This window comes from Shewanella sp. SM74, from assembly GCF_025653725.1.
GTDB classification, from domain to species: Bacteria; Pseudomonadota; Gammaproteobacteria; order Enterobacterales; family Shewanellaceae; genus Shewanella; species Shewanella oncorhynchi.
Genome location: NZ_JAKKRZ010000017.1, coordinates 1 through 57,671 on the forward strand (window position 1 = coordinate 1; position 57,671 = coordinate 57,671).

50 protein-coding genes and 1 pseudogene are annotated in these 57,671 nt (G+C 45.9%); 16 read left to right on the plus strand and 35 right to left on the minus strand.

Going from position 1 to position 57,671, the window contains the following annotated elements:
- Positions 1-604: 604 nt before the first annotated feature.
- Together secA and L5M49_RS16660 are read right to left on the minus strand one after the other, a co-directional pair.
- A pseudogene (gene secA, locus L5M49_RS16655) lies at positions 605-3,240 on the minus strand (preprotein translocase subunit SecA).
- 60 nt (positions 3,241-3,300) lie between these two features.
- Positions 3,301-4,200 (minus strand): M23 family metallopeptidase, encoded by a 900-nt coding sequence (locus tag L5M49_RS16660; protein WP_105251201.1) that lies wholly within the window; start codon positions 4,198-4,200, stop codon positions 3,301-3,303.
- A gap of 27 nt (positions 4,201-4,227) precedes the next feature.
- Between L5M49_RS16660 and L5M49_RS16665 the strand changes: the two genes are divergently transcribed.
- Positions 4,228-4,674, plus strand: coding sequence for a DUF721 domain-containing protein (locus L5M49_RS16665; protein ID WP_106648311.1), 447 nt, complete (start codon positions 4,228-4,230; stop codon positions 4,672-4,674).
- A 12-nt stretch (positions 4,675-4,686) separates the two neighbouring features.
- On the opposite strand, the gene lpxC is transcribed toward L5M49_RS16665, so the two are convergent.
- From lpxC to mraZ, 15 genes are all read right to left on the minus strand, one after another.
- On the minus strand, positions 4,687-5,607 hold the full coding sequence (gene lpxC, locus L5M49_RS16670; protein WP_011845621.1) for a UDP-3-O-acyl-N-acetylglucosamine deacetylase: 921 nt from the start codon (positions 5,605-5,607) through the stop codon (positions 4,687-4,689).
- 182 nt (positions 5,608-5,789) lie between these two features.
- Positions 5,790-6,977, minus strand: a complete 1,188-nt coding sequence (gene ftsZ / locus L5M49_RS16675; RefSeq protein ID WP_106648312.1) for a cell division protein FtsZ — start codon at positions 6,975-6,977, stop codon at positions 5,790-5,792.
- Positions 6,978-7,010: 33 nt separating this feature from the next.
- Entirely contained in the window at positions 7,011-8,246 is a 1,236-nt protein-coding gene (gene ftsA, locus L5M49_RS16680; protein ID WP_006079897.1) for a cell division protein FtsA, read from the minus strand.
- Positions 8,227-8,976 carry a cell division protein FtsQ/DivIB gene (locus tag L5M49_RS16685; RefSeq protein ID WP_168826587.1) on the minus strand — a complete coding sequence of 250 codons (750 nt, stop codon included), beginning with the start codon at positions 8,974-8,976 and terminating at the stop codon, positions 8,227-8,229. Before L5M49_RS16685 ends, ftsA begins: the two co-directional genes overlap by 20 nt.
- A 151-nt stretch (positions 8,977-9,127) precedes the next feature.
- Positions 9,128-10,594 carry a UDP-N-acetylmuramate--L-alanine ligase gene (gene murC / locus L5M49_RS16690; RefSeq protein WP_263266478.1) on the minus strand — a complete coding sequence of 489 codons (1,467 nt, stop codon included), beginning with the start codon at positions 10,592-10,594 and terminating at the stop codon, positions 9,128-9,130.
- A 2-nt stretch (positions 10,595-10,596) separates the two neighbouring features.
- Entirely contained in the window at positions 10,597-11,685 is a 1,089-nt protein-coding gene (gene murG / locus L5M49_RS16695) for an undecaprenyldiphospho-muramoylpentapeptide beta-N-acetylglucosaminyltransferase (RefSeq protein WP_263207462.1), read from the minus strand.
- Positions 11,685-12,896, minus strand: coding sequence for a cell division protein FtsW (gene ftsW, locus L5M49_RS16700; protein WP_113941076.1), 1,212 nt, complete (start codon positions 12,894-12,896; stop codon positions 11,685-11,687). Before ftsW ends, murG begins: the two co-directional genes overlap by 1 nt.
- On the minus strand, positions 12,886-14,205 hold the full coding sequence (gene murD / locus L5M49_RS16705; protein WP_212601188.1) for a UDP-N-acetylmuramoyl-L-alanine--D-glutamate ligase: 1,320 nt from the start codon (positions 14,203-14,205) through the stop codon (positions 12,886-12,888). The genes ftsW and murD overlap by 11 nt, the downstream gene beginning before the upstream one ends.
- A gap of 6 nt (positions 14,206-14,211) precedes the next feature.
- Positions 14,212-15,294, minus strand: a complete 1,083-nt coding sequence (gene mraY / locus L5M49_RS16710; RefSeq protein ID WP_006079891.1) for a phospho-N-acetylmuramoyl-pentapeptide-transferase — start codon at positions 15,292-15,294, stop codon at positions 14,212-14,214.
- Positions 15,295-16,677, minus strand: a complete 1,383-nt coding sequence (locus tag L5M49_RS16715; protein WP_263197896.1) for a UDP-N-acetylmuramoyl-tripeptide--D-alanyl-D-alanine ligase — start codon at positions 16,675-16,677, stop codon at positions 15,295-15,297.
- Entirely contained in the window at positions 16,674-18,176 is a 1,503-nt protein-coding gene (gene murE, locus L5M49_RS16720) for a UDP-N-acetylmuramoyl-L-alanyl-D-glutamate--2,6-diaminopimelate ligase (RefSeq protein WP_263266479.1), read from the minus strand. The genes L5M49_RS16715 and murE overlap by 4 nt, the downstream gene beginning before the upstream one ends.
- On the minus strand, positions 18,173-19,927 hold the full coding sequence (locus L5M49_RS16725) for a penicillin-binding transpeptidase domain-containing protein (RefSeq protein ID WP_105251191.1): 1,755 nt from the start codon (positions 19,925-19,927) through the stop codon (positions 18,173-18,175). The genes murE and L5M49_RS16725 overlap by 4 nt, the downstream gene beginning before the upstream one ends.
- Before the next feature lie 13 nt (positions 19,928-19,940).
- On the minus strand, positions 19,941-20,255 hold the full coding sequence (ftsL, locus tag L5M49_RS16730) for a cell division protein FtsL (protein ID WP_263140609.1): 315 nt from the start codon (positions 20,253-20,255) through the stop codon (positions 19,941-19,943).
- Between the two features lie 10 nt (positions 20,256-20,265).
- Positions 20,266-21,207 carry a 16S rRNA (cytosine(1402)-N(4))-methyltransferase RsmH gene (gene rsmH, locus L5M49_RS16735; protein WP_105251189.1) on the minus strand — a complete coding sequence of 314 codons (942 nt, stop codon included), beginning with the start codon at positions 21,205-21,207 and terminating at the stop codon, positions 20,266-20,268.
- Between the two features lie 31 nt (positions 21,208-21,238).
- The gene (mraZ, locus tag L5M49_RS16740; RefSeq protein WP_263140611.1) at positions 21,239-21,697 is read right to left on the minus strand and encodes a division/cell wall cluster transcriptional repressor MraZ; all 459 of its coding nucleotides are present in this window, start codon (positions 21,695-21,697) and stop codon (positions 21,239-21,241) included.
- A 663-nt stretch (positions 21,698-22,360) separates the two neighbouring features.
- Here mraZ and L5M49_RS16745 point away from each other — a divergent pair.
- Positions 22,361-22,696: a hypothetical protein gene (locus tag L5M49_RS16745; RefSeq protein ID WP_168826581.1), complete on the plus strand. Its 336-nt coding sequence runs from the start codon at positions 22,361-22,363 to the stop codon at positions 22,694-22,696.
- Positions 22,697-22,867: 171 nt separating this feature from the next.
- Here L5M49_RS16745 and glpK read toward each other — a convergent pair whose 3' ends face one another.
- The 6 genes from glpK to leuA form a co-directional block, all read right to left on the minus strand.
- Positions 22,868-24,352, minus strand: coding sequence for a glycerol kinase GlpK (gene glpK / locus L5M49_RS16750; RefSeq protein WP_263140615.1), 1,485 nt, complete (start codon positions 24,350-24,352; stop codon positions 22,868-22,870).
- Between the two features lie 193 nt (positions 24,353-24,545).
- On the minus strand, positions 24,546-25,895 hold the full coding sequence (locus tag L5M49_RS16755) for an outer membrane protein transport protein (protein ID WP_263266480.1): 1,350 nt from the start codon (positions 25,893-25,895) through the stop codon (positions 24,546-24,548).
- 526 nt (positions 25,896-26,421) lie between these two features.
- Entirely contained in the window at positions 26,422-27,027 is a 606-nt protein-coding gene (leuD, locus tag L5M49_RS16760; protein ID WP_105251184.1) for a 3-isopropylmalate dehydratase small subunit, read from the minus strand.
- Positions 27,028-27,054: 27 nt separating this feature from the next.
- Entirely contained in the window at positions 27,055-28,455 is a 1,401-nt protein-coding gene (leuC, locus tag L5M49_RS16765) for a 3-isopropylmalate dehydratase large subunit (protein ID WP_263140900.1), read from the minus strand.
- A 23-nt stretch (positions 28,456-28,478) separates the two neighbouring features.
- Positions 28,479-29,573, minus strand: a complete 1,095-nt coding sequence (gene leuB, locus L5M49_RS16770) for a 3-isopropylmalate dehydrogenase (RefSeq protein ID WP_198572574.1) — start codon at positions 29,571-29,573, stop codon at positions 28,479-28,481.
- Positions 29,574-29,643: 70 nt separating this feature from the next.
- Complete coding sequence (gene leuA / locus L5M49_RS16775) at positions 29,644-31,212, minus strand: 2-isopropylmalate synthase (protein ID WP_113941087.1); 1,569 nt, start codon at positions 31,210-31,212, stop codon at positions 29,644-29,646.
- 509 nt (positions 31,213-31,721) lie between these two features.
- On the opposite strand from leuA, the gene L5M49_RS16780 reads away from it, so the two are divergent.
- A complete protein-coding gene (locus L5M49_RS16780) occupies positions 31,722-33,503 on the plus strand; it encodes a diguanylate cyclase domain-containing protein (RefSeq protein WP_263266481.1) in 1,782 nt (593 codons plus the stop codon).
- On the opposite strand, the gene recQ is transcribed toward L5M49_RS16780, so the two are convergent.
- A complete protein-coding gene (gene recQ, locus L5M49_RS16785; protein ID WP_263266482.1) occupies positions 33,485-35,308 on the minus strand; it encodes a DNA helicase RecQ in 1,824 nt (607 codons plus the stop codon). The two genes, L5M49_RS16780 and recQ, sit on opposite strands and share 19 nt — an antisense overlap.
- Before the next feature lie 368 nt (positions 35,309-35,676).
- Here recQ and L5M49_RS16790 point away from each other — a divergent pair, with 368 nt between their 5' ends.
- Both L5M49_RS16790 and rarD read left to right on the plus strand, forming a co-directional pair.
- Positions 35,677-36,141 carry a thioesterase family protein gene (locus tag L5M49_RS16790; protein ID WP_131525639.1) on the plus strand — a complete coding sequence of 155 codons (465 nt, stop codon included), beginning with the start codon at positions 35,677-35,679 and terminating at the stop codon, positions 36,139-36,141.
- 205 nt (positions 36,142-36,346) lie between these two features.
- Positions 36,347-37,231, plus strand: a complete 885-nt coding sequence (gene rarD / locus L5M49_RS16795; RefSeq protein WP_113941091.1) for an EamA family transporter RarD — start codon at positions 36,347-36,349, stop codon at positions 37,229-37,231.
- Between the two features lie 49 nt (positions 37,232-37,280).
- Here the strand turns inward: rarD and L5M49_RS16800 are convergent, their stop codons facing one another.
- The 5 genes from L5M49_RS16800 to radC all read right to left on the minus strand — a co-directional run bounded on the left by L5M49_RS16800 (position 37,281) and on the right by radC (position 40,776).
- A complete protein-coding gene (locus tag L5M49_RS16800) occupies positions 37,281-37,799 on the minus strand; it encodes a PH domain-containing protein (RefSeq protein ID WP_263266483.1) in 519 nt (172 codons plus the stop codon).
- 119 nt (positions 37,800-37,918) lie between these two features.
- Complete coding sequence (argA, locus tag L5M49_RS16805; protein WP_105251176.1) at positions 37,919-39,238, minus strand: amino-acid N-acetyltransferase; 1,320 nt, start codon at positions 39,236-39,238, stop codon at positions 37,919-37,921.
- Between the two features lie 322 nt (positions 39,239-39,560).
- Complete coding sequence (rpmG, locus tag L5M49_RS16810) at positions 39,561-39,734, minus strand: 50S ribosomal protein L33 (protein ID WP_006079871.1); 174 nt, start codon at positions 39,732-39,734, stop codon at positions 39,561-39,563.
- A gap of 6 nt (positions 39,735-39,740) precedes the next feature.
- On the minus strand, positions 39,741-39,977 hold the full coding sequence (rpmB, locus tag L5M49_RS16815; protein ID WP_006079870.1) for a 50S ribosomal protein L28: 237 nt from the start codon (positions 39,975-39,977) through the stop codon (positions 39,741-39,743).
- 121 nt (positions 39,978-40,098) lie between these two features.
- Entirely contained in the window at positions 40,099-40,776 is a 678-nt protein-coding gene (radC, locus tag L5M49_RS16820) for a RadC family protein (protein WP_263266484.1), read from the minus strand.
- A 122-nt stretch (positions 40,777-40,898) separates the two neighbouring features.
- Here radC and coaBC point away from each other — a divergent pair, with 122 nt between their 5' ends.
- The 5 genes from coaBC to folE all read left to right on the plus strand — a co-directional run bounded on the left by coaBC (position 40,899) and on the right by folE (position 46,246).
- Positions 40,899-42,119, plus strand: a complete 1,221-nt coding sequence (gene coaBC / locus L5M49_RS16825) for a bifunctional phosphopantothenoylcysteine decarboxylase/phosphopantothenate--cysteine ligase CoaBC (protein ID WP_263182146.1) — start codon at positions 40,899-40,901, stop codon at positions 42,117-42,119.
- The gene (dut, locus tag L5M49_RS16830; protein WP_105251173.1) at positions 42,116-42,574 is read left to right on the plus strand and encodes a dUTP diphosphatase; all 459 of its coding nucleotides are present in this window, start codon (positions 42,116-42,118) and stop codon (positions 42,572-42,574) included. Before coaBC ends, dut begins: the two co-directional genes overlap by 4 nt.
- A gap of 34 nt (positions 42,575-42,608) precedes the next feature.
- Complete coding sequence (gene slmA / locus L5M49_RS16835; RefSeq protein WP_113941097.1) at positions 42,609-43,202, plus strand: nucleoid occlusion factor SlmA; 594 nt, start codon at positions 42,609-42,611, stop codon at positions 43,200-43,202.
- Positions 43,203-43,337: 135 nt separating this feature from the next.
- Positions 43,338-45,326: an alpha/beta hydrolase family protein gene (locus L5M49_RS16840; RefSeq protein WP_198572569.1), complete on the plus strand. Its 1,989-nt coding sequence runs from the start codon at positions 43,338-43,340 to the stop codon at positions 45,324-45,326.
- A 269-nt stretch (positions 45,327-45,595) separates the two neighbouring features.
- Positions 45,596-46,246, plus strand: coding sequence for a GTP cyclohydrolase I FolE (gene folE, locus L5M49_RS16845; protein ID WP_006079864.1), 651 nt, complete (start codon positions 45,596-45,598; stop codon positions 46,244-46,246).
- A gap of 226 nt (positions 46,247-46,472) precedes the next feature.
- On the opposite strand, the gene pyrE is transcribed toward folE, so the two are convergent.
- Together pyrE and rph are read right to left on the minus strand one after the other, a co-directional pair.
- Positions 46,473-47,114, minus strand: a complete 642-nt coding sequence (pyrE, locus tag L5M49_RS16850; RefSeq protein ID WP_006079863.1) for an orotate phosphoribosyltransferase — start codon at positions 47,112-47,114, stop codon at positions 46,473-46,475.
- A gap of 163 nt (positions 47,115-47,277) precedes the next feature.
- Positions 47,278-47,991 carry a ribonuclease PH gene (rph, locus tag L5M49_RS16855; protein WP_006079862.1) on the minus strand — a complete coding sequence of 238 codons (714 nt, stop codon included), beginning with the start codon at positions 47,989-47,991 and terminating at the stop codon, positions 47,278-47,280.
- 212 nt (positions 47,992-48,203) lie between these two features.
- Between rph and L5M49_RS16860 the strand changes: the two genes are divergently transcribed.
- The gene (locus L5M49_RS16860; RefSeq protein WP_006086670.1) at positions 48,204-49,067 is read left to right on the plus strand and encodes a YicC/YloC family endoribonuclease; all 864 of its coding nucleotides are present in this window, start codon (positions 48,204-48,206) and stop codon (positions 49,065-49,067) included.
- A 148-nt stretch (positions 49,068-49,215) separates the two neighbouring features.
- Here L5M49_RS16860 and yjjG read toward each other — a convergent pair whose 3' ends face one another.
- A complete protein-coding gene (gene yjjG, locus L5M49_RS16865) occupies positions 49,216-49,896 on the minus strand; it encodes a pyrimidine 5'-nucleotidase (RefSeq protein ID WP_263266485.1) in 681 nt (226 codons plus the stop codon).
- A gap of 295 nt (positions 49,897-50,191) precedes the next feature.
- On the opposite strand from yjjG, the gene L5M49_RS16870 reads away from it, so the two are divergent.
- From L5M49_RS16870 to L5M49_RS16885, 4 genes are all read left to right on the plus strand, one after another.
- Positions 50,192-51,088: a LysR family transcriptional regulator gene (locus L5M49_RS16870; protein ID WP_263266486.1), complete on the plus strand. Its 897-nt coding sequence runs from the start codon at positions 50,192-50,194 to the stop codon at positions 51,086-51,088.
- Between the two features lie 292 nt (positions 51,089-51,380).
- The gene (locus tag L5M49_RS16875) at positions 51,381-51,647 is read left to right on the plus strand and encodes a helix-turn-helix domain-containing protein (RefSeq protein WP_263266487.1); all 267 of its coding nucleotides are present in this window, start codon (positions 51,381-51,383) and stop codon (positions 51,645-51,647) included.
- Positions 51,647-51,769 (plus strand): hypothetical protein, encoded by a 123-nt coding sequence (locus tag L5M49_RS16880; RefSeq protein WP_263164420.1) that lies wholly within the window; start codon positions 51,647-51,649, stop codon positions 51,767-51,769. Before L5M49_RS16875 ends, L5M49_RS16880 begins: the two co-directional genes overlap by 1 nt.
- 207 nt (positions 51,770-51,976) lie before the next feature.
- The gene (locus L5M49_RS16885; protein ID WP_263266488.1) at positions 51,977-52,333 is read left to right on the plus strand and encodes a hypothetical protein; all 357 of its coding nucleotides are present in this window, start codon (positions 51,977-51,979) and stop codon (positions 52,331-52,333) included.
- A gap of 270 nt (positions 52,334-52,603) precedes the next feature.
- Here L5M49_RS16885 and L5M49_RS16890 read toward each other — a convergent pair whose 3' ends face one another.
- From L5M49_RS16890 to L5M49_RS16900, 3 genes are read right to left on the minus strand one after another with little or no spacing between them, the layout of a single operon-like run.
- Positions 52,604-53,773, minus strand: coding sequence for a PP_RS20740 family protein (locus L5M49_RS16890; protein ID WP_263266489.1), 1,170 nt, complete (start codon positions 53,771-53,773; stop codon positions 52,604-52,606).
- 6 nt (positions 53,774-53,779) lie between these two features.
- Positions 53,780-55,792, minus strand: a complete 2,013-nt coding sequence (locus tag L5M49_RS16895; protein ID WP_263266490.1) for an ATP-binding protein — start codon at positions 55,790-55,792, stop codon at positions 53,780-53,782.
- Between the two features lie 18 nt (positions 55,793-55,810).
- Positions 55,811-57,049, minus strand: coding sequence for a DNA cytosine methyltransferase (locus tag L5M49_RS16900; protein ID WP_263266491.1), 1,239 nt, complete (start codon positions 57,047-57,049; stop codon positions 55,811-55,813).
- A 127-nt stretch (positions 57,050-57,176) separates the two neighbouring features.
- Here L5M49_RS16900 and L5M49_RS16905 point away from each other — a divergent pair, with 127 nt between their 5' ends.
- Positions 57,177-57,407, plus strand: coding sequence for a hypothetical protein (locus L5M49_RS16905; RefSeq protein WP_219234689.1), 231 nt, complete (start codon positions 57,177-57,179; stop codon positions 57,405-57,407).
- Positions 57,408-57,671: the final 264 nt, after the last annotated feature.

Here is a 57,671-nt window from a genome sequence, read left to right on the forward strand (position 1 = left end):
TAACTAACTCAACACCTGTGAGTGTCCACACAGATTTGCTTGATAAATTGTTAAAGAGCGTTGACCACACACTGAGTTTTCAGCGGGTCAGGGCTGCGTATTCTACGCATTCCCGTTAGTGCGTCAAGTAGTTTTTTCAACTTTCTCAACACTCATCGTTTAGCTTGCTAACCGATGAACTGCATGGCTTTCTTTGCTTAACTTGCGTTACGCTGTCTGCCGTGTCAGTGGATGCGCATTATAGGGAGATTGARAAAGTCCGCAAGGGCTTTTTTGAGAAAAATGGATCTTTTTTTAATACTTTCAGTTAGTCACACAATACCCCCACTTTATCCTCAGACTTATCCACAAAATGGGTTTTAACGGTTAAATTTGCTACAGCGGCGGGTTAACTTTAGAGGCTATCGATAAGAATGAAATGATGTTCAATGGGGAATAACGACGATTAGCTATATAAAGAAGAGTAAGAATGTAATCCGGATGACATGGAAGTAAACGTGAGGCTTAATTCTAAATTAATGAAGAAATAAAAAGGCAACTTAGATAAGTTGCCTTTAGTGTACGTTTTATTCTACTTATTCAGTAGGCTTAATCTGTCAGCAGATTAACTTAACTTGCCGTGACATTGTTTGTACTTACGACCAGAGCCACAAGGACAAGGATCGTTGCGACCCACTTTGTCACCATCACGGATCATCGGTGCTTGCGCAGTGACAGCTTCATGCTCATCACCACCGCCAACAAGCGACTCTGCCGCTGCGTGTTGATAGTCGCGCTGGATCTTGGCATCTTCTTCACGACGACGCGCTTCCATTTCTTCCACATCTGACTGAGCCTGCACTTGTACTTTCGACAGCACACTGATGACGTCATGTTTCAAGGTGTTCAGCAGTTGTTGGAATAACTCAAACGACTCACGCTTATATTCTTGCTTTGGATTCTTCTGTGCGTAACCACGTAAGTGGATACCTTGGCGCAGATGATCCATCGCCGCTAAGTGTTCTTTCCACAGACCATCGAGCGTTTGCAGCATAACGGCTTTCTCGAACTGGCGTAGCACTTGTGCGCCAACCATTTCTTCTTTTGCCTTATACGCATCGCCCCAAGCAGTAATAATACGCTCACGTAGACTCTCTTCATGCAGATCGTCTTCTTTATCTAACCATTCCTGGATAGGTAATTTGAGCATAAATTCTTGGTGTAGACGTTGCTCTAAACCTGGGATATCCCACAGCTCTTCTACTGATTGCGGTGGAATATACTGATCAATTACTGCGCCAATCACATCGTCTTGGATGTTTTGGATAGTATCTTCAATACTTTCCGCATCCATCAACTCATTGCGCTGGGCGTAAACCACTTGGCGTTGATCGTTAGCGACGTCATCAAATTCGAGTAATTGCTTACGGATATCGAAGTTACGGGCTTCAACTTTACGTTGAGCGTTTTCGATTGCGCGTGACACCCATGGATGCTCGATCGCTTCGCCTTCTTCCATACCCAGCTTTTTCATCATGCCAGAAACACGATCCGAGGCGAAGATACGCATTAAGCTATCTTCCATCGACAGGTAGAAGCGTGATGAACCCGCGTCACCTTGACGACCCGCACGACCACGTAACTGGTTATCGATACGGCGTGATTCGTGACGTTCTGTGCCTAGGATATGTAAACCACCCGCAGCAACGACTTCATCATGACGAATTTGCCAATCGGCTTTGATCTTAGCTTTTTGCTCTGCTGTTGGATTATCGAGTTCATCGATTTCCATGTTCCAGTTGCCGCCAAGCACGATATCGGTACCACGACCTGCCATGTTCGTCGCAATAGTCACAGAGCCAGTACGGCCAGCTTGCGCGACGATTTCTGCTTCTCGTTCGTGGAATTTAGCATTTAAAACTTCGTGCGGGATCTTTTCCTGCACCATTAAGCGCGCTAACAGTTCAGACTGTTCGATTGATACTGTACCCACCAATACTGGCTGACCACGTTCACGGCAATCTTTAATGTCTTTAATGATCGCTTGATATTTTTCATCGGCGGTCAAATAAACTTGTCAGCTGTACCTGTCATACCTGCCAGCTTCTCGTATTGACGGAAGTAGTTCTGGAAAGTGATCGAAGCTAATGTTTGGTTTTCGTTTTGAATGTGTACGCCTTCTTTGGCTTCGACAGCTTGATGTAAGCCTTCTGACCAACGACGACCTGGCATAGTACGACCCGTGTGTTCATCGACTATGATGACTTCGTTGTCTTGTACTATGTAATCCACATCACGTTCAAACAGCGTGTGCGCACGAAGCGCCGCGTTGACGTGGTGTAACAGGGAAATATTAGCTGCAGAATAGAGTGAATCGCCTTCGGCTAACATGCCGCGCTCGATCAACAGGTTTTCTACTTTTTCTTGACCACGTTCGGTAAAATGCACTTGTTTGGCTTTTTCATCGATGCTGTAGTCGCCCTCACCCACAAACTCTTCCGTATCTTCTTTATCTTGACGGATAAGATTGGGGATCAGGGTGTTGATCTTGATGTATAGCTCAGAGCTATCTTCGGCAGCGCCAGAAATGATCAGCGGCGTACGCGCTTCGTCGATTAAGATTGAATCCACTTCATCGATTAGGGCGTAGTGCAACGGACGTTGAACCCGTTCTTGCGGTGAAAACGCCATGTTATCGCGCAGATAATCGAAACCAAACTCGTTGTTGGTCCCGTAAGTGATATCGGCGTTATAGGCAGATTTCTTCTCATGTTGGCCAATGCCTGCGACGTTGATTCCTACGGTTAAACCAAGGAACTCAAACAGTGGGCGGTTATTCTCGGCATCACGACGTGCCAAGTAATCGTTCACTGTAATCACGTGGACGCCTTTGCCTGTCAATGCGTTTAAGTAGGCGGGTAAGGTTGCCGTTAAGGTTTTACCTTCACCCGTACGCATTTCAGCAATACGGTTGCTGTCGAGTACCATACCGCCGAGTAACTGTACGTCGAAATGACGCATATCAAATACACGCTTAGACGCTTCGCGTACTGTCGCAAAGGCTTCAGCCATGATGCTATCTAATGAAGCTCCAGCAGCTAAACGCTCACGGAACTCTGCGGTTTTCGCCTTTAATGCTTCATCGGTTAATTTTTCATAATCAGCTTCTAATGCGTTAATGCTAATAACGATCTTTTGAAGCCCTTTAAGGGTGCGGTCGTTGCGACTACCAAATACTTTTGTCAGTAATTTACCAAACATCTGAATCACTTATTCTCTGTAGGCCAAGTCCATGATGGAAACTAGAAGCCAATGTTTCAATTAACTTGCTTTGCGGTAGACAAACTTTTGTGGATCTATCTGCTGTCCGCCGCGCAACACTTCATAATGCACATGAGCCCCAGTTGAGCGCCCAGTGCTTCCCATACTGGCGATAGCATCGCCTTTTGCGACCACATCACCTACAGTCACTGACAAAGCTTTATTATGGCCATAACGCGTATGCAAACCGTTACCATGGTCGATTTCAACCAATTCGCCATAACCGAACATATTTCCAGCAAAAGTCACCACGCCTGCAGCAGTCGCAACAACTTTAGCTCCTTCTCGACCGGTAAAATCAATCCCCTTATGCACAGACCTGCGACCGTTGAAAGGGTCATTACGTAATCCGTAGGGCGACGACAACCAACCTTTATCGAGCGGGATACCTGATATATAACGTTCATCATCTATATGGTGGTTAGATGACACTGTTTCAAGTAGTGAAAGCTGAACATTATTATTGTCAATTCGTGATGCCAACTTATCCATATCGTCGATAAGCTGTCCGAGCTCGATGTTAGTGCCTAGTTCGCTCAAACCACCCACACCAACCTCGGATGAAAAATCAAAATCTTCATCCAACTTATTCTGCTGGGCGACCTGTTGACCTAAAGCTTCGAGACGGGTGATCTTGGCTTGCATACGTGCAACATGAGTCACAAGCATAGCCAGTTGAGACTCAGTAGCACTTTTAAGCTCTAAGACTTGTTTCTTTTGTTGTTCGCGCACGAGACGATCGTTATCGACACTGGCTTGCTGATCTTGAAATCGAGCGGAGTTGTGTTGATAAATACCGGACCCAGTGGCCAACAATAGTATTGGAAGTAGCAACCAGCGTTTACTGGGCTGCCAGCGTGTGACGCCATTCCGACCTTGAATAAATACTGTTACACTCATAGCCTAATTCAGCCATCTTATTATCATATGAAAAAGCCCCCTCAAGATCTCAGCCAATTACTGCATCAATCGGGAAAATTACCCGACCTTGCTGAGAAAGCGGAACTACTTATGTATCTGGATCAGCATGTGAAGCAGATTATTGCAGGTCCTGTTGCGGAGCAACTAAAAGTCGCTAATTTCCGCCAGGGTGTTCTTGTGGTTGAAACCACTTCGGCAGCTTGGGCTGCGCGAATTAATTTCCAAAAGCCGAAGCTATTAACCCAGCTTCAAGCAGAAACGCTCCCAATCCTTACCGCAATTGAAGTTAAAGTCAACCCGAGATTAGCAATGTATGACGCAAAGCCTAAACAGGGACATAAAGAATTAAGCCCAGCAGCAGCGGAGCACATTGCAGCATTAGCGGAAAATATTGGCGGTTCACTGGGTGAAAAACTAAAACGGCTGGCCTCATTGGCCAGCCGTAATAAATAATCTTACCGCTTTTTAAGCAAATACAGCGCCACCTGGTACAGTAAAGCTGACGGGAACATCGGCTTCTTTTTCGAAGCTGACCAACTCCCACGCATCCTGTTGCGCAAGCAAAGCACGCACCAATTGGTTGTTCAACGCATGACCAGTTTTATACGCAGTGAACTCACCTAAAATAGCGTGCCCAGCCACATATAAATCACCAAACGCATCTAGAATTTTGTGCTTAACAAATTCGTCCTCATAACGCAGGCCGTCGGGATTAAGGACGCGATATTCATCAAGTACAACAGCGTTTTCCATGCTGCCGCCCAACGCTAGGTTGTTGGCTCGCAAATATTCGATATCACGCATAAACCCAAAAGTACGGGCACGGCTGATATCTTTCACGAAAGCAGAAGTTGAAAAGTCCATCACCACATGCTGTTGGCTACGAGCGATTTCTGGATGCGCAAAATCAATTTTAAAATTGACTCTAAAACCTTTAAAAGGTTTTAACTCGGCCCATTTATCGCCATCTTCAACGCGCACAGGGCGCTTAATCTTTAAATACTTCTTAGGCGCGGCCTGCTCTTTAATACCAGCAGACTGCAACAAGAAGACGAATGGGCTTGCACTGCCATCCATAATAGGAATTTCAGGCGCGTCCACTTCGATTACAGCGTTATCTATGCCTAAACCCGCAAGAGCTGCAAATAAATGCTCAATGGTCGAGATACGAATACCTTCGTCATTGACAAGTGCCGTACACATAGTGGTTTCACGAACTTGCTCCGCCTTCGCTGGGATGGCGACGGCAGGACTCAAATCGGTGCGCACGAGTACGATCCCTGAATTAACGGGCGCGGGCATAATGCTCAAAGTGACCTTGTTGCCAGAATGCAATCCGACACCAGTTGTTTTCACCATTTTCTGAACAGTTCGTTGAAATATCATTCAGTTACCCGTTTATATGCCAATTATAAAGCCTAATATTTGTACACTCAGCGTCGGCAAATCGAGCCGCACTGGTTCAACATAATAACATAACTTTATTATGTCACACAAATGCAGCTATGTTGTGGTATTGCCCAAAACGAACAACACCTCACATATTACGCTGGACTCAAACGCTCTCGCTAGTCGGCTTGCTTACGCAAAAATGCTGGAATATCAAGATAATCCAATTCATGCTTTGTCGATGGTGCAGGCGTAGGAGCTGGCTGCGGAGCCGCTGGCAACACGTTGCCTTTTGGCGCTGCATAGTTCACATGTGCAGCTTCTTCGACATAGGCTTCGACTTTTGGTTCAACAACTACAGGCTCTGGACGAGGTGCAGGTTTAGAAACCAATTGGATATCAGGACGCTTTTCAGCACCGATACCAGTCGCAACAACCGTTACACGCAGCTCATCACTCATTTCTGGGTCGATGACAGCACCAACAACCACAGTCGCGTTGTCAGAGGCATAAGCCTTAACATGATTACCGACAGTTTCGAATTCTTCGATACTCATGTCCATACCCGCAGTAATGTTAACTAACACACCACGCGCACCGGCTAAGTCGATGTCTTCTAATAATGGGCTGGCAACAGCAGCTTCGGCCGCTTCTTCAGCACGGTCTTCACCGCGAGCGACACCTGTACCCATCATGGCATTACCCATTTCAGACATCACAGTCTTCACGTCGGCGAAGTCGACGTTAATCAGACCTGGACGAGTGATAAGCTCAGCAATACCTTGTACCGCACCAAGTAACACGTTATTCGCTGCGGCGAACGCATCGAGTAAAGAAGTACCACGGCCCAATACTTTTAATAATTTTTCGTTCGGGATAGTGATTAACGAATCCACGTGCTTAGCCAGCTCGGCAATGCCTTGCTCAGCGTAAGCCATACGTTTTTTCCCTTCGAATGGGAAAGGCTTAGTCACAACCGCAACGGTCAGAATACCTTCTTCACGTGCGATTTGAGCCACAACAGGTGCAGCACCTGTACCTGTACCACCGCCCATACCGGCAGCGATAAAGATCATGTCAGAACCTTTGATTGCCGCGCGAATGTTTTCGCGGTCTTCTTCAGCTGCAGCACGACCCACATCTGGGTTTGCCCCTGCTCCAAGACCTTTAGTGACATCGCGTCCTAATTGAATTGTTGAGCCAGCGCCTGATTTTCTCAGGGCCTGAGCGTCTGTATTGGTAACGATAAACTCAACACCTTCAATGTTGTGTTTGACCATATGTTCGACAGCGTTACCGCCGCCGCCGCCAACGCCGATGACTTTAATCACCGCGTCGTCTGAGTGAGTATCCATGATCTCAAACATTGTCTGATCTCCGTGTTGCCTGCGTTATGAAAATTAAAATTCGCCCTTAAACCAGCTTTGGACCCGATTCCAAGCGCTAGTTACCCCTTGGCGCTCAGGACGTTCGAACTGACGTTCGATCACCCGTCGTGCGCCGTAATGAAGCAGTCCGACTCCTGTGGAGTAAATAGACTGGTCCACGTATTCATATAAACCTTTGATCGGTAGCGGTGACGCTACGCGAACTGGCATGCCAAAAGTCGCTTCCGCAATATCGACCACACCTTGAATCGACGCTGTGCCACCTGTGAGCACAATACCTGCGGCGATTTGATCTTCTAACCCACTGTCTTTCAACTCTTTAAGCACAAGCTCAAACAGCTCTTGGTATCTTGGTTCAACCACTTCGGCGAGCGTGTGACGTGACATGCTCCGCGATGGACGACCACCTACCGATGGCACTTCAATACTGTCTTCGCGGCTCACCATAGAACTGCGCGCACAGGCGAACTGCACTTTAATTTGTTCAGCATGTGACGACGGCGTGCGGAAAATCTTTGCGATGTCGTTCGTCACTTGGTTACCTGCAACCGGTACAACCGCACAATGACGCAAGGCGCCATTGGTATATACCGCGATATCCGTAGTGCCACCGCCGATATCGACGATACACACACCTAAATCTTTCTCATCGAAGGTCAACACAGCATCGGCTGAAGCAATCCCAGAGAACACTAAGTCGTCGACCTTAAGGCCACAACGCTCAACGCTCTTAGTAATATTCTTCGCCATATCATTGGCGCAGGTCACTATGTGTACCTTGGCCTCCATACGCATACCGGACATACCGATTGGGCTGCGAATACCGTCTTGAACGTCGATTGCATATTCCTGCGGCAGCACGTGTAAAATGCGACGTTCGGTCGGGATCTTCACCGAGCGAGCCGTATGGATCACGTTATCAACATCTTCCTGTGTCACTTCTTCATCGTTGATCGATACCATGCCGTTTTCATTTTGGCAGGCGATGTGTTTACCCGAAATACTCAAGTAAACCGATGACACTTGGCAATCCGCCATTAATTCCGCTTGATCGAGCGCACGTTGCACACTGCGAACTATCGAATCTAAATCGTTCACGCCACCTTTATCCATTCCCCTTGAGGGATGGTTACCAAGGCCGACTATGCTAATTTCGCCATCGGGCAGAACTTCGCCTATGATCACTGCGACCTTAGAGGTTCCTATGTCCAATCCGACGATAAGGTTTCTATCTTGGTTTTTGATCATTAATTATCGGCTCTCTTGTTTGTGCATCGCCCCAGCCTACGGCCAACCCTGTGTCGTAGCGTAAATCTACTCTGGCAACGGATTTCTCTTGTTTCGCCAAAACCGGATAAACAGTAATAAATCGTTGTATCCGTGCAATTTTATCTTCTCGACCCAAATCTAAAACGATACCGTTTCCAAGGGTCGCGTGCCACGCATGTCGTGGCGTTAAATTCAAACTGGCTAAGGTAAAGCCGTTAATCTTTAGTAGGGAGTTGATCTGTGCATAGACAGTCAACACCTCAAGGCCCATATCATTTGGTCCAGATAACTGCGGTAAATGCTCAAGCTCTGGGTGCGATGGCGCTTCGAATACTTCTCCATGCACGTTCAACCACAAGTCACCATTCCAATGGGCTGCGGGTTGTTGCTCTTGCAAATACACCCTGAGTTTCGCTGGCCACTCACGCCTTACCGATGCGCGATATACCCAAGGTAAAGCTTCTAACGCCTGCTGCACTAAGGTAATGTCAGCACTAAAAAAACTGCGCTGCATTAAATGCTGTAGTGCTACTTGTATATCTTTATCTGTGGTGTAAACCCGCTCACCTTTGATGGCAACGGCCTCAATCGGCAAGTTGCTGGCATCATTCAAAAATTTATGTAACTGATAGCCACCAAATACAAAACTGGCTACGATGAAGAATAAAAAGCCAGCCCCGCTCCACTGATACCAATTAAACCGTGACATTCTTGCCCGCCAGTGCCGCCTCTTATCACTCCAAGACACGCTTCATCCCACCTTTAACGACACCCATTAAAAACCACAGAAAACCGGCCATTATATAGACCAAAATCCTTTGGTCAAAATTTCCTTTTTCTCGCAGATCAAGCGCTAAAGATCAGCTTGCTTGCGCAGGTAATTCCACCACAGCAAACCCTAATCCAGACGACGCTAACTGTCGTGACAGGGCGCCAATATTACCCGCACCTTGGGTGAGTAATAAATCCCCGTCCTGCAATACATCGGGCAGCACTTCTGCAAGCAGATCTGGGCTTGCGATAAAGATCGGATCTAGCTGACCACGCAAGCGAATTGAGCGGCATAATGCGCGACCATCCGCACCTGTGATCGGCGCTTCACCCGCACTATAAATATCGAGTAACAATAAGCAATCCACTTGTGATAACACTTCCACAAAATCCTCATACAAATCACGGGTACGAGTGTATCTGTGCGGCTGATACGCCATGACCAAACGTCTATCAGGCCATCCTGCACGCGCAGCTTTAATGGTCGCCGCAACTTCGCTGGGATGATGACCATAATCATCCACTAACATGACTTCGCCCTTCGGCGTGGCGAATTTGCCTAAATGCTGGAAACGACGCCCTATACCTTGGAACTCCACTAGAGCCTGAGTAATAGCGTTATCGTCGATTTCATCTTCAGTCGCCACCGCAATGGCCGCTAACGCATTGAGCACATTATGTTGGCCCGGTAAATTCAACACCAGATCGAGATCTTCTTTAGCTTTACGTCTGACAGTAAAACGGCACTGATGACCTTGCTGGCTAAAATTAAGTGCTTGCACGTCCGCATCGTCACTGAAACCATAGGTCACGTGTTTACGGCCAATACGCGGCAGAATCTCACGCACGACGGCATCATCAATGCACACCACAGCGACACCGTAGAACGGCAAGTTGTGCAGAAAATCCACAAAAGTCGATTTCAGTTTTTCAAAATCACCGCCATAAGTATCCATATGATCAGCTTCGATGTTAGTCACCACACTGACCATAGGCTGCAAATGCAAGAAGCTCGCATCACTCTCATCGGCTTCGGCAATCAAATAACGGCTGGTGCCTAATCTGGCATTGGTACCGGCACTGTTGAGCAAGCCACCAATCACAAAGGTTGGGTCCCGCCCAGCTTGACCATAAACGCTGGCGATAAGGCTCGTTGTCGTGGTTTTACCATGGGTGCCCGCAATCGCCACACCATGTCGATAACGCATCAACTCGGCTAACATCTCAGCACGACGCACAATAGGAATACGTAATTCTTTAGCGGCAAGGATTTCTGAATTTTCCAGATTAATCGCGGTTGATACGACGACCACATCCACTTGCTGCACGTTTTCAGCGGCATGACCAATTTGGATCTTGGCACCGAGTAAACACAATCTGTCGGTCACGGCATTTTGCGCAATATCCGAACCACTCACCTGATAGCCTTCGTTCACTAACACTTCGGCGATCCCGCCCATGCCCGCGCCGCCAATGCCGACGAAGTGAATACGCTTAATACGGCGCATTTCTGGGATCATACTTCTCAGTTGTGCGTATCTTTCTGTCTTAGTCATGCTTATCCTTTCTCAGCAAGGCTGATGCACACTGCGGCAACTTGTTCAGTCGCATCCAGTACCGCAACGTCTCTCGCTCTTTGGCCCATACGGGCTAATTCTGTTCTGTCATTGGCGAGCAACTGTAATTTGTTCGCCAGTTTATTCACGTCCAAGATGGCCTGTGGCAATAGGAAAGCTGCGCCAGCCTCAACCAATACTTGAGCGTTACGGGTTTGATGATCATCCACTGCATGGGGATAAGGTACCAGAATACTCGGTAGCCCCACCGCCGCTAACTCAGACACAGTCAAGGCGCCAGCTCGGCACAATACCACATCAGCCCAGCGATAGGCGGCTTCCATATCGTCGATAAACTCAGCGATATTCACGCCACCATCTTGTCCTTGTTGCTGATATGCCGCCTTCACGCCCGTAAGATTATCTTTTCCCACTTGATGCCAAACCGTCACTGACTGCTGCTGACTCAGTATCGCGACAGCTTCAGGCATCAGATCGTTAAAGACTTTGGCGCCAAGGCTACCGCCGACAACTAATACTTTTAAGGCTTCATCAGCCTCTGGCTTTGGTTCTGCACCTAAGGCAATCAGTTCTTGGCGAATCGGATTACCAACAACCTTGGCCTTCACTGTGGTAAAGGTATTTTTAAAGGCACATAACACTTGCGTCGCAATCCGCGACAACAACTTGTTCGTCATCCCTGGGATGGCATTTTGCTCATGTAGTACCAATGGAATACCGGCTAATCTTGCCGCCACACCACCTGGGCCACTGGCGAATCCGCCCATGCCAAGGACCACATCGGGTTTAAACTCAGCAATCACGGCCTTAGCCTGCAATATTGAGCGCACCACTTTAAAGGGCGCCGCGAGTTTTCGGATCAAACCATTACCGCGCACACCTTTGATATCAATGAAATCAATATCAAATCCATACTGGGGCACTAAACGCGCCTCCATACGATCGGCCGTGCCTAACCAACGCACTTGCCAACCCTGTTGAGCTAAATACTTAGCCACCGCCAGTGCCGGGAACACATGTCCTCCCGTACCACCCGCCATGACTAAAATACGTTTTCCTGTTGGAGTCATCACTTCAATCTCCCTTGCACGGCCTGAACTAATGTCATACGCCGCTCGTAATCAATGCGCAGCAACATCATCGCTGCCGCAGTCATGACCCATAAACTACTACCACCGTAACTGATAAAAGGTAATGTCAGCCCTTTGGTTGGCAACATGCCGATACTCGCGCCGACATTCACCACAGTCTGGAAACAAATCCAAATACCGATGGCATAACCTAAATAACCTTCAAATGGCTTATCCATGGCTAAACACAAATTACCTAAACGAATCGATCTCAGCGCCACAAATAGCAGTACAGATAACACGGCAATAATGCCGATAAAGCCCAATTCTTCCCCGATCACGGCAAAGATAAAGTCTGTGTGCGCTTCGGGTAAATATTCTAATTTTTGAATACTATTACCTAGCCCTTGGCCAAACCAATCGCCGCGACCATAGGCCATCAAAGATTGAGTCAACTGGTAACCGCTACCGAAGGGATCTTGCCAAGGATCCATAAAGGAGGTCACTCGGCGGATACGATACGGCTCCAATAGCACTAGGGCCACAAACGCCAATACGCCCGCAAAAATCAAGGCAAAGAAATCGAGTAAACGCGCACCGGCTAAAAACAATAGACCAACCGTTCCCACAAATAGCACCACCACAGTACCTAAGTCGGGCTGCATCAAAATCAGCACAGCATAAATCGCAAATACTGCAATCGGCTTATAGAAGCCTTTAGCATTCTCGCGCACTTCCTGATGACGCCTCACTAAGTAACCCGCCATATAGATGGCGAAGGCAAATTTAGCGACTTCCGCCACCTGGATGCGAATAGGGCCTATGGATAACCAACGCGTCGCACCGTTTACCGTAGTACCAACTACCAATACAGCTAACAACATCAAACCCACAATCAACAACAACATGGGGCTCCAGCGCTGCCAAGTCTGCATCTCTACTCTTAGCACAAATGCCGCAATGAATAAGCAACCCACTAAATAACCCACATGGCGAGTCATAAAATAAAATGGGTTCCCCGTGAGTGTTTGCGCTTCAGGCATAGAGGCTGACATCACCATTACAAAGCCGAAGCTAATCAAAGACAACACAGCCGCGAGCAAAGCACGGTCGTACAATTGCACGCCCGGGACTTCGGTATCACGTTGCCAATTGGGTATTGCTAAACGCAAACGCCCAAATAGGCTAAGTTGTCTTGCATCACTCGCCATTAAGTTGTCCCACGAGGTTTCTAAAATCATCACCTCGAGCCATGAAGTTACTGTACATATCTAAACTGGCGCAGGCTGGCGATAATAAAACGATATCACCAGAGGTTGCCAATTCAGCGGCTTTCGCTACCGCAGCAGCCATAGTGTCGACTCTTATCGAGCCGTCTTTCAATGCAGCAATCTTTTTACCATCGCGGCCTAAGGTGATGAGGTGCGTCACTTTAGCTAAAGCCACAGCTAAAGGCTTAAAATCAGCCCCTTTACCGTCACCGCCAGCAATCAAAATAATATCGCCTAAGTGGTCACTCAAGCCATCGAGCGCGGCGACTGTGGCACCGACATTTGTCGCTTTAGAGTCATTGACATAGGTCACGCCATTCTTAATACCAACCACTTCACAGCGATGGGATAAGCCAGTAAAAGTACGCGCCACTTTTGCCATAACGTGCTTATCGACACCGACGACATCCACAAGCGCCATCGCCGCAAGTAGGTTGGCATGGTTATGACTGCCAATCAGCGAGACTTCAGTGATCGGCATTATTTCGCTGCTGCCGTGATAAATCTTGCTGTCGCTGATGCCCCATTCGTCCGCTTCTGGCGCCGCTAAACCAAAACTGTTTTGGTTCATTGGTTCTGGCGGTACGGTCAGTTTATCGTCACGATTAAAGAGTACGGCACGGGTTTGTTTATATAAACGTAATTTAGCCTCGCGGTAGGCATCAATGTCACTGTATCTGTCCATATGGTCTTCGCTGATATTCAAACAGGTCGCCACTACACACTTAAGGCTGTGGGTGGTTTCCAATTGAAAGCTCGACAACTCAAGCACAAATAAGTCCGCATTTTCATGCAGTAAATCCAGCGCAGGCACACCGATATTACCTCCGACGGCAACAGCAATACCCGCTTCCCTTGCCATCTCGCCCACCAGCGTAGTGACGGTCGATTTTCCGTTAGAGCCAGTAATGCCAATCACACAAGGTTTACGGTCAGCAATTTCACGGGCAAATAGCTCCACATCGCCAATCACCTCAATGCCCATATCCACAGCGGCACGCACCTCTGGGGTATAAGTAGCAATGCCGGGACTAATAATGATCTGCGTCGCTTGCACAAGATAACGGCAATCGAATCCGCCAGAAATCAGCTTCACATCAGGAAAAGACGTTGCTAACGTTTCGGCGCCCGGAGGCTGCCGACGACTGTCCATCACCAATGGCGTAATGCCCTTTCCACACAAATAGCGCACCACGGACAAGCCCGTGGCCCCCAAACCTAACACTATGTGTGAATACTGATTTTGCATAACCAATTACCTTAACTTCAACGTGGCTAAGCCAAGTAAGACGAGGAATATCGAGATAATCCAAAAACGCACTATCACTCGAGGCTCAGGCCAACCTTTTAACTCATAGTGATGGTGGATCGGCGCCATGCGGAAAATACGCTGGCCGCGTAACTTGTACGAACCCACCTGCAGAATCACTGACAGGGTTTCCATCACGAACACGCCGCCCATGATCACTAACAAAATCTCTTGGCGAACGAGCACTGCAATTGTGCCCAGTGCAGCACCTAATGACAGTGAACCCACATCGCCCATGAAGACTTGCGCAGGGTAAGTGTTGAACCACAAAAAGCCCAGACCCGCACCGACAATGGCGGTACAGACGATCACTAACTCACCCGAACCGGGTAAATGCGGGATATGTAAGTAATTCGCAAACTGAGCGTGACCCGACAAATAAGCAATCAAGGCAAACGCCGCCGCGACCATTACCGTCGGCATAATCGCCAAACCATCGAGACCATCGGTTAAGTTCACCGCATTACTCGAACCCACTATCGTGAAGTATGCCAATACGATAAATACGGCGCCGAGTTGCGGCATCACGTCTTTAAAGAAAGGCACCACTAACTGGGTTTCACCTGGATTGGCCGCCGTGGCATACAGGAAAAAAGCAATAAGCAGCGCAGCCAAAGATTGCAGAATGTACTTCCAGCGCGCGATCAAGCCTTTAGTGTCTTTACGTACCACTTTGCGATAATCGTCGATAAAACCGATCAAACCGAAACTGCCGAGCACAAACAGCATGACCCACACATAGCGGCTACCCAGATCACCCCACAACAATACGCTGATGAAAATAGCAGCCAATATCAGCAAGCCACCCATAGTCGGCGTGCCACGCTTACTAAAATGTGATTCTGGACCATCGTTACGCACAACCTGACCAATTTGCAGTAATTGCAAACGTTCAATCAGTTTAGGGCCAAACCATAAGCTAAAAACCAATGCAGTCAATAAGCCTAAAATGGCTCGAAATGTCACATAGGAAAACACGTTAAACCCGGTATGAAAACGGGTTAAATACTCGGCCAGATATACCAGCATTTACACTAACTCCCCACGCCCGAAGGCTACTGTTAGGCCATCCACGACCCGCTCCATGGCGGCGCTACGTGAACCTTTAACGAGAACCGTTACCTGTCCCGGCAACTGGTTTATATGCTTTATAAGTTTTTCTACTAACGTCGCCACACTGTCATAGTGCTCCGCACCGAAAGCTTGGCTCGTGTGCTGACTTAAAGTTCCGGTACAAAACAAGGCATCAATCCCCTGTTGCTTGGCCAGTTGCCCTAGTTCAGCGTGTAAAAGGGGCGCATTGTCGCCTAATTCTCCTAAATCTCCCAGTACCAGACAGCGATTTTCAGAAATTTCCTTTAACCAAGCGATCGCCGCGCCAACGGAGACAGGATTTGCGTTATAGCTATCGTCGATTAGACGCACGCGCCCCAATTGACTCGGCTGCATACGTCCTTTCACTGGCGTTAATTGGCTCAAGCCTTCAGATATTTCAGTCAAACTCAATCCCAAAGCAATACAAACACTTGCAGCGGCGAGTGCATTACTCACTTGATGACGACCCGCCAACGGCAATACCACTTGGCAAGATTCACCTAAATAATTGAGCATAAAACGATAGCAACCATCCGCATTAGTCTTATGGCCTGTCGCTATCACGTCGATATGACGTTTAGCGGCGCCATCTTGCTGGGAGAAGCTCAGTTGCTTATAAGGTCTTGCCTTAACGCTCATAAAATCAGCGAAGGCATCATCGGCATTGATGATGGCAGTGCCATCGGCCTGCAGATGATTAAAAATTTCTGACTTCGCCTGTGCGACACCCGCTTGTGATCCAAATCCTTCTAAATGGGCGCTGCCGACGTTATTCACCAACGCGACGTTTGGACGCACAAGTCCCGAGGTGTAATCGATTTCACCTTTATGGTTAGCGCCGAGCTCGAATATCCCAAACTCATCCGCTGGCGTTAAACGCAGCAAAGTGAGCGGCACACCAATCTCATTATTAAAATTGCCAGCGGTATAGAGGATTTGATGCTTTGCCGACAGAATGGTCGCGATCATTTCCTTCACGCTGGTTTTGCCGTTTGAGCCAGTCAAAGCAACACAAATCGGATTGATCTGGTCACGAACATAAGCACCAATCGCACCCATGGCTTTTTGACAATCAGCCACTATGAGCTGCGGGATATCAAAAGCTAACTCACGCTCAACCATTAACGCCGCTGCGCCGTTCGCAATAGCTGTAGCTGCAAAATCATGGCCGTCAAAGCGCTCACCCTTTAAGGCAACAAACAGGGTTGCAGCGCCGATTTTGCGGCTATCACTGCTTAAATCTTGGATGGTGACGTCGTCACCGACTCGATGCACGCCTAAGTGTTGACTTAGAGTCTCGAGAGAAAGAGGGATCATCTTGATTGCTCCGATAACTGGCGTGCCAGGGCGCGTTCATCATAGTCATGACGCACACCTGCCGCCTCTTGGTAAGTTTCGTGGCCCTTGCCCGCCAGCAAGATCACATCGCCAAGTTTAGCCAATGCCACAACCTCTTTAATTGCTGCGATACGGTCAACCTGAGTCAATGCCTGCTGAGGGTGGGTTAGCCCTTGGATAATATCGGTAATAATTTGCGCGGGGTCTTCACTGCGCGCATTGTCGCTGGTCACCATAATGCGGTCAGCAAACTGTTCAGCAGCTTGGCCCATCAAAGGACGCTTGCCCTTATCACGGTCGCCACCACAGCCAAATACGCACCATAAATCACCGGCACAATGGCGACGTAGCGCGTTTAACGCTTGTTCGATCGCATCTGGCGTATGGGCATAATCGACCACTAAGGTGATGTTATCCGCAGTTGTGAAACGCTCCATACGACCTGCGACGGGCGTTAGGTATTGCACTTGCTCGGCTAACGCTTTCATATCAAGACCTTGCAGGTACAAGGCCGATAGCGCCGCGAGTAAATTAGAAAGATTAAAGGCACCAAGTAGTGGCGAGTGGATTTGAGTCTCGCCCTCGGGCCAGACTAAGGTTGCACTGACACCTTGATCGTCAAACTTGGCATTTTTAGTATAAAAAGCCGCGGCTTGATGACCTTCAATACTAAAGCCCCACATTTGCGCAGGCACAGATTTAAGTTCAGTCAACCAAGACACGCCAACTGCATCGTCGAGATTCAATAAACCGTGACCTAAAGTGCTGAAACGAAATAGGCTTTGTTTAGCGGCGGCATAGCTTTCCATATCGCCGTGGTAATCGAGGTGATCGCGCGTCAGATTAGTGAACACGGCAACATCAAATGGTACTGCGTCGACGCGGCCTTGCACTAAGCCGTGACTCGACACTTCCATGGCGCAGACACTCGCGCCTTGGGCTTCAAACTCATGCAACTGACGCATTAAGGTAATCGCATCGGCTGTGGTGTTACCACTATCAACAAGCTCGCCCCAGAGACCATTGCCAAGGGTGCCCATGACGGCGGCTTTGCGCCCCAATGAAGTCACCAGTTGTGCAATGAGTTGACTCGTAGAGGTTTTACCGTTAGTTCCGGTAATACCGATAACCCCAAGGGATGGCATAACGGCAGACTTGTGCGCTAAGGGATAACGCTGGGCGGCAATTGCCGATACCTGACGACTTAACTGAAAGAAATAAATCTGCACACCGTGCTCGGCATTATCGCCCAGCAACACTTTGCCATGTTGGTCAGCATCATCCGTGTGAACTAATACGCCTGCTGCACCTAAATCTAAGGCTTTTTCAATAAACTGTCTGCCATCGACTTTATGTCCTGGCAGCGCCAAAAACACATCGCCGCGACGTATTGCGCGGCTATCTAAGGTCAGATCATTGAAGGACTGCGCGCCAGCATAATGTAGCCAAGGCGCTAGCAAATCCCGTAATAACATCATTCTGCTCTCCCAGCGGCGATTCCCGCCAATTGCACTTGTTCTTTATCGGTAATGGGTTCAACGTTTAACATTTGCAGTGCGCCAGACATGACTTTGGCAAATGCAGGCCCCGCCACTGAACCACCATAATAGAGATCGCCCTTAGGCTCGTTCACTACCACCACTATCGCTAATCTAGGATTATTCGCAGGAGCAACACCCGCAAATAAAGCAACATAATCATCACCATAGCCACCAGCAACTGCCTTACGACTTGTGCCAGACTTACCTGCAACTGGATAACCGTCGATGTGCGCTAAGGTGCCAGTGCCACCTTTTTCCGTTACGCCGACTAGCATTTGCATCACATCGTGGGCCACATTTTCAGAAATGACTCGCTCACCGACAGGTGGCTTTTTCAGTTTCATTATCGAGACAGGGAACAAAGTGCCGCCATTGCCTAAGGTGGCGTACATACGCGCAAGTTGAAGTGTTGTTGCCGTTAAGCCGTAACCGAAGGACAAGGTGGCACGTTCAAAGTCTGACCAACGGTGGCGATCTTGAATCAAGCCAGCGCTTTCACCCGTGAGGTTAATTCCCGAAAAACTGCCAAGTCCCATGGATTGATAAGTGCCGAGCAGTTGCTGCACCGGAATAGACAAAGCCAATTTACTGATGCCGACGTTACTGGATTTAGCCAAAATACGCGCCAAACTCATATCGCCGTAGTTCGCGGGGTCACGTACTTGGCGACCACCTAAACGCATCCAACCCGGTGAAGTGGCAATAATATCGGTCGATTTAACTGTGCCAGCTTCAAGCGCTGCGGCTACCACAAATGGCTTAATGGTCGAACCCGGCTCAAAGGTATCTGTCATAGCACGGTTACGCATTCTGAAGGTTTGCAGATTGTCGCGCGCATTGGGGTTATACGAAGGCGTATTCACCATAGCCAAGACTTCACCCGTGTGAATGTCGAGGACGACAATCGAACCCGAAGTCGCTTGGTTCATCTCAGTGGTGCGTTTTAGTTCGCGATAGGCTAATTGTTGGATCCTATGATCGATACTCAGCACGAGATCGTTAGGGCTCTCACCTTCCTGCACTATATCCAGACGCTCGACGACATGACCATCGCGTGACTTACGCACTTTTTGTTTGGAAGGCGTACCTGTTAACCAACTATTGTAAGCATTTTCAACACCTTCAATCCCAACATCATCTATGTTAGTGATGCCGATTAACTGAGCTGTAATTTCACCACCAGGATAATAACGGCGAGATTCAGACTTTAGAAATACACCGGGTAATTTAAGCTGAGTAATATAGTCCGCAACCGCAGGGGTAATTTGGCGTTTCAAGTAGGTGAAGCGTTTGGTGGGGTTACTGCGCACTCGCTCTAACAAATCTTCGAGGGGCTCATGCAACACATCGGCTAAGGCTTGCCAGCGGCGCATATCGGCAAAACCATTACTATCATTGACTTGTTTTGGATCGGCCCAGACGGCTCGTACAGGTACGCTCACGGCCAACATGTCGCCATTACGGTCGGTGATCAAGCCACGCTGCACTTCACGACTAGTGGTCCGCAATGTTCGCATGTCACTTTCGTGACGTAATTTGTCGGGCTCGATAATTTGAATGTAAGCTGCGCGTCCCACTAGGCTGCAAAACAACGCACACACAAACCCGACCACTACGTATAAACGCCAGTGGATCAATTGAGGTTTTTGCGGTTTGCTTACCCGTTTGATTTTCGCTTGCCTAGTCATATCTTCCCTATACTCACGGCACCTTTACCACAACTTCTTCGCTGGGTAACGGACGACTCATGTTGAGTTCCTTAGAGGCAATACGCGTAATACGACTGTGCTCAGTCTGCGATTGCTCTTCTAATAATAAATTGCGCCACTCAATATCTAATCTATCTCGCTCCTGCAGTAACTGGTCCCACTGGGTTGTCAGTTGACGGCTAACATGGCTGCTATAAACCACGGCAACCGCATTACTCAGCACAAGCAAGGCTAATAACAAGATCCATTTGTGCAGCCATAAATCATGTAAAACGATCCGTGGCAGATTAATCGAGGGCTTACTCACAGTGCGCCCCTTAGTAATCTAAACGCTCGGCAATGCGTAACACTGAGCTGCGAGCTCTGGCATTGCGTTCGATTTCTTCGTCGGATGGCATAATCGCCTTGCCCACGGCACGTAACTTACGCGACTTGTTAATTTGATCTTCAGTAACCGGAAAACCGTGCGGTACACTTTCGCCTTGGCTATGACGACGAATAAAACGCTTCACGATACGATCTTCTAAAGAATGAAAACTGATGACCGACAAGCGTCCTTGGGGAGCGAGCACATTGACGGCTCCTTCAAGAGCCTGATCAATTTGATCTAATTCACTATTGATATAAATGCGGATCGCTTGAAACACCCGAGTCGCAGGGTGTTTATTGCGTTCTTTATTTTTCGTGATACGCGCAATTAAATCGGCTAAATCTTTAGTACGTAAAAACGGCGTTTTCTCACGATCGGCAGCAATACAACGGGCAATATGGCGAGCATTTTTCTCTTCACCGTAAGTTTTAAATACCCAAGCCATATCTTCAATTTCGGCACGAGCCAACCATTGCGCAGCCGTTTGGCCTTGGCTGTTATCCATACGCATATCGAGTGGACCATCGCGCAAAAAACTAAAACCGCGTTCAGCATCGTCTAGCTGGGGTGAAGACACACCTAAATCGAGTAATACGCCATCAATTTTGCCCACAAGCCCAAGCTCTTCGACATAATCGGCTAATTGACCAAAGCCACCATGCACGATTTGAAAGCGTGGATCGTCAGCAAATTGTTTGGCCGCTTCAATCGCTTGAGGATCGCGGTCGATGGCGATCAATCGACCATGTTCACCGAGTTGTTGTAATACTTGTCTTGAATGACCACCGCGGCCGAACGTGCCATCGATATAGATGCCATCGTCTTTGATGTTTAAACCGCCAACCGTTTCTGCTAGCAGTACGGATAAATGGGCAAATTCTTGACTCATTACTCTCTTCTTATTTAGTTATCACGACTCGTTAAAGTGAAAAATCCGCGAGGCGCTCATTATTAACGAGATCCTCACTTCGAATCGTTTCCTGACATTCATCAATTTGCTGCAGCCAAGATTGCTCATCCCACAGCTCAAATTTATTCAATTGCCCCACCAGCATGATGCGCTTATCTAAATTGGCATATTGCCTTAACGGTGGCGGCAGTAATATGCGCCCATTACTGTCGAGCTCCACTTCGTGGGCGTAGCCGAGTAACAGGCGTTTTAAAGATCTCTGGGTTTTATCGGTATCTGAAAGCTTCAACAACTTAGCTTCGATCAATTCCCATTCGTGAATGGGATACAAGAGTAAACAGGAGGATTGGATATCGACGGTAATCACGATGCGGCCTTGGTGCTCAAGCTGCAAAGGTTCGCGGTATCGCACTGGAATAGCGATCCGTCCCTTTGTATCTAAGTTGATAGCACTGGCTCCACGAAACACGCTAATTCATCCTATCCTTTGATTTTTGATCCACAAATATCCACTATTTCCCACAACTGCTAAGTTTAGGGACAGTCGACAAGCATTGTCAAGGGATGGGATCCTTTTATAAATCCAGTCGGCAAGCGGGTTAGCCGCATGTTGAGCACTTAACCTCGCGACAAACTTTTGACAAGAAAAACCATTAGAGATTGACTAAACAGAGGAAACAACAGGAATAAATAGCGCCGATATATTCAGCAACCTTTTGCTTTCAGGTGCTTGCGATGAAAAAAATGGGGAATTATTTCTGTATTTGTGGGATTTTACGGGTAGAGAAATAACGTCAAACTCAAAAACGCAAGAAAACAAACTTACGTCCATCCTTATTCGACAGTCAAAAAAGAGTTGAAATCAGCATAAAAATCTAAATTTTTATTCCAAATAAAGACGTTCATCTTTTTACTAATGGCTGAATATTAATGTCGCGATTGCGAGAAAGATCAAAAATCCCACGTAAAATCCACCAAAAGAACCACTTTATCCCTATACATTCACCTTATACCCGCACTAGCTACCTAATGGCTCGCCTTATTCGCCTTAACAAGTTAAACGGCGTATAGTCTAAATATTGACCTACTTCAGCCGATATCATATTAAGAGGTGTAATAACAAGGAGGCGTTATGAGTGGATTGGATAGCATTTATGCCATGCTGGCACAGCCAGTAAAAGCCGTGTTTCACCCTAAACGGGTTGTTGACCAAGTCAGCAGCGCAAGCGCAAATGCCCCCGATAGCCATGAAACACCGCAGTCGCAGTTACCTCCAGCGTTAGAAAGCCGCAATACTAAAGTCAGGGAAAGACGCAAAGAATCAGATAACAATAAAAATAAGAAACGCCGTGCATCGGATGAAACCGAAACGCTAAAACTAAAAGAAGGTGTCGTACTTGAAGTGACCGATGATTCCGCAGAAATCAAGAAGCCACCGAGCCAACATATCATTGATGTAGAAGTATAAATCCGTACTGATATAAAACGGAAAAGGCGCAATCCCATTGGATTAGCGCCTTTTTATTAGCCTCTTTTTAGCAGCACTATCGAGCATGTCTGAAATCAGGCCAGATTTCGAATCATGCGATACCTCAAATTAAGTTTTATCTCAAACCAATGCCGCCTCAAGGCGTATTGTTTAAGTTCGAGTTCTGGCCACCGCGTCCTGCCAACCTGTGTATAGCTGTACTCGAGTCTGGGCATCGATATTAGGGATAAAATGCTTATCGATACAGGCTTTGTGCTCAAGCTCTATCACACTCTCCCAAAAGCCCACTGCCAACCCAGCTAAAAATGCCGCACCCAAAGCGGTTGTCTCACAAACGCTTGGCCTTAACACTTCGACATCGGTAATGTCGGCTTGAAATTGCATCAAAAAATCATTAGCGACCGCGCCGCCATCCACCTTTAAACGCTTAAGGCTGACGCCACTGTCTTTGATCATGGCATCGAGTAAATCTTTACTCTGGTAAGCGATGGATTCTAACGCCGCCCGAATAATATGATTACGATTCGCCCCGCGTGTCAGACCAAATAGCGCACCACGGGCATTGGGATCCCAATAGGGCGCACCGAGTCCCACAAAAGCGGGCACCAGATACACGCCATTAGTATCGGCGACCTTAGAGGCAAAGTACTCAGTATCACTGGCATCACGAATAAGCCCCAGTTCATCTCGCAGCCATTGAATGGTCGCGCCGCCCATAAAGACTGAACCTTCAAGGGCATAGTTCACTTCACCCTTAGGCCCCACGGCAACTGTAGTCAATAAGCCATGGTTTGAGCGCACCGCTTTGGTCCCTGTATTCATCAATAAAAAACAACCAGTACCGTAGGTATTCTTCGCCATGCCGGGCTCGACACATAACTGACCAAAAAGCGCAGCCTGTTGATCGCCCGCCATTCCTGCAACTTGGATTTCACTGCCTTCGCCAGCAATCCGTGTTGTACCATACACGCTGCAGGAAGGTTTAACTTCTGGCAACATAGACGCCGGAATATCTAAGGCTTCGAGTAACTTATTATCCCAAGTCAGGCTATGGATATTGAATAGTAGAGTGCGGGCAGCATTGGTGGGATCGGTGACATGCACCTTGCCCTCGGTTAACTTCCACACGAGCCAAGTATCGATAGTGCCGAACAACAACTCACCACGCTCAGCTTGCTCACGGGCATTGGGCACATTATCTAGAATCCATTTGATCTTAGTGCCTGAAAAATAAGGGTCGAGTAATAAACCGGTATTCTCACGCACATATTCTTCTAACCCTTGAGCTTTGAGTTGCTCACAAATCTCAGCGCTGCGACGGCACTGCCACACAATCGCGTTATAAATAGGTTTACCTGTGGCCTTCTCCCATATAACAGTGGTTTCCCGCTGATTGGTAATGCCAATGGCGGCCACTTCATCGCTGTGAATACCCGCACGCGCCAATACTTCAATTAACACTGAACTTTGGCTTGCCCAAATCTCCATGGGATCATGCTCGACCCAACCCGGATTAGGGTACAACTGGGTAAATTCCCGCTGGGACACGCTGACAATGTTTGCGTCGTGATCGAACACTATCGCCCTTGAGCTGGTCGTGCCTTGATCTAAGGCCACCACGTATTTTTTCTGCACACTACTATCCTATCTGAACTCTCCGCCGCCTTTTTATGCTAGGGAGAATTAACATGATCCACCGACTTATGCAGTGAATATATTCGGAATTTACCGCCGTGACCAGCAAGCAAGCCGTAAAACAAGATAACGCCACCATGCTATAGCCATAAAAAAGCCCTGAAAATTCAGGGCTTTTTTTAACATACTGAACTTACATCTTGTAGCTCATTTGGATACCCGCAAGCCATACATCGCCGCTTGCTTCGCCGTTAAAGTTAACAGTCGCGAGGTTCAATAGGTTTTGCTGTTCGTTGATTGGCGCATCGCCAGTCGCTTTAATATAAGTCACAGCAAAATCAACGTTCAGGTTCTTAGTTGCCTGATAACCTGCCCCCACAGAGAACCACAGACGGTCAGAGTCTGGAATTGTGGTTGTGCGCCACTCGTCATTTGCCGCCGTTTTATCTAAAGCAACACCGGCACGCACTAACCAGTCGTTATTCACTTGATAAGTCGTCCCTAGCGCGAAGCGCCAGTTATCTTCGAAGTGCTCTTCTTTAACTAAATCAGACTCTAAGCCGCCCTTAGGCTTAACTTCACCAGGGAAATAAGCCACTAGTTGATCGAATACACTCCAATCGGTCCAGTTCACACTCGCATGCATGGCCCAGTTATCGGTCAATTGGTGATGGGAAGCTATCTCTGCAAAAGCGGGCAATTCAAGCGGTAAATAACCTTCAATGGACACATCTTGGCCGCCAGTGTACAGCACACCAGAGGCATGACCATCCAAGTCCAGTTGCACGCCGCTGTGATAAGCAAAACCCAAACGGTGAGCAGGATTAATTTGCCAGCTTGCACCTAACTGCCAGCCATAACTCACATCATCACCCTTCATACTTTTCAGCTCAGTGCCACCTGGAGGTAACACAGCCTGCACAGGAGCCGGCAGAGCAGGTTTGATACCATCAACCCAACCTGGTAATGAGGCACCAATTTCGCCTTCACCATAAACGATACGTACACCAGCACCAACGCTGACAGCATCATTGATGCGATAAGCAATGTTTGGATTAAATTCAACGGTCGTAACCGAAGTCTTGTTACCAAAAATAGCCGCTGCGTGGGTCGCTGGTAATTCAGTGGCTAGACCATAATTAGAGTTTACCGCTAGCCCCCAAGTCCATTGATCATTTAGCTGATTTGAATAATAAAAATTTGGCACAAGTGCGTCATCGGCCACATCCAGTGCATCGCCACCTTTCATAACAACAGGATTTGGACCAATTAACGGTGAGCTAAGGCTCACATCACCAGTCACATCGACGTTTGGCATAACGTAAATACCACCCGCGGACAACTGACGTCCTTCTAAATAAGTGAGCATGGCAGGATTTCGACCTTGAGCCGAAGCGTTATCCGCCATAGCGGCTTCACCCGCAAAGGCGCGACCTAAACCTGTAGCAGAGTATTCCGCAAGTTGAAAACCTGCGGCATGGAGTTGAGTCGTTGAACTTAGCAAGGCTGCAGTGACAGCCAAAGTCAGAAGACGTTTTTGCATTGTTATTCTCTAATCATATTATTGTTATCTGTACTACTTAGATGAGTACTGCGGCGTTCAGGCAAAATAGAGCAAACACTCCATATTGAATGCGCAGCAGTTTACTTATGCAGAAGATGTTTGCAACCAAAGGAGATAAAACAGACAAAAACTCTAAATAAATGCGACTTTAAAACAGATTTAGTGACATACATCACCATTCAAACAAAAGCCAACCTTTAAACACTCAAAAATCATTCACGACAGTCGTGAGATTTAAATTAAGAAACCAACAAATATCAATATTAAACAACAAGATAAAAAATTAAAACTTTGGAACACCTGTAAATCATTTAAACTCGACAAATTCAGCATAAATCACTGCAGAGAATAAAATTTTCTAGTATCAAAACGACAATAAAAATTTATTCTTTAAAATACAATCAATTAAATTAAGAGAGTATTGGGATTCAAAACAAAAACGCCTAGGTATTAACCTAGGCGCTTAAATATAGACTCAACACGAGTACAAATGTGCGCTGAAAGTTTAGCGGCGCCAACCTTGGATTTGAGTTTCGTACTGACTGATTTGAGCAGCATGGGACAAGGTCAGCCCAATAGCATCTAACCCATTGAGTAGCTTATGTCTCGCCGACTCTGCCAGCGTAAAACTAAACTCGGCACCTGACGGTGCAATCACTTTACAGCTTGTGAGATCAACCGTGATTTGCGCGCCTTCTTCTGCCGCCACTTCATCCATCAACTGACGCACCTGCGCATGGGTTAACGCCACAGGCAATAGGCCATTATTGATTGAGTTGCCGTAAAAAATGTCGGCAAAACTCGGTGCAATAATGGCGCGCAAACCAAAGTCCGCCAGCGCCCAAGGCGCATGCTCGCGGCTTGAACCACAACCAAAGTTTTCCTGCGACAAAAGAATTGAAGCGCCTTTATAACGAGGCTGGTTCAATGAAAACTCAGGATTAGGCACATCGCCCGCATCATCTAAATAACGCCAGTCATGAAATAAGTGCACGCCAAAACCATCGCGCGTCACCTTAGACAAAAACTGTTTCGGAATGATCTGATCCGTATCGATATTAGTGCTGTCGATCATGACCGCAAGCCCGGTATGGGTCGTAAAAGGTTGCATTAACTTCTCCTCTTGGGTTTACGGTAATTAGTAAGGTTTACGAATATCGACAAAATGCCCAGCCACCGCAGCAGCGGCGGCCATTGCCGGACTCACCAAATGGGTACGACTGCCACGGCCTTGGCGACCTTCGAAGTTACGATTACTGGTCGACGCACAGCGATCGCCCGCTTCTAATCTGTCATCGTTCATCGCTAAACACATAGAACAACCCGGTAAACGCCACTCAAACCCGGCTTCGATAAAGATTTTATCTAAACCTTCGGCTTCGGCTTGGGCTTTCACTTGACCAGAACCAGGTACTACAATCGCGGTGACGCCACTCGCGACTTTACGGCCTTTGGCATGTACGGCGGCGCTGCGTAAATCTTCAATCCGTGAGTTAGTACAAGAACCGATAAACACCTTGTTGATACTGATGTCTGTCATCGGCGTACCCGCACTCAGGCCAATGTATTCTAAAGCCTTTTCCATACTAGCTCGGGTGCTTGGATTAGCTTCACTAATGGGATCGGGTACTTTGCCATCGATTGCCACTACTTGGCCTGGGTTAGTACCCCAAGTCAATTGCGGCGCAATATCGGCAGCATCTAACTCAACGACAGCATCAAACACCGCGCCGTCATCGGTTTTAATGGCTTTCCAGTAAGCGACAGCCTCTGCCCAATCTTCGCCCTTAGGTGCAAATTCACGGCCTGCTAAATAGTCGAAAGTGGTTTGATCCGGCGCGACCATGCCCGCCTTAGCGCCCATTTCAATCGCCATGTTGCACACTGTCATGCGGCCTTCCATCGACAGGGCTTCAATCGCCTCACCGCAGAACTCCACCACGTAACCCGTGCCACCATCCATGCCGATTTTGCCAATAATAGCGAGGACGATATCTTTGGCGGTCACGCCCTCGGTGACATGACCACGCACTTCAATCTTCATGGTTTTAGCTTTTAACTGACGCAGCGTTTGCGTTGCTAGAACGTGCTCAACTTCCGATGTACCAATCCCAAACGCCAATGCGCCAAAGGCGCCGTGGGTGGCGGTATGGGAATCACCACAGACAATCACAGTTCCCGGCAAGGTGATACCCAATTCAGGGCCCATTACATGCACAATCCCTTGATTAGGATGATGAATGTCGTATAAACGCACGTCAAAGTCTTTACAGTTTTGCGCTAGGGTTTCAACCTGTGTGCGCGCCATTGGGCTTAGCGCATCCAAGCTGGCGCTACGGGTCGAAGTGTTGTGATCCATAGTGGCAAAGGTTTTTTCCGGTGCACGCAGTTTGCGGCCCGCCACTTTTAAGCCACTGAATGCTTGGGGGGAAGTCACTTCATGGACTAAATGTCTGTCGACATAAATGATCGGCGCTTCACCTTCAGGAATCGCTACAACGTGGGCATCCCATACTTTTTGATACAGCGTTTTTGCCACCGCGTTTTTTGGCACAGTCGTCATTACACACCTTCCTTTATAGCATTGGCGATAAAGTCACCCATCTCGGCGGTTGATTTAGCTTGGCTACGCTTGTCGCTGCTCAATAGCTCACCGGTTAAGTAGCCAGAATTTAATGCTTTGCTTACGGCACGCTCAATCGCACAGGCGGCTTCTTCTTGCTTTAAGCTGTGGCGCAGCATTAATGCCGCCGACAGAATTTGGGCGATAGGATTTGCAATGCCTTTGCCCGCGATATCGGGCGCACTGCCACCCGCAGGTTCAAATAAACCAAAGCCAGTGCTGTTCATGCTCGCCGATGACAACAAGCCCATAGAGCCCGTTAACATGGCGATTTCGTCGGATAAAATGTCGCCGAACAGGTTAGAACATAGCATCACATCGAACTCATCGGGACGACGTAGCAACTGCATGGTCGCATTATCGATATAGATGTGTTCAAGCTCGACATCGGGGAAATCTACCGCGACTTCTTCAACCACTTGGCGCCATAACACTGAACAGGCGAGCACGTTGGCTTTATCCACTGAGGTCACTTTTTTACGGCGACCACGGGCGGCTTCGAAGGCGATACGGGCGATACGGCTAATTTCACGGCGGCTATAACGCATGGTATCGAAGGCTTCTTCATTCTCGCCTTCACCTTGGCGACCCTTTGGCTTACCAAAATAAATACCGCCGGTTAACTCGCGCACACATAAAACATCAAAGCCACGGGCAGAGATATCGCTGCGCAGCGGTGACATATGCTCTAGGCCATCGTGCAGTTTGGCTGGGCGCAGATTGCAAAACAGTTCGAAGTGACCACGCAGAGGCAATAGCGCACCGCGCTCAGGTTGTTCATTTGGCGGTAACTTTTCCCACTTAGGGCCACCGACTGAACCAAATAGGATCGCATCGGCCGCTTCACAGCCCTTTAGCGTGGCATCGGGTAAGGGACAACCGTGGTTATCAATGGCAATACCGCCAACATCGAATTCAGTGTATTCGATATTCAAATCGAAACGCGCTTCAACCTCACGCAACACTTTACGCGCCTCTGCCATCACTTCTGGGCCGATCCCATCCCCTGCTAATACTGCTATTTGATAACTCATACGCCAGCCAACTCCTTTAAATGTAAATGCTTTATGCTCGACCTTGCTATTCTCTGGATGCTTTTAGCGACTAGACGCCGCCTAGCTCTCGATTTTTTTGCATGCTTTGTTTGTAATCGGCAACCTTGTCTGCGCGGCACGTTAAGTTCATCACATGCACTAAAGCGCGTGCCGAGGCTTCAACCACATCGGTTGCCAAACCTACGCCGTGAAAGTTTTGCTCGTGGTAAACCGCGGTAATATCCACTTGGCCTAAGGCATTTTGACCTACGCCTTTAGCGCCTAGCTTGTAGCTGATGATATCGATTCGACGATCGGTTGCGCGAGCAATCGCGTTATAGGCAGCATCAACAGGACCATTACCCGTTGCGGCTTCGGTTTTAATTTCGCCGCCCACTTCGATACGCACAGTCGCCGTAGCAACGCCTTCAGTTGAGTCAGACTGCACCACTAATTGCTGCAATTGATAGTGATTGTCTTCTTCGGCCTGCGCTTCCATAAAGGCTAAGGCTTCTAAATCATAATCAAATACTTGGCCTTTTTTATCTGCCAATTTTAGAAACTCTTCATACAGAGTATCCATATTGTAATCGTGCTCGCTATAGCCCATTTCTTCCATGCGATGCTTGATCACATGGCGACCCGAGCGAGAGGTCATATTCAAGTTATTGCGATTCAAACCTATACTTTCTGGCGTCATGATTTCATAGGTATTTTGTGCTTTTAACATGCCATCCTGATGGATGCCCGACGAATGGGTAAAGGCATTCGCACCGACAATCGCCTTGTTCGCCTGCACTGGCATATTGCATAACTGGCTGACTAAATTAGAAGTACGGTGAATTTCTTTGGCATTAATGCCCGTTTCTAACCCTAACATCCCCTTACGCGTCGCTAAAATCATCGCGATCTCTTCCAGCGAACAGTTACCCGCACGCTCACCTATGCCATTGATCGTACATTCAATTTGACGCGCACCGTGTTGCACTGCGGTTATCGAGTTAGCCACAGACAAACCTAAGTCATCGTGGCAATGCACTGAGATCACCGCTTGGTCGATATTCGGCACCCGATTAAACAAAGTTTGAATGATATTGCCAAACTCGCTTGGCACTGTGTAACCGACCGTATCGGGAATATTAATGGTGCGTGCGCCCGCACGAATGGCGGCTTCTACCATACGACATAGATTATCGATGGGCGTACGCCCCGCATCCTCACAGGAAAACTCCACGTCATCAGTAAAACGGCGGGCATACTTCACTGCGCCCACCGCCATCTCTAACACTTGATCGAAAGAACGCTTCAACTTGCTCTCAACGTGAATCGTTGAGGTCGAGATAAACGTATGGATACGGAATTGATCAGCGACAGACAAGGCCTGCGCCGCAGCATCTATGTCCTTTTCCAATGCACGGGATAAGGCACAAACGCGGCTATTTTTGATGGTGCGTGCTATGGTCTGCACTGACTCAAAATCACCGGGTGAAGAAACCGGAAAACCCACTTCCATCACATCCACACCGAGACGTTCCAGCGCCATAGCGATCTGTAGTTTTTCTTTGACCGACAAACTTGCGGCTAACGCCTGCTCACCATCACGCAAGGTAGTATCAAATATTATGACTCTGTTAGACATCTCGCTTCTCCATGGAACGTCACCGTTCGTTAGTTAATTTTTGCCGTATTCAGATACAAAAAACCCCGCAACATCGGTGCGGGGTTTGTGAATGCTTTGCCTCTTTATCGAGCGTGCAACACTAAGACCTCCGCGTATAAACCGCGAGAGAGAGAAGGAGGAGGTCGAGTTTGCGGCTAATAATATTCATTTAATCTGTATATTTATTCTGTTTGAATTATTGAGGACGGTTAATATTTAACTTGCCTAGCCGATAGTGTCAACCCTAATTTTTTCATGTTCCACTCATTCAACCTGTCTTAAGGGTAATAACGGTGAGTTTCATCCCCAAATAAGTGATCGATTCCACAGAATTAACCAGCTGTTTGGATTTAGAAATCACTGGGATGTGTTAACTTATTCCCCTTAGAAAAAAATAGTTTTTTATGCAAAAAACGATTAAGAAAAGTTATAATCCCGCCTTAGTGATTAGGGATATTAGAACTTACGCATTTTATATGGAGCACAAAATGGATTTTCGCGTCTTGGTACTGAGCCTGTTGTTATGGCTGTTTCCCTTTGGGGCCAGTGCTATAGACCAATTAGATGAACTCACTGAACTCGTCTACCAATATCCCAGTAAAGCACTCACTCAAATAACAGCGTTAGAAAAACAATTTGCGACCAGTGCAAGCTCAGATATCAATCGACTCAGATTAAGTGTGTTGAAATGCCAAAACCTACTACAAATAGGGGAAAATGAAGCCGCTATCAACGTCGCTCAATTAGGCGAAGCAAACGCTAAACAACTTAAGCTAGATCAAGTACGACCTTACTTTTTGATTTGCCAAGCCGACGCCAACCTTAGCTATAACAATGTTCAAAATGCCCTACCTTTGCTTGATTCAGCCATTAACCTCGCGCGACGTTACCAGCAACCACAAGCCTTAGTCGATGCTTTACGCTTACGTGGCCAACTCGATACCAATACAGACAACTTCTCCTCTGCTATCGAAGATTTACGCCTCGCGATTGATATTTATCCGGATATTCATACTCAAACCCAAAATTGGATTTGGCCACCACAAGCCTATGTGTATGCCGCGATGGGAAATTTACTTTATGCCACCCATGATTTCCCCCAAGCCATGTATTACACCAACTTAGGTATACAAAGTGCCGATGCAAAAGGGAAGGTTTTACACTTTATTTTACGCAATGCAGCTCGGATAGCGCTTGATAATCAAGAGTTTGATTACAGTGATAAACTCGAACAACAAGCTAAAGCGCTTTTGCCTGAGCTCGGTTCGCCACTTGAACTCGCCTACAGTTATGCCATTTTGGCCTCAATCGCGCTCGATAAAGGCCGCATCGATAATGCCGAAGAGTATCTTTCTATCGCGATTAATACGTTTAAAAAACAAAATCAACAATTAGCGACAATGCGTTCAACTCGCCTACTCGCCCAAATTCGTTTTGCTCAGCACCAAGAAGATGCCGCTTTAATCCTCATGAATCACGCTATTGAGCAAGCTGAAAACCTAAAACAATACTCAGATCTCAAAGGGTTTTACGGGATCATGAGCGATCACTACTTAGAAAAAGGGGATTTTAAACAAGCCTATTCTTTCTTGCTCAAACGTTATCGAGCGGCCGAGCTCACCAATCAAGCGATGAATAATGCTCGGATATTGCAGTTTAAGGCACGTCTAAATCAACAAGATCTGCAGCAGGAGCCAAATAGCACTGCGCTAGAAAAAGATTCAATCCTACAAGAGCTAAATGTCGATTGGGCCTATAGCACACTGTTCTTAATCGCAATGGCATTATTGGGCGGAGCTATTTGGTATTTGATTGATAAACAGAATAATCGTGCCCCACATATTGAAGGTAATGAACCTGCGGAAACGCTGCTCCAACAAGTCACATCAGCATTAAACAGTGCCAAACAAGGTAATTACCCACTGTCTTTATTATTGTTTAATGCGAGTCAGATCCGTCAAGTTGACCTACCTCTCTTACAGGATGAGCTACAACACAGACTACGGGAGCAAGATAAGTTAATCCGATATTCGATGGATGAAATTGTCATTATCTTGCCGCATACCTCGGCAACTGGTGCTAAAAGAGTCGTTAGTCAGTTGGTTGCTTGCATTCAGCCTTGGCAGGGTTCAAGTAAGGTCAATATTGGTATAGCGGCAATGCAACAGTTTGATACGTTAGAGTCTTTAATCAAACGAGCCAGCATAAATCAATTAGGTAAGGTTAAAATCAATGAGAATAATCCAAACCATTATTCTCCCGCTAAATAAGCCGTAATTTCATCGAGAAAAGCGTCACCGAAACGACTCAGTTTACGCTCGCCAACCCCGTTGACGGCGAGCATTTCCCCCGCGCTCGTTGGCATCATGGCTGCCATTTCTGCGAGGGTAGCGTCGTTAAAGACTAAATACGGCGGCACATCCTGCTGCTCGGCAATGGTTCTACGCAATAACTTCAACCGTGCAAACAACTTACGGTCATAATTCAACGGTGCTTTAGACTGACTCGCCTTACGTTTTGTGGTTGTTAACTGAATACGCGGTTCGGCGAGCATTAACGCCACTTCCCCTTTGAGCACAGGCCGTGCCGATGGGTTTAAGGTAATAGATGAGCCGCGGGTCACATCTTGACTCGCCAGTCCCAAATGAATGAGTTGACGGATCACACTCAACCAATATTCATGGCTCTTGTCTTTACCAATCCCCCAAGTCGTGAGTTTGTCATGCCCTCGATCGACTATCGGTGCGCCTTTCGAACCGCGCAACACTTCAATTAAATGATTGATACCAAAACGCTGGCCTAAACGGAAAATACATGACAACACCTTCTGCGCATCTTCGGTGCCGTTATAACGCTTAGGCGGGTCGAGGCAAATGTCGCAGTTACCACAGGGCTCTAATGCACTCTCATCGAAGTAATGCAGCAACACTTGGCGGCGACAGGTCTGCGCCTCGGCAAAGGCAGCCATAGTATTAAGTTTGTGGAATTCGACCTGTTGCTGCGGCCCAGGTTCAGACTGTTCAATCAAATGTCTGACCCGACCAATATCGGCGGGATCGAACAACATAAAAGCTTCTGCATCGAGCCCATCACGGCCTGCTCGGCCAGTTTCCTGATAATAGGCTTCGATACTTTTCGGGATATCGTAATGCACCACAAAACGCACATTCGACTTGTTAATTCCCATACCGAAAGCCACAGTAGCAACTACAATATCGATTTGATCTTTAAGGAAACTATCCTGTACTGCACCACGGTCTTCCTGCGTCATTCCCGCATGATAGGCCTTGGCATTAAAACCTTGCAGGCATAAACGGTCAGCCACTTCATCGACACGGCGACGGCTGCTGCAATAAATAATGCCGTTAGTGCCATTCTGCTGCGTTAAAAAATGTCGTAACTGATTAGCTGCATTAAGCTTTTCGGCGACTGTATAGCGAATATTGGGCCGATCGAAACTTGAAAGTAAACGGAACGGGTCAATACCGAGCCGCTCACAAATACTCTGCCGAGTCGCCTGATCTGCTGTTGCGGTCAGCGCCATCATGGGCACATAGGGGAAGAGTTGTTTTAACTGGCCGAGCGCCGCATATTCAGGGCGAAAATCATGACCCCACTGACTGATACAATGCGCCTCATCGATGGCAAACATCGCCAGCTGGAGAGACTGCATACGCTCAATAAAATCTGCGCTTAATAAGCGCTCAGGTGACACATAAAGTAGTTTTAACTCACCGTGGCGTAGCTGCCTTAATACTTCGGCACTCTGCTCGCGCGGCAATGAGGAATTCAGATAAGCCGCAGCAACACCGGTTTGCAACAAGCTATCGACTTGATCTTTCATCAAAGAAATCAATGGGGAGACGACAATAGTGATGCCATTCATCATCAAGGCGGGTAACTGATAACACAGACTCTTACCGCCGCCCGTCGGCATGATCACTAAGCAATCTTGCCCGCCGCAGACACGTTCTATCACCTCCCGCTGACCGTCCCTAAAGTCACGGTAACCAAACACCTGCGCGAGGCGTTGCGAGAGCGGGTCATCATGCGTGTCGAGTACGAGCTTTTCCATGGATCTTCTATGTCAAAAGTGAGGGGGCCTATTCTATACCCAAACTAGTTCAAAATGCAGGATTCAACGGTAATTTAACGCACGTTAGTCAAGGCGGTTATTTGTAGACCTAGCGGGCTAAGTTAAAAATAACCAACACCGCATAAAGTGCGTTAAAACCCATTCAGGATAAATGCCATCGACTAGGATCGCCCTCCCTCAACTAACCATAATGCCCATAGCAGATTTATCTTCAATCTAGCTTAAGTTGCATTCTGCGCACGCTTCACTGTAGATTAATTGCTCTAAGCCGCACTTTGTTAATCTAAGTGTTGATAACAAATCCAATTACGCCTAATACCGTCACTCAGTGACAAGGATGAGAAACCATGACAAACCCAATCCAAGCCGAGATATTAAGCCGAGTGGCAGAAGTCTTTGATCAACATGTCCCTTTTCATAATCTGCTCGGGCTCGATATTAAACGCTACGATGTCGACGGTGTCGAAGTGGTCATCAATATGAAACCTGAACTTATTGGCAATATCCACCAGCAAATCCTCCACGGCGGTGTCACAGCTACAGTACTGGATGTGGTCGGCGGACTTACCGCATTTGCAGGACTGGTCGCAAGCCGTGAAGATTGGACGATTGAAGAATTACAACAACGCCTCCAAACTTTAGGGACGATTGATATGCGCGTCGATTATCTGCGGCCGGGACGCGGCCTCACCTTTACGGGGACGGGCAGCGTCATTCGTGCGGGTAATCGAGTTTCAGTATGCCGCATGGAACTACATAATGAGCAAGGCACGCATATCGCTTTTGGAACAGGGACTTATATGGTGGGTTAGGTGGTTAAATTTAGATGTGTATTACTACCATAGGGCTCAAAATTGACTAAGGTAAACGTCTTGATTAACAGGATGGTTACTCACTTTAATCGCCCATTCAATTTTTTGTGGAGATATTCTGTAACGAAAAGAACGCGGCGAATCCCTTGAGTCAGCGGTCAGACACACCTACAATCGCCACCTTGTTGTTCTTCGAAGATGTCTCATGCCAGATCTTGAATACCGCAAAGGGATCCTACTTGCCGTCAGTGCTTACTGTATGTGGGGTTTTGCGCCTTTATATTTCAAATTACTCAACCATGTTTCCGCCACCGAAATTTTGCTCCATCGAGTGATTTGGTCATTCGTGTTTATGCTGATCATTATGCAGTTTATCGGCGGGTTCTCACGCTTACGCTTACTGTTTAAACAGCCTAAACAGTTGATGGTTCTCACCATTACTTCCATATTAATCGCGGGAAACTGGCTACTATTTATCTGGGCGGTAAATAACGATCACATGCTCGATGCCAGCCTAGGTTACTTCATCAATCCTTTACTCAACGTCTTACTCGGTATGTTATTTCTAGGCGAAAGATTGCGTAAACTGCAATGGTTTGCGGTTTCACTCGCCAGCGCTGGCGTATTGATCCAGTTAATCTCTTTTGGCTCAATTCCCATCGTCTCACTGGCACTCGCGGGTACCTTTGGTTTCTATGCGCTGCTGCGAAAAAAGGTCAATGTGGATGCTAAGGCCGGCTTATTGGTCGAAACCGCAGTGTTATTACCGGTAGCGCTGATTTATCTCGTCGCAACCTTAGACACAGCCACAGCGAGCATGCTAACTAACGATTGGCAATTGAATCTGATGTTAATGGCGGCAGGGATAGTGACTACCATTCCTTTGCTGTGTTTTGCAGGGGCAGCTGTACGTATTCCATTGTCTATGCTCGGCTTTTTCCAATATATTGGCCCGAGTATTATGTTTATCCTCGCGGTGAGTCTATTCAATGAGCCCTTCGATGCCGAAAAAGGCGTGACCTTCGGCTTTATCTGGAGCGCGCTGCTCGTCTTTACCTTAGATATGGCCTATAAACGCAAAACGGCGTAAGCATTATCACACCGATAAACACAGTGGCAGAAGTGATGACATATGATGGTTACTTCTGTAATTGTGCTAAAAACTCACTCCCTTGCGGCACTGTTAGTAATAAACTGTAGCCTTTAGTCGTTGGCACTAACACTAACTGCGATTTATCTGTTATCGCCAAAAATGCCCTGCCTTTCCCCTGCAACTTAAACCAGCCTAATTGAAACCCTGGCATGCCTATGCCGTTCGTTTTAAAGCTCGGCGTTAAATCTGCCTCTTGTTGCAAATCGACTATGCGTGCCTCGGCAGGTAATAAATCCGCGCGGGATAACTGCACTTTATAGAAAGGAACATCCACTGTGAGCTCTGTATCGGTTAACACTAATTCGGCGCTATTCGATTGATAGAAGACCCAAGAAAATCCGCCCATCATCACCAGTAATATACCTAAACTCGCCGACTTCGCTATCTTAGGCATATTTTTTAGCCATAACATCAGCAAGATACCCGCTAAACCGAGCAATAAGACGATAAAGCTGAAGATAGAGGTTTGGGTTAAAGGGGCAAGTTCAAAAAATTGAGGACTCATTGGCAGTATCTCCCGTGCAGTGAAGTCTTAATCTGCCAATAAAGACATATTATGTCAATAAAAATGCCAGCGCTAATATGAGTACTAGGCTGGCATTGATTGGATTGATTTAGAACGGCTTAAAGATCGAGCGCGAGAATTTTGGAGCGGCGTTGATAGTTATACAACTGCTTCTTCTTCTGCGGCAGTGCTTCAACATCTTCAATCACAAAACCATGCTCTAAGAACCAGTGAATGCTCCGAGTTGTCAATGCAAACAATCGTGAATAACCACGGTTTCTGGCCTGATTGATAATGTTCTTCAGCAGTAAGCTCCCTCTATCGGCATCGCGATAATCAGGATGCACCACCAAACAAGCAAACTCACCCGCATTGTCCTCTTCAAAAGGATAGAGCGCAGCACAACCAATCACTAAACCATCGCGTTCAATCAACATGAACTGTTCGATTTCGATCTCAAGCTGCTCACGGCTACGACGCACCAGAATGCCTTGCTCCTCCAATGGACGGATAAGGTTCAGTACACCGCCAATATCAGCGATCGACGCACAGCGTAAACGCTCGGCACTCTCAGTCACGATTTGCGTGCCTATCCCTTCGCGAGAAAACAGTTCCTGCAACAAGGCGCCATCTTCGAGGTAGCTAACTAAATGACAACGCGGTACGCCATTGCGGCAAGCATCGATACTGGCTTTGAGAAACGCCATAGTACCAACACAAGCAGAACCTTGCTCGGCCAGCTTGTTCATGATGTTTTGCGCATCATTTGGCATCAACTCGGCAATCACATCGCCATTTCGATCGAGAATACCGTTCTGTGAGCTAAAGCCGATCATCTTGTCTGCTTTGAGCTTAATTGCCACTTGAGTCGCAATTTCCTCGGCGGTGAGATTAAAGCTTTCACCAGTAACCGAAGCAGCAATAGGCCCCATCAATACGATGCAGTGATTATCTAACTGACGTTTTAAGCCTTGCACATCAATACGACGAACTTTGCCACTCAGGCAAAAATCCACACCATTATCCACACCCAGTGGTTGAGCAATCACAAAGTTGCCGCTTACTAAGTTAATTTGCGCACCTTGCATCGGCGTATTACTTAAACTCATGGATAAACGCGCTGTGATATCAAATTGCAGTGCCCCCGCAACTTGCTTAATCACTTTGAGCGAATCTTCATCCGTGATACGCACACCGTCGTGGTAGGCAGGCGCAATACCGTTGGCGGCTAATGCAGCATCAATCTGCGGCCTAGCGCCATATACCAACACCACTTTGATCCCTAAACTGTGCAGCAGGGCGACATCATTTAAGATGGCGCGGAATTGATTTTGAGCCAAAGCTTCACCGCCAAGCATGACCACAAAAGTTTTACCTCTGTGAGCATTAACATAGGGGGCAGAGTGACGAAATCCATCAACCAGTTCAGTGGTACGCACGCGTTATTTACACCTCATTTTTGAGCTGGCAGCGTCACTATGACATGCCAGGAATGAATCGCTAACTTTCGCGTATGGTATTGCATTTTAATTCACATATAAAGAATTTATTCTCACTAAAGTGCAGTTTTAATGATTTAAAGTGCTTAGAACTGCACTATTTTATATTTTCAGCAAGTGTTCACACTTTTTTAACTTCACAGGGGATGATTCAGCGGCTTAAGTTTGCGAGGCAATTATCTCAACTTGATGACTAACCACTAAAAAAAGCGCAAAAAAAGCCCCTTAAATAAGGGGCTTTTCTCGAAACACTAACCAAGGATTACTTGATTTTGGCTTCTTTGTAGATAACGTGCTGACGAATAACTGGATCAAATTTTTTGATTTCCATTTTTTCAGGCATGTTACGCTTGTTTTTTTCAGTTGTGTAGAAGTGACCAGTTTTAGCTGTAGAAACTAATTTGATCTTCTCACGATTACCTTTAGCTTTAGCCATGATCTATTATACCTTCTCGCCACGGGCACGAAGTTCAGCAACAACAACTTCGATACCTTTTTTGTCGATCAGACGGATACCTTTAGTAGATACACGTAACTGTACGAAACGCTTTTCTTCTTCTAACCAAAAACGGTGGTTTTGTAGGTTAGGTAAAAAACGACGACGGGTCGCGTTTTTTGCATGCGAACGGTTGTTACCAACCATCGGCTTCTTGCCAGTAACTTGGCATACTCTTGACATGTCAATCTTCTCCAAAAACAATTTTAACGCTCGAGCATTAATGTGCCTCGTATGGCCGTCGCCCGAGGCACAAAGAGGGCGCATTTTATACACGATCACAGAGTGAAGATCAAGTGTTAGATTAATTAATCCAGCCTCGTTCTGCAAAAGAAACTATCTCTCGATCACCTACAACCATATGGTCCAACAAGGATACGTCTATGGTTGCTAACGCATTTTTTAATCGCTCAGTTATTCGTCGGTCAGCCTGACTGGGCTCGGCAATACCAGACGGATGATTATGACAAACTATAACTGCTGCGGCCTTTTTCTCCAGCACTAAGCTCACCACTTCACGTGGATACACTGAGGCTGAGTCTATTGTGCCGCGGAATAATTCGACAAATTGAATCACTCTATGCTGGCTATCCAGCAGTAAAACTGCGAACACTTCATAGGAGCGATCGGCCAATTGTCGCATTAAATAGTCCCGAGTTAAATCGGGATTTGTCAAAACCTGACCTCTTTGCAGATTTTCCTGCGCTACACGCCGCGCTAATTCGGCCGCAGCTTGAAGCTGGGCGTATTTTACAGGTCCTACGCCCGGAAGTCGACACACCTGATTTCTTGAGGCACAGAGCAGGTTTCTGAGGCCGCCAAACTCGCTAATAAGCGACCTAGCAAGGTCAACCGCGTTTAATCCGGCTAAACCATTACGCAGCAATACTGCCAGTAATTCAGCGTCCGACAGCTGCGCAGCTCCTTTTTGTAACAGTTTATCTCTGGGACCTTCGCCCTCAGGCCAATCTTTAATCCCCATGTGACCTCCCTGTCATCTCACATATTTTCACTTTACTGAGTATGGACGAGATTTTTTGAACTGGGATAGTCACTAAAATTCACCACTTTGTGATATTGTTGCCGGCATTATTTCTATCTCGGATGATGTCTGTGAGTCTGACAAATAAAAACGTCCTACTGGGCATTGGCGGCGGTATTGCGGCCTATAAAAGTGCTGATTTAGTACGTCGCTTGAAAGAGCGTGGTTTTGATGTGCGCGTGGTGATGAGCCAAAGTGCGATGGAATTTATCACGCCTCTGACGCTGCAAGCGTTGTCTGGACATCCAGTGGCATCTAGCTTGCTCGACCCCGCAGCAGAAGCAGCCATGGGCCATATAGAACTTGCTCGTTGGGCAGATCTCGTCATCATCGCCCCTGCAACCGCAAACCTATTGGCGCGGATTAATGCAGGCATGGCCGATGAGCTAATCACCACCACATGTCTTGCCACTGAGGCGCCAATTGCCCTGTGTCCAGCAATGAATCAGCAGATGTACCGCAATCTAGCTACGCAGGCGAATTTAACTAGCCTAGCATCACGTGGTTTTACACTTTGGGGACCCGCCAGTGGCAGTCAGGCCTGTGGTGAAGTGGGTCCTGGACGCATGCTCGAACCGCTAGAAATTGCCGAGCTAGCCAGTGATTTTTTTGCAACAAAAGAAGTCTCTGCGCTGCCTTTGGCTGGCCAGTCAGTGCTGATTACCGCCGGACCAACCCGTGAAGCAATTGATCCCGTCAGATACATTTCAAATCACAGTTCTGGAAAAATGGGCTTTGCACTGGCCAAAGCCGCGGCAGATATGGGTGCAGCAGTCACCTTAGTCTCAGGCCCAGTAAATCTCAGCACCCCAGAAGGCGTGACACGGATTGATGTTGAATCGGCGCAAAATATGCTCGATGCTGTTATGGATAACGTTGATAAAAAAGATATTTTTATTGGCTGCGCCGCCGTTGCAGACTACCGCATTAGTGATATTGCTACCTGTAAGATCAAAAAATCGACCGAAGAAATGCAACTTGCGCTGGTGAGGAATCCTGATATCTTAGCCACGGTTGCGAGCTTACCTAACCGTCCTTTTGTGGTGGGATTTGCCGCCGAAACCCATGATGTAGAAGCCTATGCGCGCGATAAGCTCAAACGTAAAAATTTGAACATGATCGCCGCAAACGACGTTTCCATTGCTGGCCTAGGCTTTAATGCCGATGCTAATGCCCTGCGTGTTTTCTGGCCGCACGGCAGTCAAGATTTGCCTGCTACTGACAAACTCACGTTGGCACGGCAATTACTTTCGTTGATAGTGAAAGAAAAAACAAATACATGAAAACACCGATTGAATTAAAAATTCTCGACTCCCGTATCGGCTCAGAATTTCCCTTGCCCGCTTACGCCACCGCAGGCAGTGCAGGCATGGATCTTCGCGCCATGATAGACACGGCTTTAACCATAGCACCGGGTGAAACAGTGCTCATTCCCACGGGGATTGCCATTCATGTGGCCGACCCAGGACTTGCAGCGGTGATTTTACCGCGCTCAGGCCTTGGCCATAAACACGGTATCGTACTGGGGAATCTAGTCGGACTCATAGATTCAGATTACCAAGGCCCCTTAATGGTATCTTGTTGGAATCGTGGTGACAGTCCATTCACCTTAGAAATGGGCGATCGTCTCGCGCAACTGGTGTTTGTTCCTGTGGTACAAGCACAATTCAAACTCGTTGATGAGTTCGACAGCTCAGACCGTGGTGAAGGCGGATTTGGCCATTCAGGCACTAAATAATCCCCTAAGTCGTTATTGAGCCAAGGATACTGCAATGGCTGTAAGCCCAAAAATTAATCGTCGTGAACACATTCTGCAATGTCTAGCGCAGATGCTAGAAACCAACCCAGGACAAAGGATCACCACAGCGAAACTGGCCTCAGAAGTCGGTGTATCGGAAGCCGCACTGTATCGCCACTTCCCGAGTAAAGCGCGGATGTTCGAAGGCCTAATCGAATTTATCGAAGAGTCGTTATTGTCGCGCATCAATTTAATCATGGATGACGAAAAAGACACCATGAAGCGCTGCCAGTTGGTACTGCAACTGCTGCTGATCTTTGCCGAGCGTAACCCAGGAATTTCCCGCGTTCTCAACGGTGATGCTCTACTCGGTGAAAATGAACGCCTGCGAAGTCGTATTGGTAACTTATTTGCCAAAATTGAAACCCAGTTAAAGCAAATTTTACGGGAAAAAACCCTGCGAGAAGGTAAAGGCTTCAACTTAGACGAAGCCATATTAGCCAATTTACTGTTAGCCTTTGCCGAAGGCCGCATCGCCCAATTTGTACGAAGTGAATTCAAACTCAAACCGACGACACACTTCGATGAACAGTGGCGTTTTATCCAGCACCAACTTTTACAAAGCTAATGATTTTTCAGCATAAAGGACGGTAACTATCGTCCTTTATGTTCGATATTCCTTCCTTGTTTCACTCCATCTTTTGTTTTATCCTCGAAAAACATTTTAAGAACAAAAAACACAATGATTTTACAAGGATGTCAGATGAAACTCTTCCGATTAGCCGCATTGGCGACACTTTGCTTACCAATACTTCCAATATCCACCTTTGCAGCCAATAGCTCCAACGCGAATGCGTTATCGCAAGCACAGTTATTCAGCAAAGGTGATGAGTACTCGGATGTAAAAATATCGCCTACGGGTAAATACTTAAGCGCGATCACAAGTGTCGAAGGTAAAAACGTTCTCTTAGTCTTAGATACCCAAACCAAAAAACTCCTCAATGCGATACGTTTTCCCGATAATGCTCAAGTCGGCGACTATGAATGGGCCAACAGTGAGCGATTGGTATTGGCAAAAGAATACCTAAAAGGCTGGCAAGACACACCTATCTACTACGGTGAATTGATGGCGGTAAATGCCGATGGTTCACGAAAAGCGTATTTATTCGGCTTCGAGAGTGGCGAGCAACAAACAGGTTCAAATATCAAGAAAAATACCCCTATGCGGGCGAGCGCGTTTATCCTCGATCCTCTGCCAGATGATGAACGCTACATGTTAGTCAATGCTATTCCATGGAATGATAGGATCAATCTTGACTTTGAACTATCACAAGATGTCTATCGCGTAGACTTGTTCAATGGCACACGTAAACGCATCACAGGCTCACCTATCGGCAGAGCCCGTTTTATGACAGACCATCAAGGTGAAGTCCGCTTCGTTGCCGGTGAGGACAATAAAAACATTACTAAAGTGTTCTACCGCAAAGACGGTAACTGGGTAAATACCGATAAACTAAATCTAGGTCTTGCTGATTTTAAACCACTCTCCTTTGCCGATGATAAAAATACAATTTATGCAGCAGGACGCTCCCAAGGTGAAACCTTAGGGGTTTATAAAATTAATCTCGAAACGGGCGATAAAACTGAAATCATTCAGGATGAAAACGTTGACCCTAGCAACTTTTGGATTAACGGCACCAATAAACAACTTTACGCCGTCGAGTTTGAAAATGGTTACCCAAGTTATGCCTTTGTCGATAATGAGGATTCGCACGCTAAATTGCTAAAAGATCTGCTGGGTGCTCTCCCCGGTCACCAAGTACGAATTGTTAGCGAAACCCGAGATGCAGCAAAACTCGTCGTACTTGCGTTTAACGATCGAAACCCTGGCGATTACTACATATTTGATACGAAAACACTAAAACTTGAATATCTAGCCGCCGCTAAAAAATGGCTCAACCCAGAGCAAATGGCTGATGTTAAACCCATCAGTTTCACCAGCCGTGATGGCAAACAACTCCATGGATATCTAACGCTTCCCTTTGGTAAAGAAACTAAAAACCTACCCTTAGTCGTCAATCCACATGGTGGTCCACACGGTATCCGTGACTGGTGGGGCTTTGACCCACAAAACCAATATCTAGCAAGCCAAGGCATAGCCGTTCTACAGGTCAACTTCCGTGGTTCAGGCGGATATGGCGATCAATTTGAACGCGCTGGCTATCAAAAATGGGGCTCAGATATTCAGCATGACATTATCGACGCAACCCAGTACGTCATTGACCAAGGTTTTGCCGATAAGGAGCGCATCTGTATCGTTGGCGGCAGTTTTGGTGGTTACAGCGCCTTGCAGAGCGCTGTGCTTGCGCCAGATATGTTTAAATGCGCCATAGGTGTAGCTGGCGTATATGATCTTGAATTGATGTTTAATAAAGGCGATGTCGCCAACAGCCGTTCTGGTACTAGCTATCTCAAGGATGTGCTTGGCCAAGATAAAGCGGTACTTAAAGCAATGTCTCCTTCTGAAAACGTCGATAAACTCAAAGCAAACATACTATTGGTGCATGGTGGTGAAGATGATCGAGCGCCAATTGAGCAACTCGAATCCCTCGAAAAAGCCCTAAAAGCTCACCATTATCCTTACCAAAAACTGGTGATGGACAATGAAGGCCACGGTTTTTATAACGATGAGCATAGAGCGAAATACTATGAAAAAATGCTCAGTTTCCTAAAAACCAATCTGAAACTTTAGAATTAACTCAAACTTGCCGACACTGCTAGGCTAAACTCGATTGGCAGTGGCAGATTTAAAGCCGATATCCGATAAGGACTATCGGCTTTTTCATGTGGCCTATGCGCGTTTTCGGTATGAATTGTCTGCAATTCGCGCTATCCTCCTCCCCCTATTCTTGCCCTAGCGAGAATAACAATAATTTGTATCTGATGCTGAACAGCCCTAGTACTACACGATGATCAGCATAGGTTTTCTGTTATAGCCGCTACGACGTAGTGGAGGATAAGATGGCATTAAGTGAAGCAGCAGTAAAAGTACAAGCCGCGTTATTAGAACGTGGACTTGAAACCCCAATGCTCCCAAGCGTTTACAGCAGTGAAGAACGTAAAGACAAGATTGAACATCATATGAAAGAAATCCTGACATTAATGTCATTGGATCTGTCAGACGATAGCCTTGCCGATACGCCGCGCCGCATTGCTAAAATGTACGTCGATGAAATCTTCTCCGGCTTAGATTATGCGAACTTCCCTAAGATAACTGTGATCGACAATAAGATGGGCTTCGATGAAATGGTGCGAGTGCAAGACATTAGCCTTACCAGCACCTGCGAACATCATTTAGTGACGATCGATGGCACTGCGACCATAGCTTATCTACCACGCAAAAAAATCATTGGTTTATCAAAGATTAACCGTATTGTGCGTTTCTTTGCCCAACGTCCACAAGTGCAAGAGCGTTTGACTCAGCAAGTGTTAGTCGCGCTGCAAACCTTACTCGAAACCAAAGACGTTGCCGTTAAAATGGATGCCGTGCATTACTGTGTCAAATCCCGTGGAGTGATGGACTCCACCAGTTCGACCACTACCACAGCGCTGGGCGGCATTTTCAAATCTAACCCCGCGACCCGCGCCGAGTTTTTGCACCAGTCTAAATAAAAGTATTGAAACTTAACGTGATTTAAAGCGTGCCTAAATCAATAGCAATCAATACAACTCAATAAAAAAACGCTGCGATTCCTTCTAAAGAATCGCAGCGTTTTTTGTTTTTATACCCACTCAATCAAACCCTTCTCAACCTAGCTAAGATCAATGCTGGCTGATTAACTAATTTCACCAAGCCAGCAATAGCCGCTTGCTCAATACAAGCTGCCAAACACTAGACTTAAATCCCGTATTGCTCGCGGTACTGGCTCACGGCGGCAAGTTGCACTTCCATCCCTGGTTTTTCAGACAAATAACTGATTAGGTCGGCGAGTTTAATAATTGCTACTATTCCGCAGCCAAAATCACGCTCAACTTCTTGGATGGCCGATAACTCGCCCTTGCCTTTCTCTTGCCTGTCTAAAGCAATCAACACACCCGCTAATTGTGCCTTATGGGCTTCGATGATTTCCATCGACTCACGAATCGCAGTACCCGCAGTGATCACGTCATCGACGAGCATCACGCGGCCTTTCAGCTCGCTACCGACTAAGCTGCCACCTTCACCGTGATCTTTTTTCTCTTTGCGATTAAAGCAGTAAGGAATGTCAATATCGTGATGCTCACACAGGGCAACGGCCGTAGTCGTAGCAATCGGAATACCTTTGTAAGCAGGGCCAAACAGCAAGTCGTAATCAATGCCAGAGTCCACTAACGCAGCGGCATAAAAACGACCTAAACGCGCTAAGTCACGGCCAGTATTGAACAAACCCGCATTGAAGAAATAAGGACTGATACGGCCCGATTTAAGGGTAAATTCGCCAAATCGCAACACCTGACGTTCTAGGGCAAATTCAATAAACTCACGTTGATAAGCTTTCACAATATCTCCTTACGACTTTGTATTTTATTGGTTTTTTATTATGGGGAATTTTTATTCGGTACAGAGCTTGCACTACACTAGCATCTTGCTGCAGATAAAAAGCTGCAGTTAATAAAAAGCCCCGCACTCTATAACATGACGGGGCTTTTTCATCTCCACACTATTAGTTCAGTGCGGCTTTCTGCACATCGACGATTTCACGAATACTGTTCTTCGCCAATGCCAACAGTTCGAGTAATTCTTCGTGGCTGAATGGCTCGCCTTCGGCGGTGCCTTGAATTTCGATGATCTTGCCCGTTTCAGTCATTACGACGTTCATGTCAGTTTCAGCGGCGCTGTCTTCGATATATTCTAGATCGCTTATCGCTTCACCCTTGTAAATACCTACGCTGACAGCAGCGATAAGGAATTTCAGCGGGTTAGATTTAATGATGCCTTTACCACGCGCCCAGTTCAACGCATCCACTAAGGCCACACAGGCGCCAGTGATAGAGGCAGTGCGCGTGCCACCATCAGCTTGGATCACATCACAGTCGATCACGATAGTGTTTTCGCCTAGGGCTTTCATATCCACACAGGCGCGTAGAGCACGACCGATAAGACGTTGAATTTCTTGCGTACGGCCAGATTGCTTACCGCGAGCGGCTTCACGATCCATACGGCTATGGGTCGAACGTGGCAACATGCCGTATTCAGCCGTTACCCAGCCTTGACCCTGACCTTTAAGGAAACGTGGCACACCTTCAGTAAAACTGGCGGTACAAAGCACTTTCGTTTCGCCAAATTCCACTAACACAGAACCTTCGGCATGGGCCGTAAACTGGCGAGTGATAGTGATGGGACGAGTTTGTGCTGGCGTTCTGTTACTTGGACGCATGCGAGATTCCTGTATTCTGAGTCATTGACCGATTTTGGCTGCATATTATAAGGGCTTGAGCCTTAGGATGCCATGCTTAGGGTGATTCTCTGGCAAACTCATCTAGGCAAAGTACCCATTAACTTGCAGTCTTATACTGTATGCCTTTAATCCTAAACCCATTGACTCTATAATCGCCTCTCATTATGACGATTAAACCATTAGGACAACCCATGATCCAAAGCATGACAGCCTACGCTCGCATCGAGCACAAAGCACAATGGGGCACTGCCTCCTGGGAAATTCGCTCAGTCAATCAACGTTATCTCGAAACTTACCTACGTTTACCCGAGCAATTCCGCAGCTTCGAACCCGTACTGCGCGACCGCCTACGTAAACGCTTAAGCCGCGGCAAAGTTGAAGTCAATCTGCGCTACGAACTGGCAGACAACAGCAATAACGAGCTGCAGTTGAATCAAGCGCTAGCAAAACAGCTATTAGGCGCCGCCACTTGGCTCAAGCAAGAAGCGGGACAAGGCGATGTCAATCTTACCGACATCCTACGCTGGCCGGGCGTGCTAGCGAGCGGTGAACAAGATATGGATGCGATCGGCGCCGATCTGATGACAGCCTTCGATTCAGCCATAGATCAATTCATCGAAGCCCGTGGCCGTGAAGGCGAAGCCATCAAAGACATGCTGCTAAGTCGCTTAGATGGCGTGAGCGAGCAAATCGCCGTCGTACGCGAGCACATGCCTACTGTGATGCTATATCAACGCGAAAAGCTCACCAACCGCCTTGCAGAAATCAAAGGTGAACTCGACCCAGCCCGCATCGAGCAAGAAATGGTGCTACTGGCACAGAAACAAGATGTGGCCGAAGAAATGGATCGCCTCGAAGCGCATGTGGCCGAAGCCCGCCGCATCCTCAAAAAAGGCGGCAGCGAAGGTCGCCGTTTAGATTTTATGATGCAAGAATTTAACCGCGAATCGAACACGCTCGCCTCTAAATCCATCAGCACTGAGATCACCTCAGCCGCAGTGGAACTTAAAGTTCTTATCGAGCAAATGCGCGAGCAGATCCAAAACGTTGAGTAATGATAGTTAACGCGTTTTAGATACCAAAAAGCCCTTAATGTAAGGGCTGTTTGTATTTTATGGCACTGAGGGAATATCAGTTAAAGCACTCACTCTCAGCCAAACCTATCGAGTGCGAAGTGCTGAGCTAGGCTCAGTGAACAATCGTTTACGGTAATAAGATTTTTTGCAGCTCTTGGTGCGAGCTCACTTGATAGTGCGGGGCGATACCGGCGGGTACATCGTGGCCGTGGACGTTATACCAACAAGTATGAATACCTGCATTGATACCGCCTTGGATATCTGAATGCGGGTTATCGCCGACCATGAGCACAGCATCGCGATCAGGATGGTCCATGAGTTCGAAGGCGTGCTCGAAGATGCCCACATCAGGTTTGGCTATGCCGACTTTTTCTGAAATCACTAAAATATCAAAATGATGCTGTAATCCTGTACGCTCTAATCGCACGGTTTGGAGCTCAGTGAAACCGTTAGTGATGATACCTAATTTGGCTTTGCCTTGGAGCGCGGCTAATAACTCGCGAGCACCGGGTAGCGGCGAACAAATTTCGGCCATTGCTGATAAAAAGGCACTATTGAGCGTCATGGCCGTGACAGATAATTTGGCAGCCCAAGGTTCGAAACGTATGGTTTGCAACTCGGCGGCAGTTATCTTGCCATCTTGATAATCAACCCAAAGTGGTTTGTTAACTAACTGATACTCGTCAAAATCGGCTTGGGTAAAATCGACCCCAAACTCACTAAACATCAACTTAAGCCCTTTTAAGGCATCGAAATAAAATAAGGTTTCATCGGCATCGAACAAAATCCATTGGTAAGGCAAGGACATAGGAACTCTCTTTCTGACAAAATAGCTAAGACCCATCCCATGCCGTTCAGTGGCATAGAGAATGGTACATCGGCGATTGCGGCAACACTGTGGCTAACTACCTAGCAGTAATCAAGATAAGCGATAAACATGAGCGATGAGTGTGAAAATAACTAGGCTTCACAGTCGACACCCGCAATCAGCAAGTGCATTAGTCTACCTTGCATCAAGGGCGATGATAACCACGATAATAAAAACTGACTGTTGAGGTATCATCAACAATAATGGCAGGGGAACGCGATAATCTAAGGACACCATGGAGCACTTTTCAGCACTACCTATCTTTGTCACTGTAGTGGAATGCGGTAGCTTTTCGCTGGCCAGTGAAAAGCTTGGACTGAGTAAATCGGCGGTGAGTAAACGCATTACTCTATTAGAACAAAGTCTGGGTATTCAACTTTTGCACCGTACCACTCGCAGCTTAAGTCTTACCGAAGCGGGCGCCCGCTATTTTGACTATGTTCGCCCTGCCGTTAAACTCGCAGAGGAAGGGTTGGATGCCATTTCTGAGCTACAACAAGCGCCTCAGGGCAATCTGCGCATCGCTGTCCCTATGGTATTTGGTCGCTTGCATATCGCCCCTTTAATCCCTGAGTTTTTGCGCCGTTACCCGAAAATACAGCTACAAATGCAGATGGATGATAAGACAACCGATTTAATTGCTGGCGGATTTGACCTGGCAATTCGTATCGGCGAACTGCCAGATTCAAGCCTGATTGCCCGTAAAATCGCCCCTTGTTTAAGTGTCATTTGCGCCTCGGCCGAGTATCTTGCGCGCCACGCTGCGCCACACACGCCGCAGCAACTCAGCCAACATAACTGTTTGTTCTACTCATATTTTCGTGATGGTGTTGAATGGACCTTCTTAAGCCCGCAGGGCACTACGCGCATCCAGCCGAACGGTAACTATCAAGTCAACAATAGTGATGCTATCCACCAAGCCACGCTCGATGGTCTAGGCGTAGCCAACCTGCCCCGCTTCATGGTCGACGCCGACTTACAAGAAGGCCGCCTACAAGCCTTGCTCACAGACCATCCCCTCCCCGAACATGGCATTTACGCGGTTTATCCACAGCGAAAACATTTGCCGACTAAGGTGAGTGTATTGATTGAATTTTTGATGGAGAAGCTGGCGAGTGGCAAGTTAGGGTAAATTTTCACTTGTCAGTAATGAGGAAGGACAACTCTCTTTCACCCCTATGAAAAATAAACAATAGACCAGAGACCATCTGACTGACTCTCTCGATCGGCTGATAGCGGATCATTTGAACAATCCGATTTATGTTTTTAATCAATACTACACTTGCATTTTTAGCCCCTATTTATACGCTATAACGTATATAAACAAATTATACGCTGCAACGTCTTAAACATTAACTATACGCTGTAGCGTGTTAAGTTATGTTTATACTTTAAAGCGTATTGGGAAATAATGGGAATTCAAGATGAAGATCACCACAACCAAACAGCTTAGAGCTTATATACAAGATGTTCGCCAATCACAGGGACTCTCTCAGGCTAAAATTGGTGAGAAAATTGGCTTACGCCAAGACACTATTTCCAACTTCGAACAGAATCCCGACAGCACTAAACTTGATACATTTTTCAAACTCTTATCAGCCCTCGAACTCGAAATAGAACTCAAACCTCGCAACGCGAGTGACAGTGATACAGGCCCATCTAACAATAAACAATGGGCTCAGGAGTGGTAATGGCAGCACTTGACGTTTATATGAATGGCTTTCTAGTCGGTACTTTCTCTAAAGAAGATACTGGCGCTCACAGACTATCCGCAACGAAAATACCTCCCAACCAAAGTGACAGTATTGATTGAATTTTTGATTGAGTTCTTAGCAAAGAGATTAAGCAATTATTAGATAGGGTTAAGGATAAATACGGCTTTACATAATGGTTATAACGAACATAACCACACAGCCAAAACAGATTAATGAAAACACATTTAAACCAGATAAAACAGTTCGTTAAGCAAATACTTTAACTATACTTAACATCACTTAATGCGATGATTAAAGGCAGAAATATGAGTGCTTACCATCAAACATTTGGCTATGAATTTGATCTTGGCTTCGACCTAAGCTTATACCCATTTCTCATTGATAAAAGCTACCAAAATGACATGTGCCCCAGCTTTTATTTCAAACGAAAAAGCGACTACTTTATTCTTTGGGTAGACTATGCCGACCCCATTTGTCGCGAAGAAGATTATCCCCGCTACACCATCATTTCGGCCGTAAATGACGGCGACAACATACACCCAGAAATTCGTACCGCTTCTCAGCCAACACTACAGCTTGAATTCGAACAACCAAGTGAACTCATTGATTATCTAGAGCAGATAAAACAGCAACTGAATGCCAAAGTCGTTTCAATACGATAACCACGACATAAATGCCCGACTAACAAAAGAAAACTGTTTGATGTGACTCATAGTCCGTGGAACATAAAACAGCGATGACTGAAAATATAAGCCCACCAATACACTAGGTTTACATCATGGAATACCAATCATTTGGCCTGTATGAAGATAAATCGTGTAGACATACTATTCATAAATAATAGAAGCCACTAGAATACTAGAGGCTTTTATTAACACATGAGTATTATAAAGAAAAAATGCTATGATAATTAAAATATAGATTAAACATTATCATAATTTATACCCATATTTCTCTCGCATGGTTTTACGATAATCACCAACATCATATCCACATGTTGAAAGTAATTCTACAATTTTAACCACATACAACTCTAACTCATCTAGATTTGATTCAAGATAACAATCAACATCTAAACTTTCACTAAGCTTATGCAAAGCATCTTTCTTAAAATCTACATCAGTTTTCTTAGGAGCTATAATTCCTTTATTATCTACCAAGCCTAAAGTATCTGGCTTAATAACATCAACTTTTTCTATACCAAAAACAAATGAATGCATATCTAGCTCAGGATTAAACAAATCGACTGAATATTTAAAACTACTTTTCAGTGATATCTCACACCCACTCTTCAATGTTTCATCCACAAACCATAATACTAAACAAATTTGTAATAGTTGATTCAAAACTTTCTTATCATTTAAACTAGATAATGATGTAATTGAAGTTACATCTTTAAAAGCTTCGCCAAAACATTCTGCAAGAGCTAAAGAAATATTACCATCACGTTTTATTTCATCAATAAGCCCTTCAAACTTAGAAATAATACCAACTGATGCACTATCCTTATTCAACCTGGTTGTAATGCATAATAACCATGGTAATCCAATCACACGTTTCAGCTGATAATCTAAAAAATAATACATTGATGTTAATGTTTTCTCACTCAGCATATTATTACAAAAATCAAGATTAACAAAATGGTAATGACCAAAAGATTTAACTCGTTTCCATGCATCAGAGTCTAAGTTACCTAACGATTCAAAACTGAAATTTTCAACTTTTGATAACGGTGATACATTCTGATTATCCAAAAGTTTCGACATAGAAGCCTGCGCTCTTTGATAGTCGCTTAGATTATTTACAAAACCATGTACACTTAAAAATTTATTTTTAGCTCTGCTTGAATTTAACATACCATTTCTTAGATGGTTTACATCAAGTAAATCTCCACCTGGCAGTCCAAAATAGTTAATAGTATTAATGCCATTATATTGAGAAGCTTTTAACGTTCTAAGAAGATGCTCTAACCATTGTTTTTCTCTAATATATTGTTTTCTTGGTTTATGCCAAGGTTTGAAGTCATTACCAAGAAATGGTTCAACCTTTCCTGCTACATCCTCTAGCTTAAATATAGAGTCATCCGATTCAAAAAAATCCATTTTCAATTAATCCTCTAAACTTATTATTTTTATTAAGTCTAAAACTAAACTTTCTTGCCGCTCTAATGTTAGACTTTCTAGAAGATCATATGAGTCAAGTATTTGAAGAATTGCCTCAGAGCGCTTTACAATCTTATTTTTCTTTGACACGTTTTTATAAAATGGCCGAATTACTTCATCAAGCTTCTCACCCGAAACAAGATAATTATCATACTTATTTTCAAAATCACCACTACTATTCGTTTGTTTTCCACTAGCATCAACCATTACTAAAGATGAACGCTCAAATGGATCTTTTTGATTTAATAACAATGAGCTTTCAACTATATCTTCAATATTTTTTGTGAAGTCATCATCTGCAGATTTTAACCTATCAGCCCGAATTTCTTTCTTTGCCGTTTTGTACTTATTAACCACTTGCCTTATCGCACTATGTAACCACTTGGTTACAATTTGATAATGTGGATGCGCAATATTAAAAGATTCTCTATCGATATTTAGAGCAGAATCAAGGCCTTTTGAAACAAATATTTCCGCAGTTAATTGGCTTTTTATTGTATGCTCAGCAACTTGATGTTTCATAAAAGTTTCATCAAACAATATTCCCGATGCATTATTAATTCTAATCAATGAACCATTATGATCTTTCGGACTGATTTTTGGAGCCCATAGAATATAAGCTTCAATTTCGAGTTCACCTCCAGAATCTTTTTTATCAGCACTTGAAAGATTTGGACTATACTTCCCAAAAAATAAAATAGGTTTTTTGATTGCTGCTTTCGATTCCGGCAATCCTGTAAATTTCACTGGTCTATAAAGCTTAATTCCATCTATGACAACATTAAACTCATCTCTACTCTGATATTTCAGCCCTAAAACATCCCCGAAACTTCTATTGCTAGCTATATGGCGTGGAAACTCTTTAACTTGTCCCTTAGCTGTATTGCTAAGAATATATACATCGGAAATATCAGACAGAGTGTATGCAAATGGGTGCTTCTCTATGTACGCAAGTGGCACTGACAACCCCAGTGTCCATATCATATTAAGATAATTATCTAGAATAAAACCAAGTTTTGGACTTACAGCATTTTTTGTCTTTTCTAAAATCGCATCATATAATTTAGAAAATTTAATCTCAGGGAGCTCATCATCACCCCATGGCAAACTAGAGGTTCTATCTTTTTTAGCATCATAATTATATATACCTTCTGAGTCTTTAGATAAAAAACCGACATGGAAATCAGGAAGTATTGCTTTTGATGAATCTTCGCTAGTTCTTTCAGCATCTAGTTCATCTTCAATGTCCGAATCAGTTTCATGCTCTGTTTGCCCCCAAATATCAACGCTACGAAGCTGATCTTTTGCACTTTCCTTAATATTATATAATATTATGTCTGTGCCATGAGCATTAACATTTTCAGTACCTTCTTTCCAAATTTTAACTTCACCGGTTTGAAAACTTTTACCTCGTTCACCATTCGTCTCACTTAATTCCTCAATATTATCTTCAGAATAATTAAATAAATTAACTTTAGCACGTAGATAAAAATCAGTTCCACTTTGTTTAGTTATTATTTCAAAGTCTCTTGTTAATTGAGCAACACTAAAAAGACCTATTCCTATCTTACCTATTAACTTCCTTTTCTTCCTAAAACTTATAGAATTATCACTTCCATCTGTAACTTTTAAATCAATTCCTTTAGATGTTCTTTTAGCACTCCCTCCTATGTGACGCAACATATTAACAAGTGTACTAACTGACATACCATTTCCATCATCTCTTATGGTCATAGTATTAAATCTTGGCACATCGGTTTCAATATATACATTTTCCGCATCTGCATCATATGCATTTGATATAAGTTCGCGAATAGCTGAACCTGGCAATCGATAAATACCATCCGTTATACGTGCTAAGACTTTATCATCTGTTTCTAATTTGGTCTCTTGTACGAGTCCTTGCTCGATGTTAGTAACTAGTCTTGCTTCAAGTTCGACATCCATACTTGATTTCATTATAAAAACTCCCTTTCATTAAGCTCTGCGCAGCTCAAAAATGAGCATTCCTAAAACTTCACCCAATAAAGGTGGTACAGCATTTCCTACCTGAGTGTATCGAGGGCATTCCTGAGTACGTCTTTCCCCTCCAGTCGTGTATTTCCCCTTAAACTCAAAACTATCAGGAAACGATTGTATTCTGGCACTCTCTCTTACAGTTAATATTCTTGGTTCAGAATAATGCAGTAGATCATCAGGGAGTGTTGTTAACGTCTTGGATGGTGCATTAGGGTCTAGTACTGTTCGCGCTTGCTTCTTAGTACCTAGTAAAGTTTGCTCTGCTTTACTTAAAGCAATGCCAGGACGACACAACAACTGAGCACGGATAAAAGAATCTATTGTCGTCGCTTTATGTCTAGCAAGGCGTAAGCTATTAGGTTTTCGTTTACCCATCCCTTTTCGCATAAGCTTTTGATACGCAGTAAGAGACTGAGGCTGTATATAATCAAGCTTTTTAAACCCGCTAGCCAAACTGCCGGAATGATGTACAAGAGTTGCATTTGTTATTTCTAAATCACTGATCGCATGCTTCGCCGAAATCTCTGACAAAGGCAAACCATTACTCTTCAAAAATATCGGGCGAATATTTTCAAGTATATCGAAGGGATCAATCTGTGGTAAATCGTTCCGAATACCAATCATAATAAAGCGTACACGCTGCTGTGGTACACCAAATATTTTACTGTGAACATAATCGGTATAGACGTTATATCCAAGCTTTTCGAGCCTTGCTTTTACGACCATTGAATAAGGTTTTTTAGCCTTTTCACCCTGAGCATTAATAAATTTACTATTAAACCCGCGTACATTCTCAAGCACGAGATATTTAGGTTTAATAAGCTCAACCATCTTTATATATTCATTTGAGAGTTGATTGCGAGGGTCTTTAGGATTACGACGTCCAGCCATTGAAAAACCTTGGCAAGGTGGGCCTCCGGCAATTAAATCTACTTTGCCAGAGAGTAACGCTAATTGCTCACGGTAGTGCTCGAGTAGATCTTGAATGGTTGTTTCTTTTTTAGGTAACCATTCAGGCCAGTCAAAATGACCATGTTTGCTGTCGATAAGATTATGCCTGAAGGTATCAAACGCCATTGCATCTTTTTCAACTGCAAAAACTCCCTTCCAACCCGCCTTTCCTAAGCCAAGCGAAAAGCCACCACATCCAGAGAATAGGTCAATGTACGTCCCTGCATTCTTATCTAAATCTGCCATTAAAGCGGTAATCCAAGAAATTCAACACCTTAAAAAAGGTGGTTCTTATAGTAATTTATTTTTTGTTATCATACGCTAAAGGTATGTGTAGTCAAAAATTTGTACAAGAATTGATAAGGACGTATCTATGGCAATTGTTAGAGACTTAATTAAATTAGAAATGGAAAAACAAAGTACCCATAGCGAAGTAAAAGCTACATATTCGGTCGTGACAACAGAGGAAGGAACCTTCTTACAGATTGATACTTATGGTTCAACATCACGTGAAATTCTCGGAAAGAAAAGTCAGTCTATCCGTTTATCTAGAGATGCAATCACTCAATTAGTACAAATTATTAACGACAATAAATTAATTTAGTCATGTAGCGCTGCTCATCGTCCAACAGACTATCAATTGTATAACATATTGATTAATTGAAGATATACTGGAGTTTGCACTGACTCGCTATACTTATTGAAAATGCCGCCGAAAGCCTGAATGATTGTAGTCGAGCTAGCAGGGAAGCCACTTTGTAAACCAATAAGCGGCGTATCACTTAGATTATTGTACCGACTATTATCACCTCCCAAGATGAAGTGAACTCAGATCACTGAAATGACCTATTTCCCACTCGGCAATAAG

Excerpts from the sequence above, each read along its gene's own strand:
- L5M49_RS16660 (WP_105251201.1), bottom strand. The coding sequence starts at position 4,200 with ATGAGTGTAACAGTATTTATTCAAGGTCGGAATGGCGTCACACGCTGG.
- L5M49_RS16665 (WP_106648311.1), top strand. The coding sequence starts at position 4,228 with ATGAAAAAGCCCCCTCAAGATCTCAGCCAATTACTGCATCAATCGGGA.
- lpxC (WP_011845621.1), bottom strand. The coding sequence starts at position 5,607 with ATGATATTTCAACGAACTGTTCAGAAAATGGTGAAAACAACTGGTGTC.
- ftsZ (WP_106648312.1), bottom strand. The coding sequence starts at position 6,977 with ATGTTTGAGATCATGGATACTCACTCAGACGACGCGGTGATTAAAGTC.
- ftsA (WP_006079897.1), bottom strand. The coding sequence starts at position 8,246 with ATGATCAAAAACCAAGATAGAAACCTTATCGTCGGATTGGACATAGGA.
- L5M49_RS16685 (WP_168826587.1), bottom strand. The coding sequence starts at position 8,976 with ATGTCACGGTTTAATTGGTATCAGTGGAGCGGGGCTGGCTTTTTATTC.
- murC (WP_263266478.1), bottom strand. The coding sequence starts at position 10,594 with ATGACTAAGACAGAAAGATACGCACAACTGAGAAGTATGATCCCAGAA.
- murG (WP_263207462.1), bottom strand. The coding sequence starts at position 11,685 with ATGACTCCAACAGGAAAACGTATTTTAGTCATGGCGGGTGGTACGGGA.
- ftsW (WP_113941076.1), bottom strand. The coding sequence starts at position 12,896 with ATGGCGAGTGATGCAAGACAACTTAGCCTATTTGGGCGTTTGCGTTTA.
- murD (WP_212601188.1), bottom strand. The coding sequence starts at position 14,205 with ATGCAAAATCAGTATTCACACATAGTGTTAGGTTTGGGGGCCACGGGC.
- mraY (WP_006079891.1), bottom strand. The coding sequence starts at position 15,294 with ATGCTGGTATATCTGGCCGAGTATTTAACCCGTTTTCATACCGGGTTT.
- L5M49_RS16715 (WP_263197896.1), bottom strand. The coding sequence starts at position 16,677 with ATGATCCCTCTTTCTCTCGAGACTCTAAGTCAACACTTAGGCGTGCAT.
- murE (WP_263266479.1), bottom strand. The coding sequence starts at position 18,176 with ATGATGTTATTACGGGATTTGCTAGCGCCTTGGCTACATTATGCTGGC.
- L5M49_RS16725 (WP_105251191.1), bottom strand. The coding sequence starts at position 19,927 with ATGACTAGGCAAGCGAAAATCAAACGGGTAAGCAAACCGCAAAAACCT.
- rsmH (WP_105251189.1), bottom strand. The coding sequence starts at position 21,207 with ATGAGTCAAGAATTTGCCCATTTATCCGTACTGCTAGCAGAAACGGTT.
- L5M49_RS16745 (WP_168826581.1), top strand. The coding sequence starts at position 22,361 with ATGAGTGGATTGGATAGCATTTATGCCATGCTGGCACAGCCAGTAAAA.
- L5M49_RS16755 (WP_263266480.1), bottom strand. The coding sequence starts at position 25,895 with ATGCAAAAACGTCTTCTGACTTTGGCTGTCACTGCAGCCTTGCTAAGT.
- leuD (WP_105251184.1), bottom strand. The coding sequence starts at position 27,027 with ATGCAACCTTTTACGACCCATACCGGGCTTGCGGTCATGATCGACAGC.
- leuB (WP_198572574.1), bottom strand. The coding sequence starts at position 29,573 with ATGAGTTATCAAATAGCAGTATTAGCAGGGGATGGGATCGGCCCAGAA.
- leuA (WP_113941087.1), bottom strand. The coding sequence starts at position 31,212 with ATGTCTAACAGAGTCATAATATTTGATACTACCTTGCGTGATGGTGAG.
- L5M49_RS16780 (WP_263266481.1), top strand. The coding sequence starts at position 31,722 with ATGGATTTTCGCGTCTTGGTACTGAGCCTGTTGTTATGGCTGTTTCCC.
- recQ (WP_263266482.1), bottom strand. The coding sequence starts at position 35,308 with ATGGAAAAGCTCGTACTCGACACGCATGATGACCCGCTCTCGCAACGC.
- L5M49_RS16790 (WP_131525639.1), top strand. The coding sequence starts at position 35,677 with ATGACAAACCCAATCCAAGCCGAGATATTAAGCCGAGTGGCAGAAGTC.
- rarD (WP_113941091.1), top strand. The coding sequence starts at position 36,347 with ATGCCAGATCTTGAATACCGCAAAGGGATCCTACTTGCCGTCAGTGCT.
- L5M49_RS16800 (WP_263266483.1), bottom strand. The coding sequence starts at position 37,799 with ATGAGTCCTCAATTTTTTGAACTTGCCCCTTTAACCCAAACCTCTATC.
- rpmG (WP_006079871.1), bottom strand. The coding sequence starts at position 39,734 with ATGGCTAAAGCTAAAGGTAATCGTGAGAAGATCAAATTAGTTTCTACA.
- rpmB (WP_006079870.1), bottom strand. The coding sequence starts at position 39,977 with ATGTCAAGAGTATGCCAAGTTACTGGCAAGAAGCCGATGGTTGGTAAC.
- radC (WP_263266484.1), bottom strand. The coding sequence starts at position 40,776 with ATGGGGATTAAAGATTGGCCTGAGGGCGAAGGTCCCAGAGATAAACTG.
- coaBC (WP_263182146.1), top strand. The coding sequence starts at position 40,899 with ATGATGTCTGTGAGTCTGACAAATAAAAACGTCCTACTGGGCATTGGC.
- dut (WP_105251173.1), top strand. The coding sequence starts at position 42,116 with ATGAAAACACCGATTGAATTAAAAATTCTCGACTCCCGTATCGGCTCA.
- slmA (WP_113941097.1), top strand. The coding sequence starts at position 42,609 with ATGGCTGTAAGCCCAAAAATTAATCGTCGTGAACACATTCTGCAATGT.
- L5M49_RS16840 (WP_198572569.1), top strand. The coding sequence starts at position 43,338 with ATGAAACTCTTCCGATTAGCCGCATTGGCGACACTTTGCTTACCAATA.
- folE (WP_006079864.1), top strand. The coding sequence starts at position 45,596 with ATGGCATTAAGTGAAGCAGCAGTAAAAGTACAAGCCGCGTTATTAGAA.
- rph (WP_006079862.1), bottom strand. The coding sequence starts at position 47,991 with ATGCGTCCAAGTAACAGAACGCCAGCACAAACTCGTCCCATCACTATC.
- L5M49_RS16860 (WP_006086670.1), top strand. The coding sequence starts at position 48,204 with ATGATCCAAAGCATGACAGCCTACGCTCGCATCGAGCACAAAGCACAA.
- yjjG (WP_263266485.1), bottom strand. The coding sequence starts at position 49,896 with ATGTCCTTGCCTTACCAATGGATTTTGTTCGATGCCGATGAAACCTTA.
- L5M49_RS16870 (WP_263266486.1), top strand. The coding sequence starts at position 50,192 with ATGGAGCACTTTTCAGCACTACCTATCTTTGTCACTGTAGTGGAATGC.
- L5M49_RS16875 (WP_263266487.1), top strand. The coding sequence starts at position 51,381 with ATGAAGATCACCACAACCAAACAGCTTAGAGCTTATATACAAGATGTT.
- L5M49_RS16880 (WP_263164420.1), top strand. The coding sequence starts at position 51,647 with ATGGCAGCACTTGACGTTTATATGAATGGCTTTCTAGTCGGTACTTTC.
- L5M49_RS16885 (WP_263266488.1), top strand. The coding sequence starts at position 51,977 with ATGAGTGCTTACCATCAAACATTTGGCTATGAATTTGATCTTGGCTTC.
- L5M49_RS16890 (WP_263266489.1), bottom strand. The coding sequence starts at position 53,773 with ATGGATTTTTTTGAATCGGATGACTCTATATTTAAGCTAGAGGATGTA.
- L5M49_RS16895 (WP_263266490.1), bottom strand. The coding sequence starts at position 55,792 with ATGAAATCAAGTATGGATGTCGAACTTGAAGCAAGACTAGTTACTAAC.
- L5M49_RS16900 (WP_263266491.1), bottom strand. The coding sequence starts at position 57,049 with ATGGCAGATTTAGATAAGAATGCAGGGACGTACATTGACCTATTCTCT.
- L5M49_RS16905 (WP_219234689.1), top strand. The coding sequence starts at position 57,177 with ATGGCAATTGTTAGAGACTTAATTAAATTAGAAATGGAAAAACAAAGT.